This window comes from Ruegeria sp. BB5 (genome assembly GCF_056539405.1).
The window spans coordinates 508,467-565,508 of sequence record NZ_JBQFUX010000001.1 but is presented as its reverse complement, the minus strand read 5'-3'; the positions used below and the strand labels follow the sequence as shown (position 1 = coordinate 565,508).

Genomic DNA, 57,042 nt, shown 5'->3' with positions numbered 1-57,042 from the left:
ATCTCGTATAGGACCCGCCCTTGCCTTAACAGGGCTTACGGGGCTGTCTGCTGCTTTCCCCATGACAGGGCTGACCGTTCTGGTCGCCGCCGCCGTGATCAGCCTGGTCCTGTTTTTGTGCCTGCGCCTTGCCGGGCTGCTGGCCTTTGTCTGGCATGCGGCAAAACACCAGCCCAGGGCAAAACCAGCAGCCCCGCCACAAGCGTTGCCTTGTGTGTCGATCATGGTGCCGCTTTATAAGGAACGTGAAATCGCCGATGCGCTCATTCATCGGTTGCAACGGCTTACTTACCCCAAGGCGCTACTGGATATTATTCTGGTACTTGAGGAAACCGACGAGGTAACACGCGCCACTCTTGCCCAGGTTGCTCTGCCCAGTTGGATCAGAACCGTCGAAGTGCCCGAGCTGAACGGTCTGACCACCAAACCCCGCGCCATGAACTATGCGCTGGATTTCTGCCGCGGCGATATTCTGGGTGTCTGGGATGCCGAGGACGCGCCGCAGCCTGATCAGATCGAACGTGTCGTCCGCCATTTCGCGCAGGCGGACGAAGATGTTGTCTGCTTGCAGGGCGTATTGGACTACTACAACCCTCGAACCAATTGGCGGTCCCGCTGTTTTACCATTGAATACAACAGCTGGTTTCGGGTCGTCCTTCAAGGCGTCGCGCGGCTTGGGCTTGTTGTGCCCTTGGGCGGAACCACGTTCTTTTTCCGCCGCGACAAGCTGTTGGAGTTGGGCGGCTGGGACGCCCACAACGTCACCGAGGACGCCGATCTTGGTGTGCGCCTTTCGCGCGCGGGCTATCGCACCGAAATGGTGGACACCGCCACCTATGAAGAGGCCAATTTCCGCGCCTGGCCTTGGGTACGACAAAGATCACGGTGGCTAAAAGGGTTCATGGTGACCTACCTGGTTCACATGCGGGCCCCCACGCGGCTGCTTCAAGATCTGGGGCTATTTCGGTTTTTAGGCGTGCAGGCCTTTTTCCTGGGAACTGTCGGGCAATTCCTGCTGGCACCGGTTCTGTGGCTGTTCTGGCTGACAAGCTTTGGCTTGGCCAGCCCACTAGACCTCATTCTCTCTGACAACGCTCTGGCGGCACTGATCGGCCTTTTTCTAAGCGCCGAGATCATCAATATCGCAGTTGGCGCCATCGCCGTTTCAGCGCGTGAAAGACGGTTTCTGTTGCCATGGGTGCCGACCATGCCGCTGTATTTCCCATTGGGTGTTCTGGCGGCCTATAAAGCCTTATGGGAATTGGTGCTGAACCCGTTCTTCTGGGACAAAACGCAACACGGGCAGGCCAGTGAAGAAAGCCTGCCGCCCGCGTGATCAGTTCTCGCGCAGAACCGCGTCCTGTTTCAGCCGCGTCATGAACGCCACAGAAATGTGATCCTTGAGCGCGCGTGCCGCAGCCTCTTCGTCGCGCGCAGCGATGGCTTCGACAATTCCCTTATGTTCGCTCTGCGCAATCTCACCGCGCCCTTGCACCGCCAGCGACGTCGTGGCCATCAGCGCCATGGTGCGATGCACAAGATCCAGCTGCTGCACTAGATAGCGGTTGTGCGAGGCCAGATGTATCTGCTCGTGAAACCGGCGGTTCGCCCGAGACAAAGCCTGAGGGTCGTCGACTAGCGCGTCATCCTCGGTCACCATTTCCTGCAGCACTTTGATTTCTTCTTCGGTGGCATGCTTTGCGGCTAGCTTGGCCGCTAACCCTTCCAACTCGCGTCGTACGACGTACAACTCGGCCATCTGGTTGTGGTTCAGCGAGGCCACGATCAGTGACCGCCCGTCCCGCTCCAAGAGGGATTGCGTTTCAAGTCGCTGCAGAGCTTCGCGAATAGGTGTGCGCGATACACCGAACCGTTCGGCAAGCTCGCTTTCGACCAGACGGTCGCCAGGCTTGTAAACGCCTACGTCGATCGCTTCGAGAATTAGGCTATAGGCGTCTTTGGACGGCTGTCTGGACTGGGGCATATGGTGGTTTGTCTCCTCGTTCGGATATGTCTATCCGTCACTTGCCCTTTGGATCAAGAGCAGCATTGAAAACCGTGCCTTTGCGGCCTAAACAAACCCCATGGTCAAACCAGCTTTTGCTCACGTCACCCAATGGGTGTTCGACCTCGACAACACGCTCTACCCGCCGCATATGCGCCTGTTCGATCAGATCGAGGTGTTGATGACGGATTACGTGGTGCAGGCTATCGGCGTTGACCGGGCCGAAGCGGATCGGCTGCGCTCACATTACTGGCGGCAATACGGAACTACGCTGGCTGGGCTGATGGCCGAGCATGATCTGGACCCCGATCCCTATCTGCACGCCGTCCATCAGGTCGACATGAGCCACATGGACCCCGATGCCGAACTGGCCGATCACATCCAATCCCTGCCCGGTCGTCGGATCGTGTATACCAACGGCAGCGCGCCCTATGCGGAACGTGTACTTGAGGCGCGCGGCCTCAACGGTCTGTTCGATGCGATCTACGGGGTCGAACACGCCGGTTATCGCCCCAAGCCCGAACAGGCAGCGTTTGAGGCGATATTTGCGCAAGACGGAATCGATGCTGCGCAGGCCGCCATGTTCGAGGATGACCCGCGCAATCTGGCCGCCCCGCATGCAATGGGAATGCGCACCGTCCACGTCGCGCCCGAGCCGCACGAGGCGGACCATATCCACCATCACACCGACGATTTAACCGCCTTTCTGGCTCGCCTGCGATAGGCTGTCACACTGCGACGATCTGCACATTCTGCAGGTGCAAAATCGATCCTATATGCGCCTCAGCGACGAACAGAATCGGAGACCCCATGAGCGCGATCGAGATGCCTCGGCGCCTGCCCATTTGGCAGCGCCTGTTGTTTGCAATCCCCGTTTTCGGCTGGCTGGCCCGCGATGCCGCCAATGGAACGGCCGAAGATTGGTATTACACGGCAGCCGCCATTTTCAGCATGTGGGGATGTTCGGCGCTGCTCTTCGGCCTGCCTGGGCTTTACATCCCGGCCGTCATGATGGTGCCGATGATGTTCATCCTGCTCATCCTGATCTCGCGCGGCTGACACACGGGACAGGATGTCACTTGGCACCGGCCTTGGAACCGAACTAGGTTCTGCCCAAGACTCGGAGACCAAGGCCATGACTGACAGCTGTGATATCCTGATTTCTGGCGGAGGAATCGCCGGACTGACCGCTGCGGCGGTCTTTGGAACTGCCGGGTTCGACGTGGTTTGCGTCGACCCCGCACCACCGATTACCGAACGAGATGTGGACGGATCCGACCTGCGGACCACCGCCTTTTTGCAACCTGCGCATGGGTTGTTGGCGCAATGCGGGCTGTGGCAACGGCTGGACGAATACGCGGCACCCCTTCAGATCATGCGAATCGTGGATGCAGGAGGCGACGTTCCCGAACCCCGCGTAGTGCGCGATTTCAACGCTGCCGATATTTCGGACCAACCCTTTGGTTGGAACCTGCCCAACTGGTTGCTGCGGCGCGAGATGGTGACCCGCCTGGCCGAACTTCCCAATGTCGATTTCCGCCCCGGCACCGGTACCGTCAGCCTGTTTACGCGCACCGCCGAAGCCCGTGTGGGGCTGAGCGATGGCAGCCGTATACGCTGCAAGCTGGTGATCGCCGCAGACGGGCGCAATTCCCCGATGCGCGAGGCCGCGGGAATCAACGTCCACACCACCCGGTATGGCCAAAAAGCACTGGCCTTTGCGGTCACACATCCGATTCCGCACGACAATGTCTCGACCGAGATTCACCGTTCCGGCGGGCCGTTCACTCTGGTCCCCCTGCCCGACTGGCAAGGGCAGCCCTCATCGGCGATTGTGTGGATGGAGTGCGGCCCACGGGCGGTCGAGTTGCTGAACACCGACCCCGAGGCGTTCGAGACGCTGATGACCGAACGCTCTTGCGGGTTGTTCGGGCCGCTGAAACTGGCCTCGCGCCGAACGATCTGGCCGATCATCAGCCAGTCGGCAGAACGGCTGGCGGGCGAAAGGGTCGCCCTAATGGCCGAGGCAGCCCATGTGGTGCCCCCCATCGGCGCGCAGGGACTGAACATGTCACTGGGTGATCTGCGTACCTTGCTGGATCTGGCACAAGCACGACCCGAAGGTCTGGGCGATGCTCAGATGTTGGACGCTTATCACAAGGCCCGCCACACCGAAATCGAGATGCGTGTCAAAGGTATCGACCTGCTGAACCGCGCCTCGATGATCGAGGCGCGTCCACTGCGGGATGCACGGGCGATGGGGTTGAGCGCGCTCTATTCCCTACCGCCCGTACGAAAGACATTGATGCAGATGGGCCTCGGCGTACGCTGAGGCTCCGCAATCAAAGAACCTGATCCAGCACACGCTTGAGCCGCGCGATTGTGCCATCAACGTCATAAAGCTTGTCCAACCCGAACAGACCCAACCGGAACGTGCTGAACCCTTCGGGCTCATCACATTGCAGCGGAACACCTGCCGCGATCTGCATACCCAAAGCGGCGAATTTCTTGCCATTCTGAACTTCGGGGTCCGACGTGTAAGTGACCACAACCCCCGGCGCGCCGAACCCGTCGGCCGCGACCGAGATCAGCCCTTTGTCTTTCAGCGTCGCCCGCACCCCGTTGCCCAAGGTCCACTGAGCGTCCCGCAACTTTTCAAAACCGTAATCACGGGTCTCGACCATGGTGTCCCGGAACGCTTGAAGCGCGTCGGTTGGCATGGTCGCGTGATACGCGTGTCCCCCGTTTTCATACGCCTGCATAATCTGTCGCCATTTCTTCAGATCTACAGCGAAACTGTCAGACGTTGTCTCCTCCAGTCGCGCTTCGGCCCGTTCGGACAGCATGACCAGACCGGCGCAAGGCGAGGCGCTCCACCCTTTCTGAGGGGCCGAAATCAGGACATCCACGCCGGTGGCCTTCATATCAATCCAGGCACAGCCCGAAGCGATGCAATCCAGCACCATCAATGCGCCAACCTCATGCGCGGCCTCCGCCATGGCAGTCACGTAATCATTCGGCAATATGAGGCCTGCGGATGTTTCCACATGCGGTGCAAATACGACATCGGGACGTTGCTCGCGAATTGTTGACACCACCTCTTCAATCGGTGCCGGCGCAAATGGGGATGGGCTGGAGTTTCCGGTTTGCCGCGCCTTGAGTACGGTCGCCGATGCCGTCAAATCCGCAGATTCGATTATCTGGCTCCAACGATAAGAAAACCACCCGTTGCGCACGACCAGAACGTTGGCGTTACGCGCGAATTGGCGCGCCACAGCTTCCATCCCATAAGTACCGCCACCAGGGATCACCGCAACGCCATCGGCGTTGTAAACATCACACAAGATGGACGAAATATCGCGCATGACAGTCTGAAACCGGGCTGACATGTGGTTCAGCGACCGATCCGTAAAAACAACCGAAAACTCTTCGAGCCCGTTCGGGTCGATACTTTCCAAAAGCGCGGGCATGATGTGTCCTTTCAAACTGTCCTTCAGAATTTTGAGGCCTTATTCGAGAATGGTACAGCCCCAGTCTCGTGCTGATAATTGACGCAACGGAAGTCAAAATCCTAACAAAAAATTAACCACGAAAAGCTCTAATTGAACAACTCGTTGACGCCAAATAGTGTCACCACCCCTTTACACCCAGAGGTGTTTCTGAACAGATACATACACTTTGTACAAGAAAGGTATTGCTTCTCGTGACTGCTCAAAAGCGGATCAGTTTTCAGGTCGTACGTGACGAAGTTAAGCGGCGTATTGAAAGCCGGATTTGGCCACAAGGATCTCTGCTGCCGACAGAAACGCAGCTTGCTGAAGAATTCAATTGCGCGCGTGCAACGGTAAACCGCGCCCTGCGCGAGCTTGCCGAGCAAGGGTTCGTAGAACGCAAACGCAAAAGCGGCACGCGGGTAAAAAAGGAGCCCAGCAAACACGCCAAGCTGGAGTTTTCTCTGGCCCGTCAATCGGTTGAGAATCAAAACTCAATCTATCGCTATGCACTTGTTGAACGGAATGTCGTATCCAGCCCCGGTTGGCTGGCCTCGCAACTCAGCGTTTCGCCCGACGCGCGGGTGCTGCATGTGATCTGCATGCACTATGCGGACAACCGCCCCTTTCAGCTAGAGGAGCGCTGGATCAACATCGACACAGTACCTGACGTTGAGCATGCGGATCTCAACACGCGGGGCCCCCACGAGTGGCTGCTGAACGTTGCCCCCTTTACCGAGGCTGAGGTTGCATTCTGCGCAATTTCCGCCGACGGGAGGCTGGCAGAATTCATGGGCACCACTGCCGGAACTTCGATGATTCAATTGGAACGCACTACTTGGAAAGATGGTGTTCCGATGACCTTTGCCCGGATGACGCATCACCCCGGCTATTGCATCCGCACCAAATACTAACCTTGCTTAGCCGATTGGGCCGGGCAAGCGCTCTTCGCTCAGCAATACGTTTGCCTCGACCTCACCCGCGCCGGGTAAGGTCATGATCCGCCGTCGCAGCACCCGTTCGAAATCGGACAGATCACGTGCAACTACCCTCAGGCGATAGTCGTAAAGACCCAACACATGTTCGACCGTCTGCACCTCGGGGATGGCGCTGACGGCGCGCTCAAAGTCTTCAAGGCTGACTTGTCCCTTGCGCGCCAGTTTGACGCCCAGAAACACGGTCACGCCGAACCCCAACGCCTCGGCATTCAGACGCAGGCGACGGCCCTTGATGACCCCTGCTGATTCCAGCCGGCGGATGCGCCGCCAGGTTGCTGGTTGGGACAACCCCAGCTTGCGTCCCAACGCCCCGGCACTTTGCGTGGCATCCCGTACCAGCGCACGCAGGATGGTCCGGTCGGTTTCGTCCAGTTCAATCATACCGGCAACACCTCGTTCCGCTTGACCCGCGCGATATGCATCAGCGCTTCGATATCGGCTATGTGCGGCAGGGTTAGAATACGATCGCGATAGATTTGCTGATAGTGCGTCATGTCGCGTGCAATCACCGACAGCCTCACGTCCACACGCCCCAAAAACGTCTGAATTTCAATAACTTCCGAAACTCCCCGCGCGGCAACAGTGAATTCGTCAAACGCGCGCGGCTGGGTTTTGTCCAGCGTCACGCGCAGTGAAACCTCGACCGCATATCCCATCACCGGCCAATCAATGACAACCTCTTGCCCTAGAATGACACCCGAGGCCTGCATCTTTTCAACCCGGCGCCAGCACACTCCCGGACTGATCCCGCAACGCTCGGCCAATTCGGCCATGGTCAGGGTCGGTTCGGCCTGTAAGTGACGCAGAATGCGCCTGTCCATATCATCCAGCATGATTTTTCCGGTTAAGTCAGATATCGCGCATAAATTTTCGCATTTCGCTTCAATAGTCGATTGTAAAGCGCTCGCCAATAGCTTTGGACCCTATTAGAACCGCAGCAACCGCATATGAAAGGACCTAAAACATGCGCGTCTATTACGATCGCGATTGCGACATCAACCTGATCAAAGACAAAAAAGTAGCGATCCTGGGCTATGGCTCGCAAGGTCACGCTCATGCGCTGAACCTGCGCGACTCGGGCGCCAAGAACCTGGTTGTCGCTCTGCGCGAAGGGTCGGCATCCGCCAAGAAAGCAGAAGCCGAAGGCCTGACCGTCATGGGCATCGCCGAAGCGGCGGCCTGGTGTGACGTCATCATGTTCACCATGCCCGACGAACTGCAGGCCGAAACCTACAAGAAATACGTGCATGACAACATCAAGCCGGGCTCGGCCATTGCCTTTGCCCACGGCCTGAACGTCCACTTTGGCCTGATCGAGCCGAAAGAAGGTGTCGACGTCATCATGATGGCCCCCAAAGGCCCCGGCCACACCGTGCGTGGCGAATACGTCAAAGGCGGCGGCGTACCCTGCCTGGTGGCCGTGGATAGCGACGCAACCGGCAAGGCGCTGGAAATCGGCCTGTCCTATTGCTCGGCCATCGGTGGCGGCCGTTCGGGCATCATTGAGACCAACTTCCGCGAAGAGTGCGAAACCGACCTGTTCGGCGAGCAGGCCGTTCTGTGCGGCGGTATCGTTGAGCTGATCCGCTGCGGTTTTGAGACTCTGGTCGAGGCAGGCTATGCGCCTGAAATGGCCTATTTCGAATGTCTGCACGAGACCAAGCTGATCGTTGACCTGATCTATGAAGGCGGCATCGCCAATATGGATTACTCGATCTCGAACACTGCCGAATACGGCCAGTACGTCACCGGCCCGCGCATTCTGCCCTATGAGCAGACCAAGAAGGCGATGAAAGAGACCCTGTCGGACATCCAAACCGGTAAGTTTGTGCGTGACTTCATGCTGGAAAACGCGGTTGGTCAGCCGACCATCAAAGCGGCACGCCGCCACAATGACGAGCATCAGATCGAGCAGGTTGGTAAGAAACTGCGCGACATGATGCCGTGGATTTCTGCTGGCAAGCTGGTAGATCAGGAAAAGAACTGATCCTGAATGTTCTAATCGAAGGGGCGGCCAATCGGCCGCCCTTTTTCGTCACAACCGCTATTGACCCCAAGGCGCAACATGGTTGATCAACCCACATCCCGCGATTGGAGCGGCGTGATCGCTTTAGGCCTCATATGGGGCGGCACGTTCATGGTCGTCGCAATGGCGCTTGAGGGATACGGGCCAGTGACAGTCGCTACGGCGCGCACGACGCTGGGTGCCGTGACATTACTTGGGATGATGGCGTTGACCGGTCGCAAGCTGCCGACGGGCGATCTGAACTTGTGGGGGTTCATCGCCATTATCGGTCTGCTGTCTACCGCCCTGCCCTTCATGTTGCTCAGCTGGGGGCAGCAATATGTGGCCTCGGCCTTCGCCGGGCTGTCGATGGCGGCAATTCCGCTGATGGTTCTGCCATTGGCCCATTTCTTTTCAGACGAGCCGCTGAATGCCCGCAGGTTCCTTGGAGTCTCACTGGGATTTTGCGGTGCATTGGTGTTGATCGGGCCGGGTTTGGCGCAGATCGGGCAAGGGGCTGAGCCGTTGGCGCAGCTGGCCTGCATCGGCGCGGCTTTGTGTTACTCCTGCGCGTCTATCTTCACACGGCGTTGCCCACCGATTGATCCTGTGGTGCTGGCGGCGCTGTCCTTGGTGGTGGGCGCCGTTCTTTTGTTACCCATCATGCTGGTGACCGAAGGCCTTCCACGTTGGGAAGGAACGCGCCCCGGTCTAGCCATCGTAGCGCTGGGGTTGGTGCCGACCGCCTTTGCCACCTTGCTGCGCGTGTCGATCATTCGCAGCGCCGGGTCCGTCTTTCTGACGCTGGTCAATTATCAGGTGCCAATCTGGTCGATGGTTTTCGGTGCCTGGATCTTGTCCGAGGCCCTGCCCCTGCGCTTTTACATCGCGCTGACCATGATTCTGACCGGGCTGGCCATCAGCCAATGGTTTAGCCTGCGCAAGATGCTGATCGGGCGTTAACCGGCGACCGCCTCGACCTCGGCCACGATACCGTCGACGACTTGTGTCAACAGGGCATCATCCTCGCATTCTGCCATCACGCGGATCAGGGGTTCCGTCCCCGACTTGCGGATCAGCAGCCGGCCTTGCCCGTTCAGGCGCGCCTCGGCATCCGCAATGGCCGCTTTCACGGCACTGGTTTCCAGAGGGGTTTGCCCCTCGCCGTAACGCACGTTTTTAAGCAGTTGTGGAACGGTTTCGAATTGCACCGACAGCTCGGACGCCTTGCGACCTGAATGCACCATCTCGGCCAGGAAATGCAGACCGGCCATCAGACCGTCACCGGTGGTGGCATAATCGCTCATGACGATGTGGCCTGACTGCTCACCGCCCAAGTTGAACCCGCCTTCGCGCATCCTTTCGACGACATAGCGGTCACCAACGGCTGTTCGTTCCAGACGCAGCCCTTGCGCGGCAAGGTGCCGTTCCAACCCAAGATTCGACATGACCGTCGCAACCAGCGCGCCGCCTTCAAGACGATCCGCCTTGGCCCAACAGGTCGCCAGCAACGCCATTAGCTGATCTCCGTCAGCCACCTGCCCGTTTTCGTCAACCATCGCCACGCGGTCGGCGTCACCGTCCAGACAGATACCCACATCCGCGCCGTGCGCGACAACCGTTTCGGCCGCCAGCTGAGGGTTGGTCGAGCCGCAATTCAGGTTGATATTCTTACCGTTTGGCGCGATTCCGACCGGAATGACATCTGCCCCAAGCTCCCACAAAACCTCGGGCGCCGTGCGGTGGGCCGCGCCGTTGGCGCAATCGACCACTACTTTCAGCCCGTCCAGACGCAGATCGCGGGACAGCGAGGATTTTACCCGCTCACCATATCGGAACCGCGCATCATCCACCCGCCGGGCACGGCCAATGTTCTGTGCTTGCGCCGGTTTGACACCCTCTTCGATCAGACGTTCAATCTCCAGCTCAGCCTGATCGGACAGCTTGTACCCGTCGGGGCCAAAGAACTTGATACCGTTATCCTCAGCCGGGTTGTGACTGGCCGAAATCATCACCCCCAGATCCGCGCGCATCGAGCGGGTCATCAACCCTACCGCCGGTGTCGGTACAGGACCCAACAGCAGCACGTTCATCCCTGTCGAGGTCAACCCAGCAGTTAGCGCGTTTTCCAGCATATACCCGGACAAGCGCGTATCCTTGCCGATCACCACCCGGTGCGCACCGGATCGATCGCGACGGAAATACCGCCCCACGGCAGCCCCAATGCGCAGGGCCATTTCGGCCGTAATCGGATGAGTATTGGCGGTGCCCCGCACCCCATCGGTTCCGAACAGCTTGCGCATTGTCTAACTCCGTAGTTACTCGTCTAGGACGGGATTACCGGACGGCGGCCCACAGACGCAAGGCCTGAGCGGTTTGAGCCACGTCATGAACACGCACGATCTGCATGCCTTGCGACAATCCGGCCAGCGCTACAGCGATTGATCCCGGCGCGCGGGCATCCTTGCGCGGCTCTTGCCCGATTTGCCCGATAAAGCCCTTACGCGAGACGCCCAGCAGAACCGGGCATCCCAAGCCATGGAAAAGGCTAAGATTTTTCAACAATGTCAAATTATGCGCCTGGGTTTTACCGAACCCGATACCCGGATCGACCAAGATTTGATCGCGGCCCAGCCCAATCTGCTCCAGCTTTTCAACCTGACCTTCAAGGAAATCATAAACGTCCAGCGACACGTCATCATATTGCGGGTCGTCCTGCATCACAGTTGGATCGCCCTGCATATGCATCACACAGACGGGCGCGTTAACCTCGGCGCAGAACGGCGCGAGCTGCGGATCAAAGGTAAAGCCCGATACGTCATTGATCAGCCCCGCGCCCGTTGTCCACGCAGCCCGCGCCACGCTGGCCTTGCGGGTATCGATGGAAATCAGGGCGCTCGTCTTGGCGCGAATGGCTTCGATCAGGGGTTGCGTCCGGGCGATTTCCTCATCCTCGGGCACATAGGTAGCCCCCGGTCGGGTCGATTCACCGCCGATATCCAGAATGCTGGCACCATGCTCCACCATCCGCTCAGCAGCGGACACTGCCGTTTCAACCGAGTTGTGCACCCCGCCGTCCGAGAAGCTGTCGGGCGTGGCGTTGAGAATTCCCATGATCTGCGGGCGATCCATCGCCACACCAGCAATCTCTGCGCGTGGGCGCGTCAGACGGTTCAGTGCATCGGCTGGAATATCCCGCGCCGTGACAATCGTCGGCGCATCCGTGCGGGACAGCCGTTCTGCATGGGTGAACCACAATTCCTGCCCGGCAAGAGAAACCGCCCCGTCCGGGCGTACAGATCCGTGCTGCACCAGCGGTCGAAAATACGCAGTCACAGTTGCGCCTGATCCACTGGAATGGCGCGCAGAGGCGTCTTTGGAGCGTTCGGCAAGGCACCGCCGATCACCATCATTTCGCTGGCTTCAAAAGTGGCCGCAAACCAGGCTGCCAAGGCAACAGCGTCCGAAGGCGCCGCCGAAGGGCCATCAACCGCATCCAGCACAATCTTTGATGGGGCCCAGACACAAATCTGCCCATTCTTCATTGCCCAATCCAATTCCGTCCGCGTCGACACCACCACACAGCGATGATCCCGTGCGGCCAGAACCCAGGCGTTTTGCTCGATCGCCAGCAGATCAATCCGGCGTTGGGTCATCGCGTGACCAGTCTGTGGCAGCGTCAGTTTCGACGCGCCGACACACAGGATCAGCGGGCGCTGACGGTTCTCCAACTGATCAATCCAACCCGTCAGGTTGGCGGATGAAATGGCCTCGTTCGACAGGAATACCAACCGCGGATGGGGGCGTTCTTCTTCGACCACATCGTGATGGAGCGTGTCCTTGCCGCGCACGATTTCGACACCCAGCGCGCCCGGTCCACGGTCAAGTTTTTCGATGCGAACAAAGGCTCTTACAGCCTGAGGCTCAAGCAAAATGCGCTCTGCCACGCGATCCGCCAACGTCTCAAGCAGGTTCAGACGTTCAGCGGCCAGCTCATGGGCAATCGCCTCGGTCACTCGGTCGTATGACAGAATGCGATCAACATCATCGTCAATCGGATCGGTCAGCGGCCGAACCTCTACAACAATGTTGAAGCAGATACGCTGTGTGGTGCCACGTTCGGCCTGAAAGGCACCGATCTCAACTTCAACGGTATGATCCCTGAGCGAGATGCGATCCAGCGGGCCGCGCGTCGCGGTCGCTTCTGACCGTTCAGACGGGTGCGCAAAGGCAAGGCGGATTTCAGAGCTCATTCGGCGAACCTTTTCGGGCTTGGTAAACTAGTCTACCAAATTTATAGGATGCGCGCGCATATAGCATCGCAACAAACGCCATTCTAGTCGTTGATTGCGGCGTCAGGTTACGCGAAACCAGCTCATCATCCCGGATGCGGCGTGCCCCAGCATATGGCAATGCAGCAACCAGTCGCCCGGATTGTCGGCCACTAGGACAATTTCACGGGTTTGTCCGCGCTCCACCAGCACCGTATCGCGCCATGGGCCAAGGCTGCCGTCGGGCAGGATTAGCCGAAAATGGTGCCCATGTAGGTGCATAGCATGCGGAAAAGCGGTTTCGTTGACGAACTCGATCCGGTGGGTACTACCGCGCTGCGCATCCAGAAAAGGGTCCAACGGGCGTTCAGCATACCCGTTCAAGGCCCAAAACCGGCCCAGTTGCGCCAATTCGCGGCCAGAAAGCTGCGTGTCGCCAAGCTGCGCGGATTCCAGCCACCGCATCGCACCACCCTGCAACGTTATCCGATGAACCGGGGCGCCGTCCAACACCACCTGTGCCGATGGATTCGCGGGCAAGGGCACAACGCCTGACCGGGCAGTCGTTGCCGAATTACCGGAAACCGGGAACCGCACCAGACCAAAGCCCCCGTCCCGCTCGCGACTGATCAGCCCGGCGACGGTGTCAGATTCCGCTGTTACGTCCACAATCAAGTCCGCGCGTTGAGCCGGGGCGAGTGGAAAACCGTCCTCAACCTCTAACGGGCTTTCAAGCGGCATTCCGTCCAGCGCAACGATCCATCCTGCCACCCCATCCAGAGCCAGATCGTAGATTCGCGCGTTGGAGGCATTGATCAGCCGCAGGCGCAAACGCTCGTGGCGGCGCGCGGGAAAAACAGGATCAAACTGGCCGTTGACCGAGATCAAGTTCCCCAACCGCCCGGCATGGCTTTGATCATGACCGTTGTCGAAATCCTCAACGATATGTCCGGTGTCTGGGTCCAGTCGCCAATCGTCCAGCATCAGTGTCAGGTCTTGGTCGACATCTGGCCCTGTAGCCTCTTCAACGATCAGCGGGCCGTATAAGCCGCGCGCCACCTGCTCGACCGAGCGGTTATGCGCGTGATACCAATAGGTTCCCGCGTCCGGGACGACAAAGTCATAATCGAACCCCTCGCCCGGTGCGATCACATCTTGCGTCAGGCCCGGCACACCGTCCATCGCGTTGTCGATCCGGATGCCATGCCAGTGCACTGTTGTTGGCTGAGGCAGCTCGTTCACCAACCTGCGCTGAACCCGCGCGCCCTGAGGCAAACGGATTTCGGCACCAGGTACACCACCGCCATAGGACCAAACAGGCGTTTGGGGAAAACCATTCGGGGCGATCTGCTGCATCGCGGTCTGTGCGATCAGATCAGAGCTTGATGCGCGGGCCGAGTGTGGCAGTACCGCCAGTGCGGCTGCTGATTGCAGAAATTGTCTGCGTGTAAACGTCATTGCGGGCCTCCTGGCCCGCAACATAGGTTATAAAACGCCCCGCGCCAGCAAGGTTCCAGCGCGGGTGCGTCAATCAGTTGCTCGCTGTTCGATAATTATGCCTGTAGAAAATATGAACTCCGATCCGCGCGGTTTCTTTATACACGCGCGACCAGGACGGACGAACCGCCGTGGTGTGATAGTGTGTGGCACCTTCGGTCAGTTCTTTGGTGACACCGTCGATGGCCGCACGCGCAACTTTAGCTACGCGCTCATACGCCTTCTTTTCGCGGATCACTTCCTTTTGGCCATCACAGGTGTAAGTGAACTGGCACTGGTATTTCTTACCGGTTCCCTGCTTGATCACGCCGCACAGCGAGTCCGGGAACCGGCCACTGTCCACGCGATTCAGGATAACCTCGGCCACGGCAAACTGTCCGCGCACGCTTTCACCACGTGCTTCAAAGTACAGCGCCTCAGCTAGACATTTAAAATTCTCGTCCCCGGTTGCCTTGGGCTGTTGGTCCAGCCAATCCTTCGAGTACGACATTTTTTGAGGCTCAAGCTCTTTTCGGGGCTTGAACAGAGTCAGATAGTCGCGAAAATTCTGCCCGGGCACTTCGGTCCGGGTGACAAGTTCGCGTTCGGCAGTATCGGTGGCTTTCTTTTCAGCGAAAGACACACTTGGCAGCATGGTTGCCGCCAACGTGGCAGCAGCCAGTATGTATCGTAGCATCAGATAACCTCGCACAGGCACATATCGCGCCGTACCCTCCCCCGGCGGGCGCGACGAGGCATTTAGCGCAGTCCGGCGCAGACGTCCAGATCAGAAGAAAACGCAAGTGGAAAATCGCCCGTGGCGAAAATTAATTCTGCCACAAGGTTGCTTAAAAAGCACTAATCCTAGGGCAAACAGCCTGTGTCAACCCCCAAGTCTGGACGAAATCGCCAGCTGAGCGGAAGCCAGCCGAGCGACAGGCACCCGGAACGGAGAGCATGACACATAGTCAAATCCCAGATCGCGGCAGATGGCGATTGATTCGGGGTTTCCGCCATGCTCGCCGCATACTGAAAGGGTAACATCCGGCTGGGCCTGACGTCCACGTTCCGCGCCGAGTTTCAGCAATTCTCCGACCCCGTCGGGGTCAAGCACATGGAACGGGTCCTCGACAAAAACGCCCTGACGAACATAGTCAGACATGAACCGACCCGCATCATCGCGGGACAGGCCATAGGTCATTTGTGTCAGGTCGTTGGTACCAAAACTCAAGAACGCGGTCTGAGGTGCAATTTCATCCGCTCGCAGACAAGCCCGAGGCGTTTCTACCATGACACCCAGGCGGTATTCGAACTCTTGCCCTTGTTCGGTTGCAACCGAGGCCGCGACCGTATCGATGCGGGATTTGACCAGCTCAACTTCGCGCTTGGCCGAAACCAACGGGATCATCACCTCGGGCACGACGGGGGCGCCGTCCTTGCTGGCCTCAAGCGTCGCTTCAAAGATAGCGCGGGCCTGCATGTCGTAGATTTCGGGCACTGTCACCCCCAAACGCACACCGCGCAGACCCAGCATCGGGTTGTATTCAGTCATCGCCGCAACACGCCGTTCGACATCCGACACAGGCAAATCCAGCGCCTCGGCCAGCTCGCGCTGTCCACTGCGCGTGGTCGGCAAAAATTCGTGCAAAGGCGGGTCGAACAGGCGGATACAGACGGGCTGACCTTCCATGATACGGAACAGCTGAACGAAATCCTCGCGCTGCATGGGCAGCAGACGCTCCAGAACCGCCGCGCGACCCGATGAAGTTTGCGCAAAGATCATCTCGCGCATCACGATCAGACGACCGGGATCAAAGAACATATGCTCGGTCCGACACAGGCCGATCCCCTGCGCCAGAAAGTTCCGAGCCGTCTGAGCGTCGGCCGGTGTGTCCGCGTTGGCGCGGATGGCGATGTCGCGTTCATCATCCGCCCAGCCCATAAGCGTTTGAAAACAATCGTCCAAAGCTGCTTCAAGCATCGCGGGCTGTCCGGCCAGAACCTGACCCGAGGACCCGTCGATCGTCAAAACGTCACCCGTCTTGAACACCCGCCCATCAGGGGCCGACAGCAGCCTTTTCTTGGTCTGGAACCGCATCTCGGACGCACCAACGATACAGGGCAAGCCCAAACCGCGCCCAATCACAGCGGCGTGGCTGGTCATACCGCCCTTTTCGGTCAGTACGGCAACCGCCGCATGCATCCCGCGCACATCTTCGGGCGAGGTTTCACGGCGTATCAGAATACACGGCTCGCCGCGCGCGGCGCTGGCCTGCGCCTCGGCGGCGGTGAACACGATCTTGCCCGTTGCAGCCCCAGGGCTGGCGGCAATACCGGTGGTCAGTACATCCCGTTCTGCCTCGGGGTGGACCTGACGGTGCAGCATCTCATTCAGGGAATGCGGATCGACCCGCATCACCGCCTCTTGCGGCGGTATGATGCCGTCTTCGGCCAGGCGAACGGCAATCCGCATCGCCGCCCGAGCGCTGCGCTGTACACGTACACCGTCCAGAATATGCACATGACCATTCTCGATCACGAACTCGACCTGCATTTCCTCGCGCAGCTTGGCGCGCATCAAGGCTGCGTGGGCCTTGAGTTCGGCAAATGCCTTGGGTGCAACCTCTTCCAGTGATTTCCCGCGCGGGTCCTTTTCCAGATACAGCGCTGCCACATCCGCACCCAGCGCATCGCGGCCTTGGCTTTGGCTGAGATAACGACCGGTGATTTGCGGCAACCCAGTCGCAGGATCAATCAGTTGCAACACACCCGAGCCGCACTCACCCTGCCCCACGCCGGGGATCATTTCCTGAATGACCAGGCCCAACCCGGCATCCGCCGGCGCCCCCTTGGCCTGTCGCAGCAACCGCGCCGAGGTTCCATCCCACGCCCGCGCCATCGATCGAAGGACGGCAATCAGCTGCTCGCCCCGGTCTTGGGGAAATGCCTCGTCCGTTTCATCCTCATAAGCGCGCAAAGATTGGCTCAACCCTTCGCTGCCATCCGCGCTGATATCGTCGAAAACATCCGCGTCCAAACGGGCCACATGAATTGCGTAGCTTTGAACAAAGCGCAGGTACAGCGCGGCGGCGGCCTCGGCACCCATCGAATCCGACAGGTCCACGTAGCGCGCGTCGTTCATACCGATATTCAAGATCGCACCGGGGCCACCCCAATCGGGGTCTTCAGAGCTGGGCCGGACGCACAGCAACGCTGTCTGTTCAAACTGCTCCAGAACTGCGGCGATATCCGGTACCTGCCCTTCGGCAATCCGATGTACCGCGTCAAAGGACAGCGCCACCGTTCGCGGCACCGGAAGGTCCAAACGGACTAGACGTTGCAGACATTTCGCTCGCCCGCCGTGTGTATTGGCGGCCACGGGCGCTTCGGTCGTTATCAGAGTGGTATGCGGATTATTCTGCACTGCAGCACCTTTTGGTTTCACCGCAGCATAAGCCCTTGCACCAATGGCGCAAGGGCGTTCTGGATTAACCTTCGATCTTGCTGAGGTCCGCCACGGAAGAGCAGACCTGACGGATTTGGCTCAGCAGGTTCAGACGGTTGCGGCGCAGAATGTCGTTGTCAGTATTGACCTGAACTTCGTCAAAAAACGCATCGACCGGCCCACGCAGCTCCGCCATTGTGGTCATCGCCTTGGGGAAATCTTCGGCCTTGAGCGCCGGTTCGATCTTGCCCTGCGCCTGATCCAAAGCAGCAAACAGAGCCTTTTCGCTGTCCGTCTCCGCGAATTTCACATCCGCGCCATAAGAGTATTCGACGCCGTCCTTTTCCTCGGCCTGCGTCAGGATATTGTTGGCGCGCTTGAAGCCCTGCACAAGGTTCTCGCCATCCTCGGTCGCAATCACAGCATTCAGCGCACGGGCGCGTTTGACCAGCAGGTTCAGGTCATCATTGCCATCCATCGCGATACAGGCGTCGATGATGTCGTGACGGATACCCTCGTCGCGCAGGAAGACTTTGAGGCGGTCGTGGAAGAAGGAGAGGATGGACGACGACGCGTTGCTAATCTTCTTCGAGATTCCTTGAAGGATGGAACCATCACTCACATCCGGTTCAAATGGATTATCGGCGCTTTCAGGAATTTGCCCAATCACTGATTTGAACGCCGCCTGAAATACCCCGTACTTAGCGATCTCCTGAAGCGTACTTTCAAGTGTGAATAGGTCTTGTTCATCGCCTGATACCCGAAGACCCTCAAGTTCATATGACAGCAATTGGCGGTCTACGACACCGTTAATCGGCAAACGCAGATCATTCTCCAAGACCAACCGAATAACCCCCAACGCCGCACGGCGCAGGGCAAACGGATCTTTCGACCCGGTCGGCTTCTCATCAATCGCCCAGAACCCGGTCAGCGTGTCCAGCTTGTCGGCCAGTGCCACGGCCACCGACAGCGGCGCGGTCGGCACGTCATCTGACGGACCAAGCGGTGAGTAATGCTCTTGCGCCACGGCGGCAACGGCGGCGTCTTCGCCCGCGGCTTCGATGTAATACCGCCCCATAAGCCCTTGAAGTTCGGGGAATTCATAAACCATTTCCGAGTTCAGGTCAGCCTTGGCCAGACGCGCGGCTTTCTCGGCCTGATCCGCATCCGCGCCCGTCACCGGGGACAGTTCGCGAGCCAATGCCGCAATGCGGTCGATCCGCTCGGCCTGTGTGCCCAGCTTGTTGTGGAAGGTCACATTCTCCAGCGCGCGGGTCCATTGGGCGATGTCCGATTTGGCAACGCGCAGGTCGTTTTCCCAGAAGAACTTGGCATCCGCCAGACGCGCCGACAGCACCTTTTGGTTCCCCGCCAGAATGGTCGCGCCATTGTCGGCGGTTTCTCGGTTGGCGACGGTAATGAACCGCTCGATCCGGCCCGTTTTCGGATTGCGGACCGAGAAGAATTTCTGATGCTCTTTCATCGAGGTCTGCAGCACCTCGGGCGGCAGGTCGAGGAATTCCTCATCAATCTTGCCCATCAGCACAACCGGCCATTCGACCAGTCCGGCAACCTCAGCCAGCAGGCCCTTGTCATCGACCACTTCAAGACCGGCAGCAAAGGCCATGTTCTGGGCGTCGTTCCAGATATGTTCAGCGCGGTCAGAGGGGTTCAGCACCACAAAGGCGCGCTTCAGTTTGGCAGCGTAGTCATCGAACGACGTGACCGCAAAGCGATCTGGCGCCATAAAGCGATGACCCGCAGTGGTGTCGCCCGCTTTGATCCCTTCGACCTCAAGCGGCACGACTTGCGCGCCAGCCTCATCGGACAGAATGCTCAGGATCGAATGCAGCGGACGCACCCAGCGCAGCGAACCGCCGCCCCAGCGCATCGACTTGGGCCAGGGAAAGTTTCGAATGGTGGTTTCAAGCACCTCGGCCACAATCTCGGCCGCGGGGCGTCCGGCTTTTTCGATAGTCGCGAAATAGACCGCGCCTTTGGGTGTATCGCGTTCTTCCAACTGATCGCGGGTCAGGCCCGCACCGCGCAGGAAGCCTTCGATGGCCTTGTCCGGTGCGCCGACTTTCGGCCCTTTGCGCTCTTCGCGGATCGTTGGGCTCTCAGTCAGAAGACCTTCGATCGCGAGCGTCAGGCGACGCGGCGTGGTCAGGGCGGCAGCCCCGGCATAGGTCAGACCGGCCTCAACCAAACCGTCGGTCATCCGTTTTTTCAGGTCCTCACCGGCGCGGGTCTGCATGCGGGCGGGGATTTCCTCGGAAAACAGTTCGATCAGCAGGTCGGGCATTTTCGGTCCTTAGAAATTAACGATCGTCTGAATGACGATGGCATTGGCGATATCCACAAAGAAGGCGGATACAAGGGGCAGCACGATAAAGGCAATAGGCGACGGGCCATATCGCTTGGTAACTGCGGTCATATTGGCGATAGCGGTCGGGGTCGCGCCCAGTGCAAAACCGCCAAACCCCGCAGACAGTACGGCGGCGCGATAGTTGCCGCCCATCACCGGGAACAACACCCAGATCACGAACGCCACGGCAAACAGGGTCTGCGCACCCATGATAACGACAATGGCCAACCCCAGTTCGGCAATGGTCCAAAGCTGAAGGCTCATCAGCGACATGGCCAGAAACGCGCCCAGCGAAAACTCGGATATCAGCGCCAGCGAGGGAGTCCGGGACACCGGCGGCGCGTTGGGGGCCAGAGCTGCGCGAACATTGGCAATGACGATCCCCATGATCAGGCAGGGCACGAACAAGGGCAGTTTCAACCCGGTAGCCGCGATTGCCTCGCTCAAAAAATATCCGAAGATGATCGCCAGATTCAGATAGAGCAACACGCGCATGATGGTCAGGTGGTCGATCATGGTCTCGGCCTCGGTGGCATCATCCGGCAGCCCAACTGTGTGTTCTTCGTCCGGGCGTTCCGGGGTCAACTTCTTGCCTTCGACCAATAGACGGGCAATCGGCCCGCCCACCAGCGCAGCCAACACAAGGCCAAGCGTCGCCACGGCCACGCCGAGTTCAGTCGCGCCCTCAAGCCCGGTGACTGTGCCAACCTCGGGGGCCCACGCGATGGCGGTACCATGCCCACCAATCAGAGACGCAGAGCCAAAGAGAACCCCAGCTTGGGCCGGATAGCCAAAGGCAACTGCTCCGGCGGCACCGACGGCATTCTGGGCAACGATTGTCACCAACGTCAGAATGAGCAGCAGGAACAACGGCTTGCCGCCGGAAATCAAATCGGCAAGCCGCGCATTCAACCCAATTCCGGCAAAGAACACGATCAGCAGAAAATCCCGCGAGGCAAGGTCGAACGTCAGCTCAAGCCCTGCCACGATATACAGAATCAGCAATACTAGAGACGCCAGCAACCCGCCGGTGACAGGCTCAGGGATATTGAATTGACGCAGCGGAGCGACCCGAGAGTTGATCTCGGCCCCTATCAGATAGACCGCAATGCCAAGCGTGGCGGTCAGAAAATTGGGAATGTGAAGCATTTCCTCGACTTCGGGCATCTCAGTCCCCCGGCCGTGGCGGGCATTCCTCGCCCACCACTGTTCCGTCATATGCCTTTTCACCGCAATTGTTCAGCGCGTGCCAGACATAGCCCTTGCCGTCAGTGGTCACCGCGACGATACGATCCACGCCATAGTGTATGTTCTTGGCCCCCATAAAAGCTTGCGCCTGTCCAGACTTCAGAGCCTCGGCAATGGCAACCGCGTCGTAGCAGTCAAACCAGCCCGGCGCGGTCAGCGGTTCGGGGTTTTCGACCGGCTGAAAGCCCGCAAGTTCATCACTCGTCATCTCGGTCTCAAAACACGCCCGGTATCGGATCGGAGAGCTGTCCGCATCAATCGCGTGAAACGCCGTGTACGGGATCGGCTGGGGTTCCTCTGCCCCCTCGACAAGCAATTCCACGTCCTTCCCTGGCTGGGACGCGACGTCATAGTAGAACCCGTACACCTGAAGGTAATACATGCCCACCCCGGCCAAAGCCGCAGAAACAATAAGGATGATTGCAAGCAGTTTTCCGGTCATCTTCTCAACATCCCGATCACGCGGCCTCTTTCAACTTGGCGGAAAATAGGCCAGTTTCCAAACTGATACAGGTCGGAACGAGGCTATTCGAATGGACATGACCCTTGCCGTTGGGTTCTTCGGCGCGCTGTTTGCGATCATGAACCCGATTACAAATCTGCCCGTCTTCCTGAGCGTTACCGACGGCCTGACGCCCGCTGATCAGCGCAAAGTCGCGGCGAAAACAGCCACGTATTGCCTGATCCTGGGCGGCGCCTTCGCAGCTATCGGCAACCAGACGCTTGGCCTGTTTGGGATCAGTGTCGACGATCTGCGTGTCGCGGGTGGTCTGGTCGTTCTTATGATTGGCCTGAACATGCTGAACGGCAACGAAAGCACCTCGCACCACGGAACCAAGGGGGAAAAGCAAGCCTACCCCGAACCCGCGACGGTGGCGTTTTACCCGCTGGCCTTCCCCATTCTGGTCGGGCCCGGCACGATCACAACGTTGATCCTGTACGCTCACCATATTTCCAAGCCCATGGACGCCATCATCTATGCGGGCGTGTTTCTGGTGGTTCTGTTTTTGTTGTTCATCACCTTCTGGAACGCTTCGGCCCTGGCCAAACGCCTGTCCGACAACGCGCGCGTAATCATGAGCCGTTTCATGGGCATGATCCTGTCGGCCATCGCGATCAGCATGATCGCGGATGGCCTGAAAGTGCTGTTGCCGGGATTGGCCTGAGCGCGCCATCAGGCCTCGAACCCGGCTGCCCCGGTCTGTACAAACGCATCGGCACATTGCTTGGCCAGCGCCCGCACGCGACCAATATAGGCCTGCCGTTCCGTGACCGAGATCACCCCCCGTGCGTCCAATAAGTTGAACATGTGGCTGGCCTTGATGCACTGATCATAGGCCGGGTGCGCCATGATAATACGCTTGCCGGTTTTTGGGTCGTCATGCTCCTGCGCCAGAATGGCGGCGCATTCGTCCTCGGCCTCTTCGAAATGACGCAGCAGAACTTCGGTGTTGGCCACGTCAAAGTTCCAGCGTGCGTATTCCTCTTCGGTCTGTTTGAAGATGTCGCCATAGGTCAGCGGGCTGGGTGATTGCGGATCGTTAAAGGGCATGTCCATCACGTGATCAATGCCCAGCACATACATTGCCAGACGCTCCAGACCATAGGTCAGTTCACCCGAAACGGGTGTGCAGTCATGGCCGCCGACTTGCTGAAAATAGGTGAACTGGCTGACTTCCATGCCGTCACACCAGACCTCCCAACCCAGACCCCAGGCGCCCAGTGTGGGGCTTTCCCAGTCATCTTCAACAAAGCGAATGTCATGCAGGTCCATGTCGATACCGATGGCCTGAAGGCTACCCAGATACAGCTCTTGTAGATCCGGCGGGCTGGGTTTGATCAGCACCTGATACTGGTAATAGTGCTGCAACCGGTTGGGGTTTTCACCGTATCGCCCATCGGTTGGACGGCGCGAGGGTTGCACATAGGCCGCCGCCCACGGCTTTGACCCCAAAGCGCGCAGCGTGGTGGCCGGGTGGAACGTACCTGCACCGACCTCCATGTCATAGGGCTGCAGGATCGCGCAGCCTTTCGAGGCCCAATAGGTCTGAAGTCGCAGGATAATTTCCTGAAAAGAACGTGGTGCGCTGGACGGTTCGGTCATGACATTCCCTTTGGGCACGTCTGCGCCCGGTTCCGGTCGGTTTTGTCCTTCCTATGCAAGGGGCCAAGGGGCGTCAACGGGCCAATCGGGTTGGGCTGTCACTGCACCGCCACACTGGAAATTCCCCGTATTCCAGGCATGGCTTTCTGCGGTTCAATTCGCGTAGTCTGCCGCAAAGCTAAAACACTGCGAACACGGGCAGACAATGACACGCATATTCACTGTAATTTTGTTTCTATATTCTATCGGCGCAGGCGCCGTATCAGCGCAACAGGACGCTGGCGTCTGGGTTCAGGTCGAGGCGCGCCCTTCGCTGCGCGAGGCACAAGAGCGCGCGCAGGCTTATTCGAGCCTCTTGCCGGACGTAAACGGATTTCGCCTGAACTCTGGCTGGTATGCTATTGTTATCGGGCCTTATTTGCGCAGTGACGCTGAACAGGTTCTGGACGTTTACCGGGCCGAAGGGCAGATACCGGCTGACAGCTACATAGCCTTCACCAGCTCTCTGGGTCAGCAGTTCTGGCCAGTTGGTGCAAATATCCTGAACCGGGGCGTGGTGACACCGCCCGTCGAAAACACTCCACAACCGGAAGCGACCGTTTCGGGGTTGTCGGCTGAGCCCGCAGATGAAACCCGCTCGCAAGCCCTACAGTCCGAACGCCTGCTCACTGCGCAAGAGCGTCGGAATTTGCAGACAGCCTTGCAGGCCGCAGGGTTTTATAACGCCACTATCGACGGCGCGTTTGGTCAAGGCACGCGCCGATCGATGGGTGACTGGCAACGATTCAACGGTTTTGAAGCCACCGGCGTTCTGACCACAGCGCAGCGCAAGTCGCTGATGGATGACTATAACGCGCCGCTGATCAGCGTCGGCATGGCGCGATATTCGGACCCGCAGGCAGGGATTGAACTCGACCTGCCATTGGATGTTCTTGCCTTTGACCGCTATGAGGCCCCGTTCGCGCATTTCAAAGGCACCACCGACCTGGATGCCAAAGCGCTGCTGATCAGTCAGAAGGGCGACAAGGCGACCCTACGCGCGCTCTACGAGGTCATGCAATCGCTAGAGATCGTCCCACTGGACGGCCCCCGTCAATTGCGCGGTGATCGCTTTACACTGGAAGGTCGCGGGAACGGGGTTGTCTCGTACACCCAGGCCGCGCTGAAGGACGGCCAGATCAAAGGCTTCACGCTGGTCTGGCCCGAAGGGGATGAAGCCCGCCGGGCACGGGTTCTGGCCGCGCTCAAGGCCAGCTTCACCACAAACAGCGCCGTTCTAGACGCAGGGGCCGGTGCAAATGCCGAGCAACGGATCGATCTTGTTTCCGGCCTGCAAATCCGCAAGCCGCGCCTGTCCCGGTCCGGCTTTTTCACCGATGCTAGCGGTACAATCCTGACGGTATCCGAGGCCACCGACAGCTGCACCCGGATCACCCTGAACGACGATCAGGAAGTTCAGGTCGCCTGGGCCGATGCTGATCTGGGCGTGGCCGTTCTGCGGCCCCGGAACAACCTTGCGCCGATCAGCGTCGCGGAATTCGGCACCGATCAACCTCGCATCCAATCCGAGGTCGCAGTGTCGGGCTTTTCGTATCAGGGCGCATTGGGGGCGCCGACGCTGACCTATGGCCAGATTACTGACGTGCGCGGCCTGAACGGAGAAGACGGAGTGAAACGTCTGGCGATGGCCGCCCAGCCGGGCGATGCTGGCGGACCTGTTTTCGATGACGCCGGTCAGGTTGTCGGCATGTTGCTACCCACCCCGTCCGATGGGCGCACCCTACCCGCCTCCGTCAGTCTGGCAGCCACGGCTGAGCGGTTGAACGCGGCGCTTGAACAGGCAGGCGTCTCGGGCCAACCGGGTCAATCGACTGCCGCGATCTCACCCAACGAACTTAGCCGCAGAGCCAACGGAATGACTGTTCTGGTGCATTGTTGGGATTAATTTGATCCCCAAAAGTAGAACGCCGCCCCTTTGGGCGGCGTTTTTTTTGTTTACTCGATATCGGGCGTTACGCGGATCAGGGTTGGAACCGGCGCGTCAAAGGCCGCGCGCACTGCAGTCTGCATCTCCGCCAAACTAGTGGGCGCGGCAGACAGGGCCCCAAAAGCCTCAGCCAGTTTGCAGAAATCCGGGTTGTGGGCGATCACCGCGTTCGGAGCGATCTGACCTCGGACCATACTGTCCTCGATCTCTTTCAGCTTGCCGTTGTCCCATAGGATAATGGGCAGTGAAAGACCCAGTTCGACCGCTACACCAAGTTCCATCATCGTATAGTGGAACCCGTAATCCCCGGCGATCACGGCTGTTGGTTTGCCCCGACGCGCAACCGCACCGCCAATACCAGCGGGCAAGCCATATCCCAGCGTGCCAAAGCCGGTCGGGTGATGCCAGTGATAGGGATAGGCCATATCCCAGACCTCTTTCCCGGCATAGGCGATTTGGGTCATGTCGGAATAGATCATCGTATCCGCTGGCATGGCATCGCGCAGAGCATCAAGCACCGGAACGATCCCCGGCCGCTCGGCATCGACCTCGGCGCGCCAGCGTCTGCGTGCGTCGGTGATTTCTTCCGGCGTCCAACCCGTTGCAGGTTTCACCTTGTCAATCGCACCCCATAAGGCATGCGCAAAACTTTCCCCATCAGCCTGCAGCTTGACGCCCGCACGATGGTGATCGGACAGAACTCTGGGATCAAGATCGACCCGCACCAGATGAGCGCTGTGCCCCAGGTTGTCGCGCCACAGATCGACCTCGCCCAGTTCGGTACCTACGGCGACCACAAGGTCAGCGGACCCAATCACCTCGGCGCTTCCGGGGCGCGTCAGCATGGCACCAAAGTCCAACGCATAGCCCTGCCCGGCCATCCCACGCCCAGCAAAAGTTGTGAAGCAGGCCGCTCCCAGTTCCGTCAATATCTGCCGCCACAGATTAGTCCGCGCGCCACCGCCCAAAATGAACAACGGCCTGCGCGCGATATTCAACAAAGACATGACCGGAGCAATATCGGGTGGCAAAACCTTTGTTCGCAACGCCGGTTGATTGGGAAACGGCGCGGGGTCGGCATCGGCCTCAAGCTGGGCAATCGGCACCTGAATATGTTTGGGGCGCGGTCGGGACAGTTCGAACTCTTCAAAAGCACGCTCGACCAGACCATAGGCGGTCTGTGCGGAATTGGCCTGCCGCGACCAGTCAGTCACGGTTTCAGCCGCCCCAAGCTGATCCTTCATCTGATGCAATTGCCCATGCACCGCTTGCGATTCATCCAGACAAGAAGACATCACCAGCAGTGGCACCGAATCCGTATAGGCCTGCCCCATCGGTGTCATGATATTGCACAGCCCCGGCCCGGTGATCACATAGGCCACGCCCGGCTTGCCGGTCGCGCGGGCATAGCCATCGGCCATGAACCCGGCCCCCTGTTCATGCCGGGCCAACACATGTGTGATGCCAGCGTCTTCGATGCCGCGATACATTTCCTGATTGTGAACACCCGGAATGCCAAAAATCACGTCAACGCCCCGATCTTTCAACATATGCGAAATCTGGGCCCCCAAGGGTCTTTTCATTAGTTTCTCCAGAATTGGACGGTGAACAACGCGTAGACGGCCAGCAGTTCCAGCCGTCCGACCAACATGCCGATGGACAACAACCATTTGGCGGTGTCATTCAGCCCGGCGAAATTTCCTGCCGGACCGATCTGGCTGCCCAGTCCCGGCCCCACATTGGCCAGTGCAGTCGCAGCCCCCGAAACCGAAGTGATGAAGTCCAACCCCGTCAGCGCCAACGCCCAGGCCAGCACACCCAGCGACAGCACGAAGAACATGAAAAAACTCATCACCGAAGTCAGGACATCCGTCCCGATCGTGCGCCCGCCATATCGCGGGGCAAAAACGCCATGCGGTGACCGGATACGGCGAATTTGCGTTTTGATCGACGCAAACAGCAACTGATACCGGAATATCTTGATCGAACAGGCGGTCGAGCCCGCGCATCCGCCGATCAGACCGATCAGAAAGAACAGCATGACCGGGAAACTGCCCCACGTCATGTAATCAACGCTGGCATAACCCGTACCCGAAATGATCGAGGTGATGTTGAACAGCGATTCCCGGAACGCCTGTTCCCAATGATGTGGAAAGACTACGGTTAGGAACACCGCCATGACCACGACCAGCACTAGGATTGTCGCCAGGAATGTCTGTATCTGGCTGTCCTGCCACAGTGAGTTCGTGTTGCCATTGGCGAATTGAACATAGCGCACGAAGGGCAGCGCCGCGAGGATCATAAAGACCGCAGCCGCATACTCAGTCGGCCCCGAGAAACTGCCGAAGGACGTGTCGTAGTTCGAGAACCCTCCGGTCGCGATGGTTGTCATCGCATGCACCACGGCATCGAAAAACCCCATCCCCAAGCCGGCGTAGACAAGCGCGCAGACAAAGGTCAAAAAGACATAGATCAGGGATATCTGCCCAGCGATTTCTTGCGCGCGCGGCAGGATTTTCCCCATGGTTTCAAATCCTTCCGAACGGAAGATCTGCATCCCCCCCACGCGAAGTTCGGGCAGGAACACCATGGCGACTACAATAATGCCAATGCCGCCCAGCCATTGCAGCAATCCGCGCCACAACAGCAAACCCTGTGGCAGATTATCAAGCCCGGAAATGACAGTCGAACCAGTAGTGGTCAGCCCCGACATTGCCTCAAAATAAGCATCGACAAAGCGCAGCTCGGTCTCGCCGAATAAAAACGGGATTGCGCCGAAAAAGGGCAGCGCCACCCAAACGCCGGTGGTCAGCAAAAAGGTCTGACGGATCGTCAGACCTTCGCCCACTCCGTTCGAACAACTGATGGACAGGATAACGCCCGTCAGCATGGTGATGACGCCGCTTCCCAAAAAAACAGGCCATTCGCCCCGGCCTTCGATGAAATCCGCAAGCATGGGAAGCATCATGGTCGCCCCAAGAATGGCGACCAACAGGCCAATCACATATCCAACCGGGCGCATATCCGTCATGAGGCGCAGCGTTGGCGCGCCTGCACGACTGTGTCAAGCGGATGTCCCGTTTACTCGTCGGTTTTGCTGACGGGTGTGGGCATTGCGGGCGGTTTTGAAGGCGCGCGCGTCCGGTTCTGAGGTGCCGCAGACTTGGCTGTATTCGCCAGGGGCGCCACAGGTTTCGCCTCGGCTTTGGGGGCCACAGGCTTGGCGGCAGGTGCAGCCGTTGGTTTTGCCGTCACCGATTTCACCGCCTGCACTTTGGGCGCGGCTGGCTTGGCTGTGGCCTTGGGTGCGGCAGGTTTCGCTACTGCCTTTGGAGCCACGCGTTTTGCGGCAGGTTTGGGTGCGGCAGGTTTTGCCTCGGGCTTGACGGCCGCAGGTTTAGGCGCTGCAACCTTGGCCACTGCTGGCTGGGAGGCCGCATTTGCCACAACCGGTTTAGGTGATTCGGCTTTTGGGGTCGCTGCCGCCTTGGCCCGAACGCGCGGCTTGGACTTTGGTGCGGAGGTCGTTTTGACCTTGGCTACAGGCTTGGCAGCTGCCGCCTTGGATTTGAATTCCGGATTCTTTTTGGCAGGTGCAGGAACCGACGAAGACGCGTGCAGAGCATGCACTGGAACGAAAGGCAGTTCCATGGCCGAATTCGCCAAAATCTGCATGATCTTCAGTTGGTTGCTGACTGCATAACCGGCCAGTCGAATGGCCGCCGCCTGAAACTCAAGCGGTTGGGTAATCGGATTCATTAGTCATTTCTCCTGTAAAAACGAAGCAACCTTCCAAGAAAAGAACCGCTCTGCCCCACCCCGGTATTAGGGGCGAGTGACCAAGGCCTGAAATCCCCGGACATCGCACGTCGCGGCTTCCTTTTCAGAGTGGCCCGAAAGCTGACACGCCCTCACACCATGGCTGCGTTCACGGATAGTTTAACGCGAAACACACTGCGCGTGCAGAAATATTGCTGCAATGCGGCAATATTTCGCCCATTGGATCAAAATGAGACAACAGGATGCTCTTGTCGAGCTACCCGATGTGAAACAGGGTCGAGAACAAGCGTGGATCCAAGCTGGCGGAAACAAAGGTTGACCCTTCGGTCAGCACCGACACTGCATCGTGGCTGTGCAGGCTTTCCTGATGGCTGGCCACAACACGGAAATCACCGACATGATGATCGGCCAGAAGCTCGGCACAGAACAAGCGCGCGGCGTCTTCGACAAAGATTGGGTTGGCGGCATTCAGCTCGGCAAAGGCCTGTTCGTCCTCGCGTTTGACCATCACTTGCGTTTCGGTCGGTACGGCGCGGCGGCACAGGGCAATCAGATCTTCGAACCACAGGCAATCTGCTTTGCAATCAACAACAACGGAAATCCGCGCAACAGAACGCTGGGAATGCGGTGTCGCCAATTGCCCCCGTGTGGACCGCGCATGTTCGCTCAGCTCAAGCGAACATGGGCAGGTGGATGAATAGACATAGTCCAGATGGATGATCTTCTGACGTACGCCGTTTTGTTCGACCAGTTCCAACGCGATGTCGTAATACTGATACCCTTGCAACCCCGATCGCAGGCTTTCCACCCGGTCCGGGTAGGAAAACCGCATCTGGATACGTGCATCGAAACTGTCCAGATCGGTCATATAATCGTCCAGCGCAGCCTCCATGACCTCAAAACTGAACGTACGCTCGGCATGTTTGTAGAACGAGCGCATGATGCGGGACATGTTGATGCCCTTCTTTTCGGCATCAAGGCTGACCGTTCCGGTGACCGAGGTTTCAAGCGTGAGATCCTCACCATGTTTACGGTGGAACCGAATCGGCAAACGGAAATTAGAAATGCCCACATGCTGAATTTGTTGCATGGCCCCGCGGATCAGGCTGGACGGTCCGTTTTGAAGGTCCGGCAACGATGCCCGATAGGCCGCGTCAACTGTGAAGTCTTCGGCATATTCTCGCGACAGCGAAGGATAATTCACCGGAACCAGTCCAGGCACGAGGCGCGCAATTGCAGGATCAAGCTGGCTGATCTCAGCTTCACTCGCGGACTCGGCCCATTTGCGCAGCGTTCTAAGCGCGGCGGCGGCGTCTTCATTGTCAGGTGCGTCTTCAATGGTGCGGGGGTACACATTCATCGAACGGGGTTCCTCGGTTGGTCGCCGGACTATATACAGGTTCGACGCTTTTTCCAGTTTAACCGTATACGCATCAAAGTACGGCCCGGATGAAAATCCGCAAACATCGCGGGAGTTACGCCGCGTTTACGCAGTTTCACCCAAGGCATAACAGGATATAGAGCGTAGTTAGCGCTGAGAAACGTCCAAAGCGCGCTTAATATCGGCAAGCAGGTCGCCCGCATCCTCCAGACCGATGGACAGGCGGATCAGGCCGGGAGTAATGCCCAACTCGTCTTTCTGCTCATCGCTCAGCCGTTGGTGGGTCGTGGTCGCCGGATGGGTCGCAATCGACTTGGCGTCGCCCAGGTTGTTCGAAATCACCGGAATCGTCATCGCGTTGAGGAACGCAAACGCAGCCTCCTTTCCGCCCTTGATATCCAGCGACAGAACGGTGCCGCCCTTACCGCCCAACTGTGATTGAACCAGCGCATTCTGCGGATGCGTCTTTAGCCCCGGATACAATGTGCGTTCCAACGCGGCGTGACCCTCCAGTGCCTCAGCCACGATCTGGGCCGTCTCAGCCTGAGCATTGACACGCAGGGTCATCGTTTCCAGACCTTTCAGCATGATCCAGGCGTTAAACGGGCTCAGCGCCCCACCGGTGTGCTTCAGATAAGGCTCAACGGTGCCGCGGATGAAGTCCTTGGTGCCGATGATTACGCCGCCCAGCGCACGCCCCTGCCCGTCGATATGTTTGGTCGCCGAATAGATCACAACATCCGCGCCCTGCTCGATCGCACGCGAAAACACTGGGGTCGAGAACACATTGTCCACGACCACCATCGCACCAACTGCGTGGGCCAGTTCGGCTACGGCCGAGATGTCGATCACCTCAAGCGTCGGGTTCGACATGGATTCAAAGAACACAGCCTTTGTGTCGGGCCGGATCGCCGCTTTCCATTCGTCCAGATTGGTGCCGTCTACGAAAGTTACATCTACACCAAACCGGGTCAGGATATTCTCGACAATATACAAGCATGAGCCGAACAGCGCCTTAGCCGAAACGATGTGGTCGCCTGCCTTCAGCATCGAGGTCAGCGCGCCATTGACAGCCGCCATGCCTGAAGCTGTGGCGAAAGCATCCTCGCCCCTCTCAAGCGCCGCGATACGCTGCTCGAACATCGACACGGTGGGGTTGCCATAGCGGGCATAGATGAACTCATCCGGGCCACATTCCAGAAAACGGGCCTCGGCCTGTTCGGCATTCTCATAGACGAACCCCTGGGTCAGAAAGATCGCCTCGCTAACCTCATTGTATTGGCTGCGGCGGATGCCGCCATGGACGGCTTGGGTGCGTTTGTTCCAGCTTTCGCTCATGTCATTCCTCTCGACCTTTGCCCGGCAAAGGCATCAAAAAAACCCCAGACGCGGTCAAGCGAAAGGGGCCTTTCATCCTGACCTTTTAGCGGTGTTGTTTAGCGTGGCCCGCAATCCGGTAACAAATCGCCACGTAGCTCTGCGAGAGGCAATACGCTTTGGGCGGTTTGCCGTCAAGCCCGGCGTTCCCCCGGTCACGGTTGCGTAATCGGCCCTTGCCGCCCCGTCAGAAACCCGCATGATCCTTTCAACAAAAGGAGGGCACATGGCGGACCCGATTGATCTGTATTTTTGGCCTACCCCCAACGGGTGGAAAGTATCCATCGCGTTAGAAGAGATGGAGTTGCCCTATTCCACGCATCTGATCAACATCGGCAAGGGCGATCAGTTCGACCCCGAGTTCCTGAAGATTTCGCCCAACAACCGTATGCCTGCAATCTTTGACCCTGACGGGCCCGACGGTGCGCCGGTTTCCGTGTTCGAAAGCGGGGCAATCCTGATGTATCTGGCCCGCAAGACCGGGCGGTTTTATGGCAATACAGAGCGTGACCGGATCGCGGTCGAAGAATGGCTGATGTGGCAGATGGGCGGCGTTGGCCCGATGGCCGGTCAGGCGCATCACTTCCTGAAATACGCACCCTACATGGACCCACCGCAGGACCTGCCCTATGCAAAAGACCGCTACCGTACCGAGGTCGGGCGTTTGTACGGTGTGCTGGATCGACGGCTGGCCGACAACGAATATGTCGCGGGCGACTTCTATTCCATTGCCGACATGTCAATCTGGGGCTGGGCCAGCCTATGGGAAGGCCAGCAGCAGGTGTTAGAGGACAAGCCGCACTTTACCCGCTGGCTGGAGACGGTCAGTGCCCGTCCCGGCGTCCAAGCCGGTCGCGCACTGCATGCCGAATTGCGTGGAGATAATCGTGACAAGCAGTCGCAAGAGACCTTGTTTAAGCGATAAAACACATCAATCCAGTGTCTGCTCTGAGCCCATAGCAACATATGCTTCAAAAAAGAGAATGTCGGCTTTGAAGCGCACCCCAATTATCGTATGCGCAGAACAACTTGACCTAATTTTTGGAACATTTGATGTGTAACGCACTTGCTCTCTTGGGGCTGATAATTCTTTTAATGTTTGGAGACGTTGCATCTGCTGAAGAAGTATATGTCACCGAGAATGGCGAAAGGGTGAAAGCCCTCGACGTTTTTCAAGACTGTAATGTTTGCCCCGAGATGATCGTTCTACCGCTGGGTGAATTTCAAATGGGCTCAACTGTCCGTGAGGCAAATGCTGCGCAGTTAAGGGGATATTTAACCATAAATACCTATTTAACCACGAAACTCGACCCATCTGACTACGAATTGAAGCTCAGACAGTCGTTTACCAACCTTGGCATCGATCCAGATCGGCCCGAAGAGGGTCTAAGGCAATACTATGCAAGTGGAAACGTCGTCCAACAGGATGACCCCCAGTATTCTGTCAATCCGTTTCTGCACGAAGTACCCCGCCATCAGGTTACTATTGATCTGCCTATCGCTATGGGACGCAACGAAGTTACGCGCGAAGAATGGGCTGCTTGCGTTGAAGACGGTGGCTGCGAGATGGGACAAAAGGACCTTCCGCGCAATAAATATTCTTCGTGTGAGAGCGCCGTGGATTGTACTCCAAATCCAGATACACGCGTTAGGTATCGCCTTCCCAAGGGACCACATGCAACCCATCCACGCAGCCCAATGACTGGCATGACTTATTATGAGATGCTTGATTACACGTCGTGGCTCAACAAAAAGGTGGGGGCAAATGTCTACAGGGTTCCGACCGAAGCGGAATGGGAATATGCAGCACGGGCTGGCACAACAACTAGGTATGCGCAAGGCGACACTCTGACATTAGAACAGGCCAATTTTCTAAACTACCGCTTCGAAGATGTGGATGGTGAACGTGTTTGGAAACTTGATTTTGGAAGTGCCAGAGAGCTTTTGCCGGTAGACAATCTCGATGCTGCAAATGATTGGGGGCTCCGGCATATGTCCGGTAACGCCGGTGAATTCACAAGTTCCTGTGGAGAAGGACCGCATCGCGGCCTAAAATCGACCAGTCAATACTTGGCAGCCGACGAGGATCGCCCAGACTGCAAGCGTTCGGTTAAGGGAGGTGTGTATGCTACGCATGTTGAAGGAGCGCGACCTGCCTGGCGTGTTGCCATTCCAAGTGATCACTGGTCGCCTTGGAATGGGTTTCGTGTCGTCCGCGACTTAACCCCGGAGCAATAAATCTGACTTTGGAGACGCCCGATTCAGTATCCGCTTTGTCCGCATTGCAGACCTATCCCCCGCCTGCACCATTACATCCAGCTCCGCGAGATATCCTCAACATCTCTGCGTTTAAATTGGGCACCAAATGCGCACAGCATTTCGACATGCGCTGAGGCAACAAGGGAAAGCCAGCACAGAGCAATTTGTTCAAGCGATGAGAAATCCCTGCTATACTCTGGCTTTGAATAGGAAAAGGATTTTGCAAAGCCCAGACTGGTCCACGCCGCGACACCTGCTTTGAGGCTGGTCAGGCGACCATTGGTCGGGCCGGAAAATGAACGAGTTGTTTTATGCGAGTTTTAACCCCTCTGTTTTTTTTATGCGTAGGTATGGCGAGTGCCGCGCCAGATTGCGAGGAGCCTGCGCAGGCTCAACCGCATGAACTGGTGGCCTATGACCCGTCCGCTGAATTGGACGTCCTGTTGGAGGAAGACGCCGTCGCAGCCCCCGCCAAGCGCGAACTGACTGTATCCCCCAGACCGCGACTGCGACCCTGCAAATTCCGTCAGATCGAGGTTGGCCGCGAACGGATGCGCGATCGCGGTGCGGTGTGTGGTGACTGGACCATTCTCGGCGAGAGCCGAAAACCCTTTAGAGGAAAGTACAGGGGATGCGGCATTGCCGATCCCGTGCGTATCCGCGTGGTGTCTGATGTCTTTCTCAGCCAATTGGCGCTGATGGATTGCGAAACCGCCATCACGCTCAAGACTTGGCTGGAGAACACGGCCAAACCGACCTTTGCGGATCAGGGTGGCGGTTTGAAAGGAATTCGTCTGGCCGGCCATTATGCGTGCAAGACACAGAACAATCAGCCGCGCGCGCGAATGTCGGAACACGCCCGCGGTCGCGCGATTGATATCTCATCTTTCGTACTCATGGATGGCACTGTGATCACGGTACGCGACGGGTGGACAGCTGAAGATACAAGCGACGCCATGCGTGAGCTTCATGCAGGTGCTTGCGGTCTGTTCGGCACAGTTCTGGGTCCGGACGCCGACCGCTATCACAAAGGGCATTTCCATTTTGACACAGCGCGCCGCCGCAGCGGATCTGTTTGTCGCTAGAGGCCTAACCCTCCCCCCGTACCAATACATCCAGCATGGATGAGATATCCTCGATCTCTTCCGCGATCACATGGGTCACCGAATGCGCCCGCTGCATCCGGCCCGTGACCCGCAACAGGCGCCCGGAAATCACCGCGCGGCGGAATTGTTCGTAGATTTTCCGCCAGACGACCACGTTCACGATACCGGTCTCATCCTCAAGCGTGACAAAGATCACCCCCTTGGCTGTCCCCGGTCTCTGCCGCAGAATCACCAGCCCGGCGACAGCCACGCGCGCGCCTTCGGGCGGGTCGTCCAGCCGGTTGGCTGGCAAACAGGTCGGCGGGCGCGGCCAGTTCCGGTTTGAAACCGCAGGATGAACAGGGGCAACAAGCATGAGAACAAAAATAGAACAAACTGCAGGAAAGTCCAGACACGGCGTGTTGAGTCGCAAATGGTACTGGAAAGACCTAAACGCCTTCACTAAGGAAGAATTCGACAACCGAAAAAGGAAGACGCACGCAATGGCAAAGATCACCTATGTCGAGCATGGCGGTACCGAACATACAGTCGAGGTCGCCAACGGGCTGACAGTTATGGAAGGGGCCCGCGACAACAACATCCCCGGCATCGAGGCCGACTGCGGCGGCGCGTGCGCCTGCTCGACCTGCCACGTCTACATCCACCCCGACTGGGTCGAGAAAGTCCCAGGCAAAGATGACATGGAAGAAGACATGCTGGATTTTGCCTATGAGCCCGACCCGGCCCGTTCGCGCCTGACCTGCCAGATCAAGGTCACGGATGAGTTGGACGGTCTGGTGGTACAGATGCCCGAAAAGCAGATCTGATGCTTTCCAAAGCGCCGCGTCTGCCCGCCCGTCTGTGGCAACATCGGGCACGCGGCGCGGTGCTGGCGTTGAGTGTGTGGCTGACGGGGATGGGACCAGCAGCTGCAGACACCATCACAAGCGCCCGCTTCACTGAGCCAACGACACGCTATGCCCACGGCGTACTGGGCGACGACATCGAATATGGCGCGCTTGAACTCAAAATTTCGAATACGTCAACTAAAACGCTCTTCATCCAGCCGGTATACAAACGCTCGGTTCTGACCATCAAGTTGCCGCTTGATCGCGTCTTTGAAGACCTCAGTCCCCGTCTAGTCGATATCAATCTAGATGGATCAAACGAAGTGATCGTCGTGGAGTCCAACGTCCATGCCGGTGCACAACTCGCAATCTATGATGCACGCGGAGAAAAGATCGCAGCCACGCCCCACATTGGGACCCGCTTTCGCTGGCTCGCTCCAATTGGCGCTGCAGATCTGGATGGTGACGGGCTAGTCGAGATTGCTTACATCGACCGCCCGCATCTAGCCAAAACCCTGCGCATTTGGCGATTCCAGAACAGCGCACTGACCGAGATCGCAACCCTACCCGGTCTGACCAATCACCAGATTGGAGAGGACTTCATCACCGGTGGCATTCGCAAATGCGGAGGAAACCGTGAAATTATTGTGGTCAACGCTGACTGGAGCAGCATTGTCAGCGTCAACTACGATGATGGCTGGAAAAAACGGGAACTGTTGCCCTTTACCCCATCCGCAATGAAAGGGGCACTGGCCTGTCCAAAATAGAACCGACCGCAGCCCGCGCCAGCGGGCTGCCCGGCCCAAGGCCTTTGGCGGTGCATCTTTGATGCAGCGTCAGGACGCGGGAGCGTTTTGGATCAGAGCGCCCGCCAGCCGATGTCGCGACGGTAGAACCCATCAGGCCAGTCAATCCCGTCGACCGCCGCATAGGCCCGGTCCCGTGCCTCTTGCAACGTGCCTCCACGGGCAGTGACATTCAGCACGCGACCGCCAGAGGCCACGATCTGACCCTCCGAAGCCTTGGTTCCGGCGTGGAACACCATATTCCCGCTATCCTCGGGAAGGCCCTCCAGACCATTGATCACACTCCCCTTTTCGTACGCACCCGGATATCCATTCGCCGCCATCACCACGGTCAGGGCATGATCATCCGCCCAGTTCACCCGCGCCTCGCCCAACCGGCCCTCGGCAGCGGCATGCATCAGGTCCATCGCCTGCGCACCCAGGCGCATCATAAGAACCTGACACTCGGGATCACCAAAGCGCACATTGTATTCTACCAACCGAGGCTGACCGTCCTTGATCATCAGACCAGCATAAAGGACGCCCTGAAACGGCATACCACGACGCTTCATTTCAGCCACGGTGGGCTTGACAATCTCTTCCATCGCGCGTTCTTCGATCTCAGCACTCAGAACCGGTGCCGGTGAATAGGCGCCCATACCGCCAGTATTCAGTCCGGTATCACCCTCGCCCACGCGCTTGTGGTCTTGTGCGGTGCCGACGGACAGGATGTTCTCGCCATCGCACAGCACGAAAAGTGACGCCTCTTCTCCATCCATGAACTCTTCGATGACAACCTCGGCCCCTGCCCCGCCAAAAGCACCGCCGAACATGTCGTCGATGGCGTCCAAAGCGGTTTGGTCATCCATCGCCACGATCACGCCCTTGCCTGCGGCCAATCCGTCGGCCTTGACGACAATCGGAGCCCCCTGTTCGCGAATATAGGCTTTGGCTGGTTCAGCCTCGGTAAACCTCGCATAGGCTGCGGTCGGTGCGCCCGACGCATCACAGATTTCCTTGGTAAAACCTTTCGACGCCTCCAACTGGGCTGCCGCCGCAGAAGGCCCAAAAACCAGCACGCCTGCTTCGCGCAGGCGATCCGCCACGCCGGCAGCCAAGGGTGCCTCGGGGCCTACAATTACGAAGTCAATCGCGTTTTCCTCAGCAAAGCTAACGACGTCCCCACCGTTCTCAATATCCAGCGCGGCACAATCCGCGATCTGCGCGATCCCGGCATTTCCCGGCGCCACGATCAGACGGTCACATTTGGGGTTCTGCATCACCGCCCAAGCCAGGCTGTGTTCCCGCCCACCACTGCCGAGAATGAGGATATTCATGAATGCTCTCCGATCTGCTTGGCCTCGCCTTGCGCGCGTTCTAAGCTGGCCGGGCATTTGACACAAGGCGCTGAAATGTCCGACCTGCTTGACGACCCCATTCCCGGCCAAAACACCCCTGAATACACTGTCTCGGACATCTCGGGCGAGGTGAAACGCACGCTAGAAGGCACGTTCGGCCGAATCCGTGTGCGCGGCGAGGTCGGGCGCGTGTTCAAGGCGCGCTCGGGTCATCTCTATTACGACATCAAGGATGACCGGAATGTGCTGGCCTGCACCACATGGAAAGGCCAGATCTCGGGCTTGTCCGTTGTCCCCGAAGAAGGGTTGGAGGTTGTGGTCACCGGTCGACTGACCGCATTTGGCGCGCAGTCGAAATACAACTTGAACGTCGATGAGGTCGCCGTTGCCGGACAAGGCGCGCTGATGGCGTTGCTGGAGAAACGCAAGAAACAGCTTGAGGCCGAAGGGCTGTTTGCCCCCGAGCGTAAAAAACCGCTGCCCTATCTGCCACAGGTCATCGGTGTTGTGACCTCTCCCTCAGGGGCGGTGATCCGGGACATACTGCACCGCCTGCGGGATCGGTTCCCGCGTAAGGTTCTGATCTGGCCAGTCGCTGTGCAGGGGTCGAACTGTGCCCCCGAAGTTGCAAATGCGATCAACGGGTTCAACAAATTAACACCCGGCGGGGCTCTGCCGCGCCCCGACCTGATCATCGTCGCCCGAGGCGGCGGATCGATCGAAGACCTGTGGGGCTTTAATGAGGAAATCGTGGCACGCGCCGCTGCAGGATCAGATATCCCGCTGATCTCGGCCGTGGGGCACGAGACGGACACGACGCTGATTGACTACGTCTCAGACCGTCGCGCGCCCACCCCGACCGCCGCCGCCGAACTGGCCGTACCTGTACGGATAGAGCTGCTGGCCTGGACCGGCGAACAAGGCGCACGTCTGTCGCGTGCCGCAACCGATGCGGTCCAACGGCGGTTGCAGCGTCTGCGCGACCTATCGCGTGCGCTACCGCGACCGGACAGCTTGTTGAATACCCCGCGTCAACGGCTTGATTTGATTGCAGATCGCCTGACCCCGGCGCTTGAGCGCGGTGTGCAGAACCGCCGCCTACAAGTGGTTAAACTTTCCTCCCATTTGCGCCCTTCGACCTTGCGCAACCTTGTTTCAAGCCGACAAGAAGCCGTGCGAAATCTGTCGTCACGCCTGTCCTTGCGTCCCATTCAGCGTGAAATCGAGATACAGCGCCAGTCCATCACCCGGTTGGCCGAGCGTATGAACGCAGCCCAGACAACGCGACTGGACCGGATGCGACAACAGCTGGACGCGACCGACCGCCTACGCGAAACGCTCAGCTACAAGGCAACGTTGCAACGGGGTTATGCCGTGGTCCGCGCCGAGGATCAGGTTGTCACGACAAAAGCTCAGGCTGCAAAGCATGGCTCACTTGAGATAGAGTTCGCCGATGGCGTACTGACCACCGGTCAAACAGCTGCCCCACGATCAGCTACGAAAAAAACACCCAAAAAAGACGCGCCAGATCAGGGTTCATTGTTCTGAACCGATCTCAGACACCAACATCCGGTCCATAGCAGATCATCTCTTCGTCGACATCCTCGGCCTCATAAAGCTCGGTTTCTTCCGGGTCGCCTTCGAATTGCGCGATCAGACCACCCCCTGATCGGGTGAACACCCAGCATTGTGGGTCCAGACGGTCTTCGTAGATGAAACAGATCTGGGCATCCTTTTCGTACCAGACGCCATGCTTGCAATCGCCATCCAGAAACGACCAGATGACGCGGCGATTGGGCAAGTACCGCTCAACGCCATATACCTGCCCCTGAAAACCGTAGAACAGGGTTTTCCCCCGCGTGTAGTCGTCAAAATCCGCACCCGACAGGGCTGATTGAGCCGTCGCTGAATACGCGGGCAGCAGAAGAAGAATCACAAGATATCTGAGCATAGCCACATTGTGTCAGAAGCAATTGTCCGGCGCCAATCACCATTTCCGCAGGATCCCTGCCTCAACGTCACGGTTGAGGTGAATCAACAACCCGTCACAAGCTGCCGGAAACGGAGAGGTATCTATGACAACTGTACTGTTCTGGCTCGCGGCTGCTTGTGCTTTGGCCTACCTGCCGCTGTCGCCGCGTCCGGCCAGCACATTGCGATCCGTGTTGAAAACTGCATCCGTCGCACTGCTGGCCGTGACTGCCTTGTTGGGTGCAGGTCCGCTTCTTCTGGTGGTCGCCCTCTTATTGTGCGCCATTGGCGACGCGCTGCTGTCGCGCGAAACTGACAGCACTTTCATGGCCGGGATTGGGGCCTTTGCCGCAGGTCACCTTGCCTACATCGCCCTGTTTCTCACTCATCCTTCAAGCAATCTTGCCCTGATTTTCGACCAGCCTGGATATTTCTGGTCCCTTATCATTCTGGGCATTGTCGCCGCCACCCTATTGTCCCCACGGGCCGGGGACCTTAAAGGTCCTGTTCTGGGCTATATTCCGATCATTCTGGGGATGGGCATCGCCGTACTGACCCTGCCCGAAACCGGCGCCCTGAGATGGGCCTTGCCTGCAGCTCTGGCCTTCATTGCCTCGGATCTTATCTTGGCAACCGAGAAGTTCCTGCTGCCCAAGGGCCACCCCGCCCTGAAGATCACGCCTTATCTGGTCTGGCCACTTTATTGGGGTGCTCAGGCGGGTCTGCTGATTGCGTTCCTCTGACCCTTTGCAACTGCCGCAAATCCGCATTAGGTGAGGGGAACACCTGCGGAGACCAAAAATGGCGTTTTTCTCAAAGCTCAAGGACAAGTTGTTCAAATCCTCGTCCCGCCTCGAACAGGGGCTTGAGGCCATTGTTGAAGATGGGGGCGAGGAAACGGTCGCACCCGACCCGATCATCCCGGACCCCGAGCCGCAGCCGGAACCCGTACCGGAAGTTCCCCAACCAGTCCCAGAGGTGCCCGAACCTACGCCAGCGCCGCAACCGGTTGAGGTACCCGAGCCCGCGCCTGTTGATCCGACGCCTGCCCCCCCGCCCCCCGAGGTGACACCTTCCAAAGGCGTGTTGGGTCGATTGTTCGGTCGCAGCGAGGCCAAAACCGCCGTGCGCCGTACGCTGGACGACGACATGCTGGAACAGCTCGAAGAGCTGCTGATCGCCTCGGATATGGGCGTAGATACTGCCTTACGTGTCACCGCCAACATGGCCGAAGGACGCTTTGGCCGCAAACTCTCGACCCAGGAAATCAAACAGCTTTTGGCGCAGGAAGTGGCCCGCGTAATGGAGCCAGTCGCCAAACCCCTGCCTATCTATGCCAAACGTCCGCAAGTGGTGCTGGTCGTCGGCGTGAACGGCTCAGGTAAAACCACAACGATCGGCAAACTGGCCAGCCAGTTCAAAGCTGCCGGCAAAAAGGTCGTGATCGCTGCGGGAGATACCTTCCGCGCTGCCGCTGTCGAACAGCTGCAAGTCTGGGGCGAACGCGCGGGCGTGCCCGTCCTGACCGCCCCTGAAGGGTCCGATCCGGCCAGCCTTGCCTTCGACGCGCTGACCAAGGCGCAAGAGGACGGTGCCGACTTGCTGATGATCGACACCGCCGGTCGGCTGCAAAACCGCGCCGACCTGATGGAAGAACTGGCCAAGATCGTCCGTGTTATCCGCAAGAAAGACGAAACCGCGCCGCACAACACTTTGCTGGTGCTGGACGCCACGACCGGTCAGAACGCGCTGAGTCAGGTGGAAACTTTCCGCAATCTAGCCGATGTCTCGGGCCTGGTGATGACCAAACTGGACGGCACGGCCAAGGGCGGCGTTCTGGTCGCACTGGCTGACAAGTTCGGCCTGCCCATTCACGCCATCGGCGTCGGAGAGCAGATTGATGACCTCGCCGCTTTCGACCCCGAAGAATTCGCCGCCGCGCTCACTGGTCTGGATCAGTCCTGAACCGCAGCTTTATCTGGCCTCTAATACCCTCGGGGGGGGCTGGGGATGAAAAATCCCCGCCCCCTCCTAGTGAAATGATCTGACACTTGAGCGACTGGCTGATCTCTCTCGAAGGCACGGAAGCAGGCCATCAACTTGCCCTGGGGCTTGCTTTGATGGCCGCCTTTCTGCACGCAGTGTTCGGCGCCCTGCAAAAAGGCCGCCACGATCCATGGCTATCACGCGGTGCGATCGACGCTAGCTATTGCCTGATGGCCGCCCCGTTCGCTTTTTATGTAGTACCGTGGCCTGAACCCTATATGTGGCCAATCTTTGCCACCGTCTGGCTGATCCATGTCGCCTACAAAGTTCTGCAGGCGATGGCCTATACCAAGGGCTCTTACACCGTCGTCTACCCGGTTGTCCGCGGCACAGGCCCCCTGTTCACCGTCATCGGTGCCTACCTGCTGTTCGGAGAAACCTTCACCGGCACCCAGTGGTTCGGCGTGGCTGTTCTGCTGGCCGGTATCTTTGGATTGGCCGCCTATAACTTTCGGTTTCTCGAAACCAACCGCGACACGCTGGGCATAGCGCTGGTATTGGCCGTTTCGACCGGCTTGTTCGTGGCGCTTTACACCACCTATGACGCCTATGGCATCCGCGCCACTGCCGATCCGTTCACCTTTCTGGCCTGGTTCTTCATGATCGACGGTGCGACCATGCCGATCTATGCCTTTCTGAGATGGCGCGCGATGATAAATCGGCCTACCATTGGGCCTTTGATGCTGCGCGGCCTTGCAGGCGGCATTATCGCCCCAATGTCTTTCGGAGCCATCATGCTGGCCACAAGGCTCGACAAGGTCGGCGAAGCGGCAGTCCTACGTGAAACCTCAACCGTCTTTGCGGCCCTGATCGGATGGCTGGTGTTGAAGGAAACCGTGGGGCCACGGCGGATTGCACTGATGGCATTGATTGCACTCGGCGCCGTAATAGTTGAAATGGGCGGGTAAGCAGCAGGAAACCACTATGTCAGGCAAAAAAGAGATCAACCCGTTTCTGAAACAAGTGCTGGAGCTTGGGCCTCCTCTGGCTTTTTTCTTCATCTACCTACGCCTGCGCGACGACAGCTTCCTGATCGGCGGCATCGAGTATTCCGGTTTTATCATAGCCACCATCCTTTTCGTGCCGCTGATGCTGGCCGCGATGGGGGTTCTTTGGTTCCTGACCGGTAAGCTCAGCCGGATACAGATTTTCACCGCATTCATGGTCATCTTCTTTGGCGGCCTGACCGCCTGGTTCAATGACGAGCGGTTTTTCAAAATGAAAACCACGCTGGTCTACGGCTTCTTTTCAATCATGCTTGGCATAGGTCTGCTGCAGGGCAAATCCTACCTCGCCTATGTCCTGGACGAGATGCTGCCGATGCGCCACGAGGGTTGGATGATCCTGACCCGGCGACTCTGCGGTTGTTTCGCGGTTCTGGCGGTGGCCAACGAATTTGTCTGGCGGACGATGTCCACCGACCTTTGGGTCAAGATCGAAACATTCGGCTTTCCCATAGCGCTGATGGTGTTTCTGATGCTGCAATTCAATCTGCTGCAAAGCTATATGGATGACCCCGACCACCAGTAGATGAACCGGTTGGGAAGGCGTTCGCCTCATACGTTTGCGATAGTTTGTCGGCCGATGCCGACAAAATCCTTGGCTTAACGCCGAAGCTGTGGAAAGTTGTGTCACCACCAAAACACTCACAGCCGGAGAATCTGGAACTCATGACGGCTTTCCCAGACAGCGGCTTCCTGTCCGAGGCATCCGACGGGTTGAAAGCCATGCTTTCCGCCCAGGCGACTGAAATCGCACTGGAACGTGGTGACGTCCTGTTTGAACAGGGTGACGAGGGTGACGCATTGTACGCCATTCTCGAGGGTACGCTTGAGGTGTCCTTTCTGGCCATGAGCGGCCGCAAGCTGTCGCTGACCCTTATGCGCCCTGGTGAGGTGTTCGGAGAGATTGCACTGTTCGACAGCGGCCCTCGCACAGCCACCATCGCCGCGGCAGAATCCTCGCGCATTCTGCGTGTCCGGCAGGGGGATGTGATGGAGCAAATTCGCCAGCACCCCGATCTGGCGGTTGACTTGATCCGATTGGCCGGTCTGCGCATGCGGTGGATGGGGTCGCAGCTGAATGAGCAGGTGTTCCTGCCGATGCCAATCCGGTTGGCCCGCAAGCTGTTACACCTGTCCGGACTTCAGGATGACCCTTCGACCCGGATCACCCTGTCGCAAAGCGAACTTGCCGAATTCGTTGGCGCCACGCGCGAGGCGGTGTCCAAGACGATCTCGACCTGGAAACGCGACAACGTGGTCGAAGCTTCGCGTGGCGGGTTGATGATTCAGGATTTCCAGGCCCTGCGAGAACTGGCAGAATCCGACCTGATCTGACCCCTGTGACCTGCTTCACAGACCTTTTACAACATCAAGACTAATCTCTTAGTTGTTACCGTAGGAGGTCAGAGAATCATCCCCGATATCTGTCCACTGACCTCTCCCTGTATCAGAGCCATGCGCCTCCCCGGCGTGTGGCTCACCTTTTTTCTGTCCCCAAAAACGCAAAAAAGCCGGAGCGATGACCCCGGCCTTTTGGTTTATTTAGGTGTCAGTTACTCGCCCAGGCTCAGCGCCACAAAGCGCGGTTCACCGCCACGGCGTACCAGCAACAACAACGACTTGCGGCCTGCCTCACGCGCTTCTTCCATACGGGCCTCAAGATCTTCAATCGAACTGACCTTCTGCTGACCGGCTTCGGTAATCAGATCACCGGCGCGCAGCCCCTTGGAAAAAGCTTCGGACGCTTCGTCCACCGCAGTCACAACCAGCCCTTCTGCCTCCGCATCCAAATCAAGATCGGTGCGCAACGTATCCGTCAGGGGTGAAATCGTCAGACCCAGAATATCGGCGTTTTCCTCAGGCACGGCATCTGGTGTTTCCTCTTCCTCGCCATCCGCGCGTTCCGCTTCCTCACGACGGCCCAGCGTGACCAAAACGGTCTGAGTGCCCCCGTCGCGATGCACCACAACACGAACCGACTTGCCAACCGTAGTCTCGCCCACCTGACGCACCAGACCGCGCGTATCTTCGACCTCGACCCCGTCAAAGCTGAGGATAACGTCACCCGCAAGCAGGCCCGCATCTTTGGCCGGACCGTCCGGTACATCGCTGATCAGCGCGCCGCCGGGTTTGTCCAGCCCCATCGCCTCGGCCATGTCCTCGGTCACGTCTTGAATGCGCACGCCCAGCCAGCCACGGCGGGTTTCACCGAATTCGCGCAGTTGGTCGACGACCTTAACGACCACGTTGGACGCCATCGAGAACCCGATCCCGATGGAGCCGCCATTGGGCGACAGGATCGCGGTGTTCACGCCGATCACCTCGCCGTTCATATTAAACAGCGGCCCGCCCGAGTTCCCCCGGTTAATGGCTGCGTCCGTCTGAATATAGTCGTCATAAGAACCGCTCAGCGCCCGGTTGCGGGCCGAAACGATACCAGCCGAAACAGAAAAGCCCTGCCCCAGCGGGTTACCCATGGCAATCACCCAATCCCCCACACGCGCAATGTCGCTGTCACCGAATTGCACATATTGTAGCGGGCCCGAAGCTTCGACCTTGAGCAGCGCGATGTCTGTTTTTTCATCTGTGCCAATCACCTTGGCGGGCAACTCTTTCTTGGGCTGACCGTCGCCTGGAAAGAATTCCACAAGGATTTCATCAGCTTCCGCAATAACATGGTTGTTGGTGACGATATAACCGTCCTCGGAAATCACAAAACCCGATCCCAGCGCATTGCTGCGGCGTGGGCGGTCGCCCTCTTCACCATCTCGGTCCTGAAACTCGCGAAAGAAATCCTCGAACGGAGAGCCCTCGGGCACGATCCCTTGCGGGCCAGTTTGCCCTTCGATCAGGGTCGATGTGGTGATGTTCACCACTGCCGGGCTGATCTTTTCGGCCAGCGGCGCCAGGCTTTCGCTCCGCGCCTGCGCGGCGACGGATTGGGCCAGAACAAGCAACATCCCCGCAAAGGCCAACCACATCAGCCGCATGAAACCAACACTGTCGTCCTTTTGGACGGAAATACTGCGCGCTTGTGCCTGCACTTGGGAACTCCTTGTCGAACAACGTCATAAGGGTGCCGCATAGCAACCCCTCTTGGAAACCAATGTAGTCAGTTTACCCAAGCCCGCAACTCGGGATCGCGGGGAATTCACCGGCAATTGAAATCAACGTGTCAAAACCCGAGCTGAAATGCACCCCACAACAACACCAGACCGCTGACAACACATAGCAGACCGGCCAGACGACGGGCCTGTTCAGGCAGTGACCGAAGCGCCTCAAGCATACGTTCAATAAGCGAAGGGGCCAGCGCATAGGCCAGCCCCTCGACAATCAGTACCAGCCCGAAGGCCAGAAGGATCAGGCCCATTACCGACCAGCCTGCCCGGTGGGCGATTTCAGGTAATTGAAGAACTCGGAATCCGGGCTCAGAACCATCGAACTGTTGCTACCGCCCAACGCATTTTCATAGGCCGACAAAGAGCGGTAGAATTCAAAGAACTCAGGGTCCGCGCCGTAAGCTTCGGCAAAGATCGCGTTACGTTCGGCATCTGCTTCACCGCGGATGATCTCGGCCTCACGGCGAGCATCCGACACCAGTTCAACCACAGTACGATCCGCCTGGGCGCGCACTCGCTGGGCCGCCTCGTTACCACGGGCGCGTTCATCGGTCGCCTCGCGTTCACGCTCGGCCTTCATCCGGTCAAAGGTGGCCTCAAGGTTGGCTTGCGGCAGGTCAGTTGCTTTCAAGCGCACGTCGATGACGTTAACGCCCAGCGCCTGCGCTTCGGCGATCGCGCTGTTGCGGATGCGCAGCATCAAGGCGGCACGGTCGGAACTCAGGATATCGCGAGACGAAACCGAACCCAGCACTTCGCGGGTTTCGGCGCGCAAGATGCGATCCAGACGATCCTCGGCGACCGGGATACCGCCAACACCGACGGCCTGACGGAAGCGGTTCAGATCGGAAATCCGATAACGCGCAAACGCGTCGACAACCAGACGACGATCATCAAGCGGAGTGACTTCCAGCGGCTGAACGTCGATCGACAGGATACGGTCGTCATAGCGCACAACTTCCTGAATCAGCGGAATCTTGAACGCCAAACCGGGCTCTTCCTTAACGGCAACGACGCGGCCAAATTGCAGTACCAACGCACGCTCACGCTCGTCCACGATGAAAATCGAGGACAAGCCGATAACGCCCAGGATCACGACCAGAATGAGGATAATAGGTGACTTACGCATCAGTTGCTCTCCTCAGTCTGATTGCGGCGCAGCTCATTGAGCGGAAGATAAGGCACCACGCCCTGCCCCGACCCTGTCGAGTTCTCGTCGAGGATGATTTTGTCTACGTCGCCCAGAACCTGCTCCATGCGCTCCAGATACAGACGCTTGCGCGTCACGTCAGGTGCCTTGGAGTATTCTTCCAGAACCGCGCTAAAGCGGCTGGCCTCACCCTGCGCGCCATTGATCTGCTGGGCGCGATAGGCTTCGGCCTCTTCCAGAACCTGTGCGGCTTCACCACGCGCTTCGGCCAAAACGCGGTTGGCATAGGCATCCGCAACGTTCTGCAGGCGGTCACGTTCTTGCGCCGCAGCCTGAACATCACGGAACGCTGCGATCACGTCCTGTGGAGGGTCAGCCTTGTCAAAGTTAACGCGGACGATGTTCACACCAGAATCGTAGCTGTCCATTGTCAGCTGAATCAATTCCTGCAACCGGTCTGCGATAATGCCCCGGTCCCTGTTCAGAATCGGTGCCAACTCGCTCTGCGCGATGATCTCGCGCATCGCCGATTCAGAAACGGCCCGAATCGTCTGACGCGGATCGCGCAGGTTAAACAGATATTTAGCCGGATCGTTGATGTTCCAGACAACCTGATAGTCGATGTCGACCACATTTTCGTCGCCAGTCAGCATCAGACCATCGTCACTGCCGCGCGCACCGCCCATGTCTTCATTCTGTTCACGGGTTACCGGGATCACCTCGGCGGTCACAAACGGCCAAGGCGCAAAGTTCAGACCCGGATTCCCAACGGCCGAAAATTCACCCAAGAACAACTCAACCGACTGTTCTTCCGGTTTGACCGTGTAGAAGCTTGCAGCTCCCCACAGACCCGCGGCAACCAGCAAACCAATCACCACCGTGCCTTTGGTGAAAACCGGACCACCGCCGCCCGCTCCCTGACCGCCGCCACGGCCACCGCCGCCGCGACCGCCCATCAGAACGCGCAGCTGCTCTTGGCCTTTTTTCATCAGCTCATCGATCTCGGGGATCTGCGGGCCGTCGCCTTCGGGAGGCTTGCGTCCGTCCCCATTATTACCCCGATTTCCTCCGCCTCCAGAAGAGCCTCCGCCCCCCCAGGGGCCACCGCTGTTGCCCGCCATATGTATCTGTTCCTTCGTGTTGGACCGTGTGATCACGGTGTCCCTTGTAACTTGTGTGCGCGCGCTTGCAAATCAAGCAGTGCGAACAGGTTGCCGCATTGTCACCAGTTCTTCGGCCATAACCGGGTGAACGGCAACCGTGCGGTCGAAATCTTCCTTGGTTGCACCCATTTTAACGGCGATTCCTGCCAGCTGGATCATCTCGCCCGCGCCCGGTGCCACGATATGGCAACCCAACACCTTGCGGGTCGCCTGACTGACGATCAGCTTCATCAGCACCCGCTGCGTTCCACCCGCAAACGCCTTTTGCATCGGCTTGAACGAGGTTGCATATACCTCGACCGGTTCTTGCGCGGCAGCGTCTTCCTCGCTCAATCCCACGGTACCGAACTCCGGTTGGGTGAAGATCGCGGTCGGGATCAGCTCGTGATCGACCGGCGTCGGGTTGCCTTTGAACACTGTTTCGACAAAAGCCATGCCCTCGCGGATCGCAACCGGTGTCAAATTCACCCGATCTGTCACATCCCCAATTGCAAAGATCGAAGGCACGCCCGTCTGGCTGTATTCGTCCACAACGATCTCGCCCTTACGACCCCGTTCAACGCCCACTGCCTCAAGCCCTAGGTTGTCGGCATTGGGCGCACGACCAGTGGCGTACATGACAACATCGAATTGATCCTCGGTGCCGTCGGTGGCTTTGACGCGAATTTGGTCACCTTCCTTGGTCATCTCCAACACATTGGTGCCCAGACGTACATCAATACCGTTCTGGCGCATTTCCTCGCAGATCAGGCCGCGTGCTTCCTCATCAAAGCCGCGCAGAATTTGCGCGCCGCGGTAGAACTGAGTGGTCTTCACACCCATCCCGTTCATGATCCCTGCGAACTCGCTGGCGATGTAGCCGCCACCGACGATCAAGATGGATTGAGGCAATTTCTCAAGATGGAAGATTTCGTTTGAGGTGATGGCCAGATCCGAGCCCGGAAACTCGGGCACGACCGGACGACCGCCGGTGGCGATCAGGATGTGCTTGGCCGTCTTACGCGTGCCATCGGCCAGCTCAACCGTATGCGCATCAACCACATGGGCACGCTGATCAAAGCTTTCGACACCGTTGTTTTTCAGGATATTGCGATAAACACCTTCAAGCCGATCCAGTTCCGCGACCAGCTTGTCGTGGAACGTGTTCCAATCAAGCCCGCCGGGTTTAACATCCCAACCATAGGCTTGCGCGTCCTGCATTGTCCCTGAGAACTCACTGGCAAAGACCATCAGCTTTTTCGGAACACAGCCTCGGATGACACAGGTCCCGCCATAACGATCCTCTTCGGCCAGCGCCACCTTGGCGCCATTCTCACCAGCAGCCACACGCGCTGCGCGAACCCCGCCCGAGCCGCCTCCGATGACGAACAGATCATAATCAAAGCTCATTTACCGTGCCTCTTTCAGTTTTCAGCAAGCGCCATCAAAGCGACGCCACGGGTGTATCTTATTGCTCACCACAGTCCAGACCGTTCTGGTGAGACAGTTGATCTTGCCAGGACGCAAAAAAATCGGCCAGTAATGCTCAACCGTCCTTACGAACCGCTCAGATATGGGTTTCGCCATAGATTGCAACTGGAGGGGCATGCTCTCGAATGTGCCGTCCGGTTTTTGGAAACTGACTTCGCCGAATTGTAATGCCGAAAGCTCTGACATTCGTCAGTCAGCCAAATCCGAGAACAGGTTCTCACCACTGTCCACCAATTCGTCCAGCTCGGTGGTACCCGCGTTGATGTCGCGCAGTTCGACCCGGCCGTCCCCGTGGCCGATCACGACCTTGTCACAGATGTCAATGAACAACCCGTTCTCGACCACACCTGGCACCTGATTAAGCACCAGCGCCAACTGGCGCGCGTTGCCGATGCGCTGCAGGTGCAAATCCAAAACGTGGTTGCCTTCATCTGTCACAAAAGGGGCTTCACCATCCATCCGAAGCATGGCCGAAGTGCCCAGAACATCCATCGTGTCCAGCATCTCTTGGATCAAAGTGCGGGTGGTTTGCCAGCCAAAGGGGATCACCTCGACCGGCAAAGGGAAGGCGCCCAGGGTTTCGACCTCTTTGCCGGCATCGGCGATGACGACCATCTGGTCGCTGGCCGTGGCGACGATCTTCTCCTGCAGATGCGCGCCACCGCCACCTTTGATCAGGTTCAGCTCGCCATCGAATTCATCCGCGCCATCAATGGTCAGATCCAACCACCCCGCCTGATCCAACGAGACCACTTCGATCCCGACTTCGCAGGCCAGTTGCGCGGTGCGGATCGACGTCGGAACACCCTTGATCCGCAGCCCTTCTTTTTTGACCCGCTCACCGATGCGACGCACCATCCAAGCGGCTGTTGACCCTGTCCCCAGACCGACACGCATTCCGTCTTGCACCATGTCAGCAGCGCGACGAGCGGCGACATATTTGGCGTTATCGATGGGTGACAGATCACGGGTCATGGCAGCGTTTCCCTTTATTACTGCCAGACTTATACGAAATGCGGCCACCAACCGCGAGTGCCAAATCGCCGCCATCACGCGTAAACATGCGTGGAAAATACGCGTTTCCGAAGGGAAACGTCGCAATCGAGGCTTCCGGCATTCGCCCCGCAAGTTACATAGGGGCCATGACCGCGCCCTATCGCCTTCATTATGCCCCCGACAACGCCTCGCTGGTGATCAGACTGGTGTTGGAAGAGATGGGCCTTCCTTTTGAGACCGTACTGGTGGACCGCCGCCGGAACGAACAGGACAGCGCGGCCTATCGGTCCTTGAACCCGAATGGATTGATCCCGGTGCTGGACACCCCGCAAGGACCGATCTTTGAAACGGCAGCCATTTTGTTGTGGCTGGCGGATACGCACAAGCAACTGGCCCCTGCCCACAACAGCCCAGATCGGGCGGCGTTTCTGAAATGGCTGTTTTTTGCGTCCAACACACTGCACGCCGATCTGCGCATTCTTTTCTATGCTGAAAAGTACATCGACCCCGCGCGGGCCGAGACCCTGCGTGAAGGCATCCGCCCGCGCCTGCGCCAACATTTGCAGGTACTGGATGCCGAAGCCCAGAAAGCGCCGGATTGGCTGCAGGCAGACACCCCATCGGTTTTAAGCTTTTATCTGGCGTGCCAAATGCGTTGGATGGCGCTGTACCCCGCCAGCGCGGATCGCAGCTGGTTTCAGCTCGGGGACACGCCCAATCTGCAGGACATCCTGACGCGGCTTGATTCCCGACCCGCAACCCAAGCCGCCATCGCGGCCGAGGGGTTGGGGGTTACGCCGTTCACCTCACCACGTTACGCTACACCTGAAGAAGGCTCAGCTACCTGATATGTTTCTATCTGTCTTCGATATGTTCAAAGTGGGCATCGGCCCGTCATCGTCTCATACCATGGGGCCGATGGTGGCCGCCGCGCGTTTTCTGGACATGATGCGCGCGTCCCCGTTCGAATTTGCGGGGCTGCGCGGATCGCTGCACGGCTCGCTGGCTTTTACTGGGGTCGGTCACGCCACCGACCGTGCCACCATTCTGGGACTGGCCGGGTTTGTGCCCGACACCTACGACAACGATAAGGCTGAGGCCGCGCTGGCCGAAATATCCCAGACGCACTCGGTGACGCCCGAAGGGTTGCCGACGCTTCAGTTCAACCCAAAGACCGACCTGATCTTTGACTATGACAACAACCTGCCCGGCCACGCCAATGGCATGATCCTGATGGCCACCGACGCACAAGGCGATGTGATCCTGCGGCAGGTTTACTACTCGGTCGGCGGTGGCTTTGTCCTGACCGAAGAGGAACTGGCCGAAGGCAAGGCAACCGACGAGGGCGACCCAGTCCCGTTCCCGTTCAAATCCGCCGCCGAAATGCTTGAGATGGCAAAGACCAGCGGCAAAAGCATCGCTCAGATGAAGCGCGATAATGAAATCGCGCGCGGCTGTGCCGACAGCTTCGCCAAGGGCACTGCGCGTCTGTGGGAAGTTATGAACAATTGCATCGAGCGCGGCCTGAATACTGAAGGCATTTTGCCCGGTGGCCTGAACGTGCGACGCCGCGCCAAAGGCATTCACGATGCTCTGCTGGCCGAGCGGGGCATGAACCTGAACGCGCCGCACACCATCAATGACTGGATGAGTGTCTATGCCATGGCGGTGAACGAGGAAAACGCCGCCGGTGGGCAGGTCGTGACCGCCCCGACCAATGGCGCGGCAGGTACGATGCCTTCGGTCCTGCGCTATTACCTTGATCACGTGCCCGGCGCGTCGGAAAGCCATATCGAAGATTTCCTTCTGACCGCTGCCGCCATTGGCGGGCTGGTTAAATATAACGCCTCAATCTCTGGCGCCGAAGCGGGCTGTCAGGCCGAAGTCGGAAGCGCATCAGCCATGGCTGCGGCAGGCCTGTGTGCCGTCATGGGCGGAACACCGGAACAAGTTGAAAACGCTGCTGAAATCGCGCTGGAGCATCATTTGGGCATGACCTGTGACCCGGTTGCCGGGTTGGTGCAGGTACCGTGTATCGAACGCAACGGACTGGCGGCGATCAAAGCCGTTTCCGCAGCATCGCTGGCGTTGCGTGGCGATGGGAAACACTTCGTACCGCTGGATTCCGTAATCGAGACTATGCGCCAGACCGGCCATGATATGCACGAGAAATACAAGGAAACGTCACTGGGCGGCCTGGCTGTGAACGTACCCAACTGCTGATGCCGCAATAAGGGGGATATCATGCGGGGACATTGTCTGTGCGGCACCATCCGGTACGAAGTTACGCCTCCGGTCCTGTCCTGCGTTACCTGCCATTGCGACAGTTGCAGACGGCAATGCGCCGCGCCGATGACCACCTATTTCGGCGTGCGCGACGGTCAGTGGCGCTGGACCGGGGACGAGCCGAAAACCTTTGCCTCGTCGCCCGGTGTCACCCGCAGTTTCTGCCCCAAATGCGGCACTCCGATATCATTCCGATCACAAGCCATGTCGGACGTGCTGCATCTGTACGTGGCAACACTGGAAGACCCGAACCAGTTGGAGCCAACGTTGCACGTGGCGCATGAGGAAAAGCTGAACTGGCTGAAACTGGGTGACGGCCTGCCCACTTGCATCGGTCCAGACTATACCAAGGTTCAACCCCTGCCCTAGACGCTTCCCACCGGACCCCAAACCCCGTAGCGTCGCCCTTATGACACAGGATCGTCCGGTCTTTGGCATCATCCTGATGCTTGGCTTTTGCATCATCGCGCCGATGGGCGACGCGATGGCAAAGCTGTTGGCCGAAACCACACCTGTCGGCATGCTTGTCTTTGTCCGCTTCGCCGTTCAGGCGCTGGTGCTGGTCCCACTGGCCGTATTGACCGGGCGATCCCTGCGCATGCGTGGCCGTATCCTGTGGCTGACATTTATTCGCACGGTTCTGCATATCCTCGCCCTTTCAGCCATGTTCAGCTCATTGCTTTTCCTGCCGCTGGCCGACGCGATCGCCATCGTCTTTGTCATGCCGTTCATCATGTTGATCCTGGGCAAATACATACTGAAGGAAACCGTTGGCCCACGCCGCCTGATAGCCTGCGCCGTTGGCTTTGTTGGGACCTTGCTGGTCATTCAGCCCAGCTTTGTACAAGTGGGGGCCGCAGCCCTGCTACCGCTTGTGGTAGCTTTGCTCTTTTCCCTGTTCATGCTGGTGACGCGCCAGATCGCCAAAGAAACAGACCCAATCACCCTACAAGCGGCATCGGGCATGATGGCTATAATCCTAATGTTGCCAGTTCTGTTGGCCGGAACAATCGGCGGCAGTAGGGCCGTATCGCTGATCTTACCGCCCCCGGACATTCACCTTTTGCTGATCGCAATCGGGCTGCTGGGAACCGTCGCGCATCTGTTGATGACATGGTCGCTGCGCTTTGCGCCGTCGGCAACGCTGGCCCCGATGCAATATCTGGAAATTCCAATGGCCACCCTATTCGGCTGGCTCGTCTTTCACGACCTGCCCAACGGGGTTGCGGCCATCGGCATAGCCATCACCATCGCCGCGGGCCTTTACGTTATTCTGCACGAGCGGGCCAACGCCCGGTCTGCTCCGACAGAAACGCCTGCATGATCTGATCCAAGGCGTTGCGCGGAACCATGACCAAAAGGCCGGGCCTGTCCACCTCCAGTTCTACATCAGCCAACGCGCGATTGGAGGTCCCGACGCGACCGCTCGGCTCTAACACCAGATCATCAATCGGCCATTCCAATCCACGGCTGCGCCCCGTTACCCTCTGAAACGGAAACAGCGAAACCACATCGCCGGGTGAAAGGTCAAAAGCGATCCGCGGTGGGGCGTGGAATACGACTTCATGCTCCCCTAGCAAAATGCACGGACGATCCTGAAGTCGGATCAACGCGCTCAGCACCGCCAATTGGTGATCCAGCCGCCCGCCCAGAAACCCAACCCCTAGCACTAGCGGCGCCTCGACACTGCGCAGGGTCTTGTCGAAATCCGTGCTGTCCTGCTCGCGGATCGGAAACAATCGCTCTGCCGGAATCCGGTCGCGATAGGCGCTGCTCAGCGAATCAAAATCACCGATAACCGCATCCGGCATCCGCCCCGAATCCATCAGCGGGATCGCTCCGCCATCTGCGGCAACAACGGTATTGACGCGAATCAGCGCCAAATTTAGGTCATCTGGACCGATTTCTCCGCCTCCGACCACTGCGATTGGCTCCTCAGACCGTACAATCGACTGATTTTTTTTAAGATTGATCATTTTTCCCGGATTTGGACACATTGAGACCACAAAATGGTAGGTTCATGCAGAGAGTTTCGAGCCATAGGTGTGCCCTCTATTGGGTGGGTGGCTCTAGTAGTTTGTAGAGGACGTGCGTCTGATGGTACAGAATAACAAGGTTTTGACCGTTTCTTATGGAACCTTCTCGTGCACTTTGGAAGGCTTTGATGATTCCTTTGAAACGATGAAAGCGATTGCCGAATACTTCCGCGATCTCGCGGCTGATGATCGCTACTTTGGTTCTGAACCCCCACAGCCTGACACCGAAATGCTGACACGGATCGCGCAGCGTGACGCATCCCGTAGGGTCGAAGCCAGTCAAAACGACTCTGGCCTGCTGATCCGCGCAACCGAAGAAAACGCTCCATCCCCCCAATCCGCCGCCAGCGCTCCGGGTTTGAATGTTATCGACACGCCGCCCTCTTCTCAGCCCGTTTTTTCTGACGCAGAAACCGTAGAAGAGGCCCCTGCACCTGCCGCTGACAGCATTGCCGCCAAGTTGCAGCGCATCCGGGCCGTTGTCTCTCACTCCGAAGAAAACTCGGTCATCTACACGGAAGACGAAGACACGACCTTGATGAAAAGCGCCGCTCCGTCTGATGCAGTGGCTGCGGCCTTCGCAGCTGGTTCGCTTGACCCCGCTGATCTGGACGACACTGAAGAGGCCAGCGCGCACGTCGAAACGCAAGACGAAGCACCGGAAACAGAAGTAGCCGAGGCTGAGATGCCTCAGATCGAAGAATCCGAAGCCCCTGCACTGGAAGTCGAAGCCGAGGATCTGGATTCAGAGGTGTTGGACGCGACATCGGAAGACCAGACCGAAGCAGAAGAGGAAGACACATCCGACGTGCTGTTCTCGGACCTTGAAGACATTGCGAATAGCGGTTCTGAAGAGGAGGCCAACATTCTCGACGACGCCGGTGCAGATGAATACGTCGTCGAAGCCACCGACGAAGGTGTGTTGACGGAAGAGGATGAAGTCGACCTGCTGGAAGAGATTTCAAGCGTGGAAGCTGTGCTGGCAAAACGCTCGGCCAATACAGACACTGAAACGTCAGATCTGGATCGGGACGTATCGCGCCTGATGGATAAGGCCGGCGAACAGTTGAACGACCCGGACACCAGCGATCAGCGCGAGGCCTACACGCATCTGCGGGCGGCCGTCGCCGCAACCGAAGCTGAACGTGGCGACGGTAAGGCCACAGCACAGGACAGTGAGGAACAGGGCTATCGTGGAGATCTTTCCTCGGTTGTCAGCCCGCGCCGCCCGGAAATTCAGGTCACCAGCATGCGCCCCAGCAGTGACGATGCAGCCCCGCTTAAGCTGGTCGCTGAACAGCGCATCGATAATCAAACCGTGGACGCCGGACCAGTTACCCCTCGCCGCGTCAAATCCGAAACTGAAGCCGAAGACGAAACACCCGAGGAAGGTGGCTTTGCTCTGTTCGCGCAGGAACAGGGCGCGCAGTCCCTCCCCGACTTGCTTGAGGCTGCCGCCGCTTACCTGTCGTTCATCGAAGGTCAGGAACAGTTTTCGCGCCCGCAATTGATGAACAAAATCCGCTCACT

The 57,042-nt window shown here is 58.4% G+C and carries 54 protein-coding genes and 1 riboswitch (2 of these 55 running past the window's edge); of the genes, 25 read left to right on the top strand and 29 right to left on the bottom strand.

From position 1 onward, the window contains the following. Positions 1–1,336, top strand: the 3' portion of a protein-coding gene (locus tag ACR0DL_RS02840; protein ID WP_480687479.1) for a glycosyltransferase. 542 nt of this gene lie to the left of the window's left edge; 1,336 of the gene's 1,878 nt are visible here — the last part of the coding sequence; its start codon lies off the left edge, out of view; the stop codon is at positions 1,334–1,336. Here ACR0DL_RS02840 and ACR0DL_RS02835 read toward each other — a convergent pair whose 3' ends face one another. Further along, positions 1,337–1,984, bottom strand: a complete 648-nt coding sequence (locus ACR0DL_RS02835) for a GntR family transcriptional regulator (RefSeq protein ID WP_170348346.1) — start codon at positions 1,982–1,984, stop codon at positions 1,337–1,339. Between the two features lie 100 nt (positions 1,985–2,084). On the opposite strand from ACR0DL_RS02835, the gene ACR0DL_RS02830 reads away from it, so the two are divergent. From ACR0DL_RS02830 to ACR0DL_RS02820, 3 genes are all read left to right on the top strand, one after another. Beyond that, positions 2,085–2,729: a pyrimidine 5'-nucleotidase gene (locus ACR0DL_RS02830; protein ID WP_170348345.1), complete on the top strand. Its 645-nt coding sequence runs from the start codon at positions 2,085–2,087 to the stop codon at positions 2,727–2,729. A gap of 86 nt (positions 2,730–2,815) precedes the next feature. Continuing rightward, entirely contained in the window at positions 2,816–3,064 is a 249-nt protein-coding gene (locus ACR0DL_RS02825) for a hypothetical protein (RefSeq protein WP_170348344.1), read from the top strand. A gap of 76 nt (positions 3,065–3,140) precedes the next feature. Further along, positions 3,141–4,337: a UbiH/UbiF family hydroxylase gene (locus tag ACR0DL_RS02820; protein WP_480687477.1), complete on the top strand. Its 1,197-nt coding sequence runs from the start codon at positions 3,141–3,143 to the stop codon at positions 4,335–4,337. A 10-nt stretch (positions 4,338–4,347) separates the two neighbouring features. Here the strand turns inward: ACR0DL_RS02820 and ACR0DL_RS02815 are convergent, their stop codons facing one another. Then, entirely contained in the window at positions 4,348–5,475 is a 1,128-nt protein-coding gene (locus ACR0DL_RS02815; RefSeq protein ID WP_480687475.1) for an aminotransferase class V-fold PLP-dependent enzyme, read from the bottom strand. 233 nt (positions 5,476–5,708) lie between these two features. Between ACR0DL_RS02815 and ACR0DL_RS02810 the strand changes: the two genes are divergently transcribed. Next, positions 5,709–6,410: a GntR family transcriptional regulator gene (locus tag ACR0DL_RS02810; RefSeq protein ID WP_170357886.1), complete on the top strand. Its 702-nt coding sequence runs from the start codon at positions 5,709–5,711 to the stop codon at positions 6,408–6,410. A gap of 6 nt (positions 6,411–6,416) precedes the next feature. Here the strand turns inward: ACR0DL_RS02810 and ACR0DL_RS02805 are convergent, their stop codons facing one another. Next, a complete protein-coding gene (locus ACR0DL_RS02805) occupies positions 6,417–6,875 on the bottom strand; it encodes an Lrp/AsnC family transcriptional regulator (protein WP_170357883.1) in 459 nt (152 codons plus the stop codon). Further along, positions 6,872–7,327: an Lrp/AsnC family transcriptional regulator gene (locus tag ACR0DL_RS02800; protein WP_226688593.1), complete on the bottom strand. Its 456-nt coding sequence runs from the start codon at positions 7,325–7,327 to the stop codon at positions 6,872–6,874. The genes ACR0DL_RS02805 and ACR0DL_RS02800 overlap by 4 nt, the downstream gene beginning before the upstream one ends. Positions 7,328–7,458: 131 nt before the next feature. Between ACR0DL_RS02800 and ilvC the strand changes: the two genes are divergently transcribed. Next, entirely contained in the window at positions 7,459–8,481 is a 1,023-nt protein-coding gene (gene ilvC, locus ACR0DL_RS02795; protein ID WP_170357880.1) for a ketol-acid reductoisomerase, read from the top strand. A gap of 78 nt (positions 8,482–8,559) precedes the next feature. Beyond that, positions 8,560–9,462 carry a DMT family transporter gene (locus ACR0DL_RS02790; RefSeq protein WP_226688594.1) on the top strand — a complete coding sequence of 301 codons (903 nt, stop codon included), beginning with the start codon at positions 8,560–8,562 and terminating at the stop codon, positions 9,460–9,462. Here ACR0DL_RS02790 and glmM read toward each other — a convergent pair. From glmM to ACR0DL_RS02745, 9 genes are all read right to left on the bottom strand, one after another. Next, on the bottom strand, positions 9,459–10,802 hold the full coding sequence (gene glmM / locus ACR0DL_RS02785) for a phosphoglucosamine mutase (RefSeq protein WP_480687472.1): 1,344 nt from the start codon (positions 10,800–10,802) through the stop codon (positions 9,459–9,461). The two genes, ACR0DL_RS02790 and glmM, sit on opposite strands and share 4 nt — an antisense overlap. 34 nt (positions 10,803–10,836) lie before the next feature. Then, positions 10,837–11,835, bottom strand: coding sequence for a dihydropteroate synthase (folP, locus tag ACR0DL_RS02780; protein WP_480687470.1), 999 nt, complete (start codon positions 11,833–11,835; stop codon positions 10,837–10,839). Continuing rightward, complete coding sequence (locus tag ACR0DL_RS02775; RefSeq protein WP_170348335.1) at positions 11,832–12,752, bottom strand: dihydroneopterin aldolase; 921 nt, start codon at positions 12,750–12,752, stop codon at positions 11,832–11,834. The genes folP and ACR0DL_RS02775 overlap by 4 nt, the downstream gene beginning before the upstream one ends. A 102-nt stretch (positions 12,753–12,854) precedes the next feature. Next, positions 12,855–14,228, bottom strand: coding sequence for a multicopper oxidase family protein (locus tag ACR0DL_RS02770; RefSeq protein ID WP_480687468.1), 1,374 nt, complete (start codon positions 14,226–14,228; stop codon positions 12,855–12,857). A gap of 73 nt (positions 14,229–14,301) precedes the next feature. Further along, entirely contained in the window at positions 14,302–14,943 is a 642-nt protein-coding gene (locus ACR0DL_RS02765) for a cell wall hydrolase (RefSeq protein ID WP_170357870.1), read from the bottom strand. A gap of 186 nt (positions 14,944–15,129) precedes the next feature. Then, positions 15,130–17,691: a putative PEP-binding protein gene (locus tag ACR0DL_RS02760; RefSeq protein ID WP_170393580.1), complete on the bottom strand. Its 2,562-nt coding sequence runs from the start codon at positions 17,689–17,691 to the stop codon at positions 15,130–15,132. Positions 17,692–17,734: 43 nt separating this feature from the next. Further along, a complete protein-coding gene (gene glyS, locus ACR0DL_RS02755) occupies positions 17,735–19,996 on the bottom strand; it encodes a glycine--tRNA ligase subunit beta (RefSeq protein ID WP_480687466.1) in 2,262 nt (753 codons plus the stop codon). 9 nt (positions 19,997–20,005) lie between these two features. Continuing rightward, the gene (gltS, locus tag ACR0DL_RS02750; RefSeq protein ID WP_480687464.1) at positions 20,006–21,226 is read right to left on the bottom strand and encodes a sodium/glutamate symporter; all 1,221 of its coding nucleotides are present in this window, start codon (positions 21,224–21,226) and stop codon (positions 20,006–20,008) included. A 1-nt stretch (position 21,227) separates the two neighbouring features. Beyond that, the gene (locus ACR0DL_RS02745; protein ID WP_480687462.1) at positions 21,228–21,749 is read right to left on the bottom strand and encodes a DUF6446 family protein; all 522 of its coding nucleotides are present in this window, start codon (positions 21,747–21,749) and stop codon (positions 21,228–21,230) included. Positions 21,750–21,840: 91 nt separating this feature from the next. Between ACR0DL_RS02745 and ACR0DL_RS02740 the strand changes: the two genes are divergently transcribed. Next, positions 21,841–22,473, top strand: a complete 633-nt coding sequence (locus tag ACR0DL_RS02740) for a MarC family protein (RefSeq protein WP_170348328.1) — start codon at positions 21,841–21,843, stop codon at positions 22,471–22,473. An 8-nt stretch (positions 22,474–22,481) separates the two neighbouring features. Here ACR0DL_RS02740 and ACR0DL_RS02735 read toward each other — a convergent pair whose 3' ends face one another. Then, positions 22,482–23,411 (bottom strand): glycine--tRNA ligase subunit alpha, encoded by a 930-nt coding sequence (locus tag ACR0DL_RS02735; RefSeq protein ID WP_480687460.1) that lies wholly within the window; start codon positions 23,409–23,411, stop codon positions 22,482–22,484. A gap of 205 nt (positions 23,412–23,616) precedes the next feature. Here ACR0DL_RS02735 and ACR0DL_RS02730 point away from each other — a divergent pair, with 205 nt between their 5' ends. Continuing rightward, positions 23,617–25,356, top strand: a complete 1,740-nt coding sequence (locus ACR0DL_RS02730) for a serine protease (RefSeq protein ID WP_480687458.1) — start codon at positions 23,617–23,619, stop codon at positions 25,354–25,356. A gap of 50 nt (positions 25,357–25,406) precedes the next feature. Here ACR0DL_RS02730 and ACR0DL_RS02725 read toward each other — a convergent pair whose 3' ends face one another. The 5 genes from ACR0DL_RS02725 to metZ all read right to left on the bottom strand — a co-directional run bounded on the left by ACR0DL_RS02725 (position 25,407) and on the right by metZ (position 31,897). Beyond that, the gene (locus tag ACR0DL_RS02725; protein WP_480687456.1) at positions 25,407–26,981 is read right to left on the bottom strand and encodes a thiamine pyrophosphate-binding protein; all 1,575 of its coding nucleotides are present in this window, start codon (positions 26,979–26,981) and stop codon (positions 25,407–25,409) included. Next, the gene (locus tag ACR0DL_RS02720) at positions 26,981–28,429 is read right to left on the bottom strand and encodes a TrkH family potassium uptake protein (protein ID WP_170348324.1); all 1,449 of its coding nucleotides are present in this window, start codon (positions 28,427–28,429) and stop codon (positions 26,981–26,983) included. The genes ACR0DL_RS02725 and ACR0DL_RS02720 overlap by 1 nt, the downstream gene beginning before the upstream one ends. A gap of 50 nt (positions 28,430–28,479) precedes the next feature. After that, positions 28,480–29,157, bottom strand: coding sequence for a hypothetical protein (locus ACR0DL_RS02715; protein WP_480687454.1), 678 nt, complete (start codon positions 29,155–29,157; stop codon positions 28,480–28,482). Positions 29,158–29,434: 277 nt separating this feature from the next. After that, positions 29,435–30,538, bottom strand: coding sequence for a GTP cyclohydrolase FolE2 (folE2, locus tag ACR0DL_RS02710; RefSeq protein WP_170348322.1), 1,104 nt, complete (start codon positions 30,536–30,538; stop codon positions 29,435–29,437). A 168-nt stretch (positions 30,539–30,706) separates the two neighbouring features. Beyond that, complete coding sequence (gene metZ / locus ACR0DL_RS02705; RefSeq protein ID WP_480687452.1) at positions 30,707–31,897, bottom strand: O-succinylhomoserine sulfhydrylase; 1,191 nt, start codon at positions 31,895–31,897, stop codon at positions 30,707–30,709. A gap of 65 nt (positions 31,898–31,962) precedes the next feature. Beyond that, positions 31,963–32,040, bottom strand: a riboswitch (SAM riboswitch). Positions 32,041–32,162: 122 nt separating this feature from the next. Here metZ and ACR0DL_RS02700 point away from each other — a divergent pair. The 3 genes from ACR0DL_RS02700 to ACR0DL_RS02690 all read left to right on the top strand — a co-directional run bounded on the left by ACR0DL_RS02700 (position 32,163) and on the right by ACR0DL_RS02690 (position 35,280). Further along, a complete protein-coding gene (locus tag ACR0DL_RS02700; RefSeq protein ID WP_170374797.1) occupies positions 32,163–32,861 on the top strand; it encodes a glutathione S-transferase N-terminal domain-containing protein in 699 nt (232 codons plus the stop codon). A gap of 128 nt (positions 32,862–32,989) precedes the next feature. Further along, the gene (locus ACR0DL_RS02695; protein ID WP_480687450.1) at positions 32,990–34,174 is read left to right on the top strand and encodes a formylglycine-generating enzyme family protein; all 1,185 of its coding nucleotides are present in this window, start codon (positions 32,990–32,992) and stop codon (positions 34,172–34,174) included. A 371-nt stretch (positions 34,175–34,545) separates the two neighbouring features. Continuing rightward, positions 34,546–35,280 (top strand): extensin-like domain-containing protein, encoded by a 735-nt coding sequence (locus ACR0DL_RS02690; protein WP_254428434.1) that lies wholly within the window; start codon positions 34,546–34,548, stop codon positions 35,278–35,280. A 4-nt stretch (positions 35,281–35,284) separates the two neighbouring features. Here ACR0DL_RS02690 and ACR0DL_RS02685 read toward each other — a convergent pair whose 3' ends face one another. After that, entirely contained in the window at positions 35,285–35,656 is a 372-nt protein-coding gene (locus tag ACR0DL_RS02685) for an OB-fold nucleic acid binding domain-containing protein (RefSeq protein ID WP_170348308.1), read from the bottom strand. Between the two features lie 127 nt (positions 35,657–35,783). On the opposite strand from ACR0DL_RS02685, the gene ACR0DL_RS02680 reads away from it, so the two are divergent. Then, complete coding sequence (locus tag ACR0DL_RS02680; RefSeq protein WP_226688603.1) at positions 35,784–36,107, top strand: 2Fe-2S iron-sulfur cluster-binding protein; 324 nt, start codon at positions 35,784–35,786, stop codon at positions 36,105–36,107. Continuing rightward, complete coding sequence (locus ACR0DL_RS02675) at positions 36,107–36,895, top strand: FG-GAP repeat domain-containing protein (protein WP_480687448.1); 789 nt, start codon at positions 36,107–36,109, stop codon at positions 36,893–36,895. The genes ACR0DL_RS02680 and ACR0DL_RS02675 overlap by 1 nt, the downstream gene beginning before the upstream one ends. Before the next feature lie 92 nt (positions 36,896–36,987). On the opposite strand, the gene purD is transcribed toward ACR0DL_RS02675, so the two are convergent. Beyond that, positions 36,988–38,250 (bottom strand): phosphoribosylamine--glycine ligase, encoded by a 1,263-nt coding sequence (purD, locus tag ACR0DL_RS02670; protein WP_480687446.1) that lies wholly within the window; start codon positions 38,248–38,250, stop codon positions 36,988–36,990. A 75-nt stretch (positions 38,251–38,325) separates the two neighbouring features. Here purD and xseA point away from each other — a divergent pair, with 75 nt between their 5' ends. Next, positions 38,326–39,819 carry an exodeoxyribonuclease VII large subunit gene (xseA, locus tag ACR0DL_RS02665; RefSeq protein WP_170374772.1) on the top strand — a complete coding sequence of 498 codons (1,494 nt, stop codon included), beginning with the start codon at positions 38,326–38,328 and terminating at the stop codon, positions 39,817–39,819. A gap of 7 nt (positions 39,820–39,826) precedes the next feature. On the opposite strand, the gene ACR0DL_RS02660 is transcribed toward xseA, so the two are convergent. Beyond that, a complete protein-coding gene (locus ACR0DL_RS02660) occupies positions 39,827–40,222 on the bottom strand; it encodes a hypothetical protein (protein ID WP_170348303.1) in 396 nt (131 codons plus the stop codon). A 124-nt stretch (positions 40,223–40,346) separates the two neighbouring features. On the opposite strand from ACR0DL_RS02660, the gene ACR0DL_RS02655 reads away from it, so the two are divergent. The 5 genes from ACR0DL_RS02655 (at position 40,347) to ACR0DL_RS02635 (ending at position 44,627) form a co-directional block, all read left to right on the top strand. After that, positions 40,347–40,985, top strand: coding sequence for a lysoplasmalogenase (locus ACR0DL_RS02655; RefSeq protein ID WP_480687444.1), 639 nt, complete (start codon positions 40,347–40,349; stop codon positions 40,983–40,985). Positions 40,986–41,043: 58 nt separating this feature from the next. Beyond that, positions 41,044–42,207 carry a signal recognition particle-docking protein FtsY gene (ftsY, locus tag ACR0DL_RS02650; RefSeq protein ID WP_480687442.1) on the top strand — a complete coding sequence of 388 codons (1,164 nt, stop codon included), beginning with the start codon at positions 41,044–41,046 and terminating at the stop codon, positions 42,205–42,207. A gap of 86 nt (positions 42,208–42,293) precedes the next feature. After that, entirely contained in the window at positions 42,294–43,196 is a 903-nt protein-coding gene (locus ACR0DL_RS02645; RefSeq protein WP_480687440.1) for an EamA family transporter, read from the top strand. Between the two features lie 16 nt (positions 43,197–43,212). Beyond that, positions 43,213–43,818, top strand: coding sequence for an inner membrane-spanning protein YciB (locus ACR0DL_RS02640; RefSeq protein ID WP_170357834.1), 606 nt, complete (start codon positions 43,213–43,215; stop codon positions 43,816–43,818). 140 nt (positions 43,819–43,958) lie between these two features. Further along, positions 43,959–44,627, top strand: a complete 669-nt coding sequence (locus ACR0DL_RS02635) for a Crp/Fnr family transcriptional regulator (protein ID WP_170348298.1) — start codon at positions 43,959–43,961, stop codon at positions 44,625–44,627. Positions 44,628–44,845: 218 nt separating this feature from the next. On the opposite strand, the gene ACR0DL_RS02630 is transcribed toward ACR0DL_RS02635, so the two are convergent. From ACR0DL_RS02630 to rpiA, 6 genes are all read right to left on the bottom strand, one after another. Beyond that, positions 44,846–46,282: a DegQ family serine endoprotease gene (locus ACR0DL_RS02630; RefSeq protein WP_480688464.1), complete on the bottom strand. Its 1,437-nt coding sequence runs from the start codon at positions 46,280–46,282 to the stop codon at positions 44,846–44,848. Positions 46,283–46,467: 185 nt separating this feature from the next. Next, positions 46,468–46,662, bottom strand: a complete 195-nt coding sequence (locus tag ACR0DL_RS02625) for a DUF2065 domain-containing protein (protein ID WP_170348296.1) — start codon at positions 46,660–46,662, stop codon at positions 46,468–46,470. Continuing rightward, entirely contained in the window at positions 46,662–47,540 is an 879-nt protein-coding gene (gene hflC / locus ACR0DL_RS02620; protein ID WP_170348295.1) for a protease modulator HflC, read from the bottom strand. Before hflC ends, ACR0DL_RS02625 begins: the two co-directional genes overlap by 1 nt. Then, positions 47,540–48,682, bottom strand: coding sequence for an FtsH protease activity modulator HflK (gene hflK, locus ACR0DL_RS02615; RefSeq protein ID WP_170348294.1), 1,143 nt, complete (start codon positions 48,680–48,682; stop codon positions 47,540–47,542). The genes hflC and hflK overlap by 1 nt, the downstream gene beginning before the upstream one ends. 72 nt (positions 48,683–48,754) lie before the next feature. Further along, positions 48,755–50,113: a glutathione-disulfide reductase gene (gor, locus tag ACR0DL_RS02610; protein ID WP_170348293.1), complete on the bottom strand. Its 1,359-nt coding sequence runs from the start codon at positions 50,111–50,113 to the stop codon at positions 48,755–48,757. Positions 50,114–50,383: 270 nt separating this feature from the next. Continuing rightward, a complete protein-coding gene (rpiA, locus tag ACR0DL_RS02605) occupies positions 50,384–51,169 on the bottom strand; it encodes a ribose-5-phosphate isomerase RpiA (protein ID WP_170357830.1) in 786 nt (261 codons plus the stop codon). Positions 51,170–51,336: 167 nt separating this feature from the next. On the opposite strand from rpiA, the gene ACR0DL_RS02600 reads away from it, so the two are divergent. From ACR0DL_RS02600 to ACR0DL_RS02585, 4 genes are read left to right on the top strand one after another with little or no spacing between them, the layout of a single operon-like run. Then, positions 51,337–52,038 carry a glutathione S-transferase family protein gene (locus ACR0DL_RS02600; protein ID WP_480687438.1) on the top strand — a complete coding sequence of 234 codons (702 nt, stop codon included), beginning with the start codon at positions 51,337–51,339 and terminating at the stop codon, positions 52,036–52,038. Between the two features lies 1 nt (position 52,039). After that, on the top strand, positions 52,040–53,413 hold the full coding sequence (locus tag ACR0DL_RS02595) for an L-serine ammonia-lyase (RefSeq protein WP_480687436.1): 1,374 nt from the start codon (positions 52,040–52,042) through the stop codon (positions 53,411–53,413). Positions 53,414–53,434: 21 nt separating this feature from the next. Next, positions 53,435–53,845, top strand: a complete 411-nt coding sequence (locus ACR0DL_RS02590) for a GFA family protein (RefSeq protein ID WP_425080855.1) — start codon at positions 53,435–53,437, stop codon at positions 53,843–53,845. Between the two features lie 40 nt (positions 53,846–53,885). Beyond that, positions 53,886–54,800 carry a DMT family transporter gene (locus ACR0DL_RS02585; protein WP_480687434.1) on the top strand — a complete coding sequence of 305 codons (915 nt, stop codon included), beginning with the start codon at positions 53,886–53,888 and terminating at the stop codon, positions 54,798–54,800. Here ACR0DL_RS02585 and ACR0DL_RS02580 read toward each other — a convergent pair. Continuing rightward, on the bottom strand, positions 54,745–55,452 hold the full coding sequence (locus tag ACR0DL_RS02580; RefSeq protein ID WP_480636229.1) for a thiamine diphosphokinase: 708 nt from the start codon (positions 55,450–55,452) through the stop codon (positions 54,745–54,747). The two genes, ACR0DL_RS02585 and ACR0DL_RS02580, sit on opposite strands and share 56 nt — an antisense overlap. 121 nt (positions 55,453–55,573) lie before the next feature. On the opposite strand from ACR0DL_RS02580, the gene ACR0DL_RS02575 reads away from it, so the two are divergent. Further along, positions 55,574–57,042: the 5' portion of a hypothetical protein gene (locus tag ACR0DL_RS02575; protein ID WP_480687432.1), read on the top strand. The gene runs 148 nt beyond the window's last position; the window shows 1,469 of its 1,617 coding nt (coding positions 1–1,469); the start codon lies at positions 55,574–55,576; its stop codon lies beyond the right edge, outside the window.

Bases quoted from the DNA above. Each gene is read 5' to 3' on its own strand.
- ACR0DL_RS02725 (WP_480687456.1), bottom strand. From the start codon at position 26,981: ATGAAAAGACCCTTGGGGGCCCAGATTTCGCATATGTTGAAAGATCGG.
- folE2 (WP_170348322.1), bottom strand. From the start codon at position 30,538: ATGAATGTGTACCCCCGCACCATTGAAGACGCACCTGACAATGAAGAC.
- ftsY (WP_480687442.1), top strand. From the start codon at position 41,044: ATGGCGTTTTTCTCAAAGCTCAAGGACAAGTTGTTCAAATCCTCGTCC.
- hflC (WP_170348295.1), bottom strand. From the start codon at position 47,540: ATGCGTAAGTCACCTATTATCCTCATTCTGGTCGTGATCCTGGGCGTT.
- ACR0DL_RS02775 (WP_170348335.1), bottom strand. From the start codon at position 12,752: ATGAGCTCTGAAATCCGCCTTGCCTTTGCGCACCCGTCTGAACGGTCA.
- ACR0DL_RS02830 (WP_170348345.1), top strand. From the start codon at position 2,085: ATGGTCAAACCAGCTTTTGCTCACGTCACCCAATGGGTGTTCGACCTC.
- ACR0DL_RS02660 (WP_170348303.1), bottom strand. From the start codon at position 40,222: ATGCTCAGATATCTTGTGATTCTTCTTCTGCTGCCCGCGTATTCAGCG.
- ACR0DL_RS02730 (WP_480687458.1), top strand. From the start codon at position 23,617: ATGACACGCATATTCACTGTAATTTTGTTTCTATATTCTATCGGCGCA.
- ACR0DL_RS02825 (WP_170348344.1), top strand. From the start codon at position 2,816: ATGAGCGCGATCGAGATGCCTCGGCGCCTGCCCATTTGGCAGCGCCTG.
- ACR0DL_RS02765 (WP_170357870.1), bottom strand. From the start codon at position 14,943: ATGCTACGATACATACTGGCTGCTGCCACGTTGGCGGCAACCATGCTG.
- glmM (WP_480687472.1), bottom strand. From the start codon at position 10,802: ATGCGCAAGCTGTTCGGAACCGATGGGGTGCGGGGCACCGCCAATACT.
- ACR0DL_RS02745 (WP_480687462.1), bottom strand. From the start codon at position 21,749: ATGACCGGAAAACTGCTTGCAATCATCCTTATTGTTTCTGCGGCTTTG.
- ACR0DL_RS02740 (WP_170348328.1), top strand. From the start codon at position 21,841: ATGGACATGACCCTTGCCGTTGGGTTCTTCGGCGCGCTGTTTGCGATC.
- hflK (WP_170348294.1), bottom strand. From the start codon at position 48,682: ATGGCGGGCAACAGCGGTGGCCCCTGGGGGGGCGGAGGCTCTTCTGGA.
- ACR0DL_RS02715 (WP_480687454.1), bottom strand. From the start codon at position 29,157: ATGAATCCGATTACCCAACCGCTTGAGTTTCAGGCGGCGGCCATTCGA.
- ACR0DL_RS02835 (WP_170348346.1), bottom strand. From the start codon at position 1,984: ATGCCCCAGTCCAGACAGCCGTCCAAAGACGCCTATAGCCTAATTCTC.
- ACR0DL_RS02580 (WP_480636229.1), bottom strand. From the start codon at position 55,452: ATGATCAATCTTAAAAAAAATCAGTCGATTGTACGGTCTGAGGAGCCA.
- ACR0DL_RS02600 (WP_480687438.1), top strand. From the start codon at position 51,337: ATGACCGCGCCCTATCGCCTTCATTATGCCCCCGACAACGCCTCGCTG.
- ACR0DL_RS02800 (WP_226688593.1), bottom strand. From the start codon at position 7,327: ATGCTGGATGATATGGACAGGCGCATTCTGCGTCACTTACAGGCCGAA.
- ACR0DL_RS02625 (WP_170348296.1), bottom strand. From the start codon at position 46,662: ATGGGCCTGATCCTTCTGGCCTTCGGGCTGGTACTGATTGTCGAGGGG.
- rpiA (WP_170357830.1), bottom strand. From the start codon at position 51,169: ATGACCCGTGATCTGTCACCCATCGATAACGCCAAATATGTCGCCGCT.
- ACR0DL_RS02590 (WP_425080855.1), top strand. From the start codon at position 53,435: ATGCGGGGACATTGTCTGTGCGGCACCATCCGGTACGAAGTTACGCCT.
- ACR0DL_RS02805 (WP_170357883.1), bottom strand. From the start codon at position 6,875: ATGATTGAACTGGACGAAACCGACCGGACCATCCTGCGTGCGCTGGTA.
- ACR0DL_RS02595 (WP_480687436.1), top strand. From the start codon at position 52,040: ATGTTTCTATCTGTCTTCGATATGTTCAAAGTGGGCATCGGCCCGTCA.
- ACR0DL_RS02690 (WP_254428434.1), top strand. From the start codon at position 34,546: ATGGCGAGTGCCGCGCCAGATTGCGAGGAGCCTGCGCAGGCTCAACCG.
- ilvC (WP_170357880.1), top strand. From the start codon at position 7,459: ATGCGCGTCTATTACGATCGCGATTGCGACATCAACCTGATCAAAGAC.
- gltS (WP_480687464.1), bottom strand. From the start codon at position 21,226: ATGCCCGAAGTCGAGGAAATGCTTCACATTCCCAATTTTCTGACCGCC.
- ACR0DL_RS02790 (WP_226688594.1), top strand. From the start codon at position 8,560: ATGGTTGATCAACCCACATCCCGCGATTGGAGCGGCGTGATCGCTTTA.
- ACR0DL_RS02685 (WP_170348308.1), bottom strand. From the start codon at position 35,656: ATGCTTGTTGCCCCTGTTCATCCTGCGGTTTCAAACCGGAACTGGCCG.
- ACR0DL_RS02680 (WP_226688603.1), top strand. From the start codon at position 35,784: ATGGCAAAGATCACCTATGTCGAGCATGGCGGTACCGAACATACAGTC.
- ACR0DL_RS02635 (WP_170348298.1), top strand. From the start codon at position 43,959: ATGACGGCTTTCCCAGACAGCGGCTTCCTGTCCGAGGCATCCGACGGG.
- purD (WP_480687446.1), bottom strand. From the start codon at position 38,250: ATGAATATCCTCATTCTCGGCAGTGGTGGGCGGGAACACAGCCTGGCT.
- ACR0DL_RS02585 (WP_480687434.1), top strand. From the start codon at position 53,886: ATGACACAGGATCGTCCGGTCTTTGGCATCATCCTGATGCTTGGCTTT.
- ACR0DL_RS02675 (WP_480687448.1), top strand. From the start codon at position 36,107: ATGCTTTCCAAAGCGCCGCGTCTGCCCGCCCGTCTGTGGCAACATCGG.
- xseA (WP_170374772.1), top strand. From the start codon at position 38,326: ATGTCCGACCTGCTTGACGACCCCATTCCCGGCCAAAACACCCCTGAA.
- glyS (WP_480687466.1), bottom strand. From the start codon at position 19,996: ATGCCCGACCTGCTGATCGAACTGTTTTCCGAGGAAATCCCCGCCCGC.
- gor (WP_170348293.1), bottom strand. From the start codon at position 50,113: ATGAGCTTTGATTATGATCTGTTCGTCATCGGAGGCGGCTCGGGCGGG.
- ACR0DL_RS02720 (WP_170348324.1), bottom strand. From the start codon at position 28,429: ATGACGGATATGCGCCCGGTTGGATATGTGATTGGCCTGTTGGTCGCC.
- ACR0DL_RS02695 (WP_480687450.1), top strand. From the start codon at position 32,990: ATGTGTAACGCACTTGCTCTCTTGGGGCTGATAATTCTTTTAATGTTT.
- metZ (WP_480687452.1), bottom strand. From the start codon at position 31,897: ATGAGCGAAAGCTGGAACAAACGCACCCAAGCCGTCCATGGCGGCATC.
- ACR0DL_RS02820 (WP_480687477.1), top strand. From the start codon at position 3,141: ATGACTGACAGCTGTGATATCCTGATTTCTGGCGGAGGAATCGCCGGA.
- ACR0DL_RS02735 (WP_480687460.1), bottom strand. From the start codon at position 23,411: ATGACCGAACCGTCCAGCGCACCACGTTCTTTTCAGGAAATTATCCTG.
- ACR0DL_RS02770 (WP_480687468.1), bottom strand. From the start codon at position 14,228: ATGACGTTTACACGCAGACAATTTCTGCAATCAGCAGCCGCACTGGCG.
- ACR0DL_RS02700 (WP_170374797.1), top strand. From the start codon at position 32,163: ATGGCGGACCCGATTGATCTGTATTTTTGGCCTACCCCCAACGGGTGG.
- ACR0DL_RS02815 (WP_480687475.1), bottom strand. From the start codon at position 5,475: ATGCCCGCGCTTTTGGAAAGTATCGACCCGAACGGGCTCGAAGAGTTT.
- ACR0DL_RS02655 (WP_480687444.1), top strand. From the start codon at position 40,347: ATGACAACTGTACTGTTCTGGCTCGCGGCTGCTTGTGCTTTGGCCTAC.
- ACR0DL_RS02640 (WP_170357834.1), top strand. From the start codon at position 43,213: ATGTCAGGCAAAAAAGAGATCAACCCGTTTCTGAAACAAGTGCTGGAG.
- ACR0DL_RS02630 (WP_480688464.1), bottom strand. From the start codon at position 46,282: ATGCGGCTGATGTGGTTGGCCTTTGCGGGGATGTTGCTTGTTCTGGCC.